Annotated in this window: 52 protein-coding genes and 1 pseudogene (1 of these 53 cut by a window edge); 26 read left to right on the forward strand and 27 right to left on the reverse strand. The window is 70.3% G+C overall.

Annotated features, from left to right (window positions below):
* Positions 1–93 precede the first annotated feature (93 nt).
* From BMY89_RS30405 to BMY89_RS16295, 8 genes are all read left to right on the forward strand, one after another.
* The gene (locus BMY89_RS30405) at positions 94–483 is read left to right on the forward strand and encodes a hypothetical protein (protein ID WP_170147712.1); all 390 of its coding nucleotides are present in this window, start codon (positions 94–96) and stop codon (positions 481–483) included.
* Positions 480–1,235: a phytanoyl-CoA dioxygenase family protein gene (locus tag BMY89_RS16265; protein WP_170147711.1), complete on the forward strand. Its 756-nt coding sequence runs from the start codon at positions 480–482 to the stop codon at positions 1,233–1,235. The genes BMY89_RS30405 and BMY89_RS16265 overlap by 4 nt, the downstream gene beginning before the upstream one ends.
* Complete coding sequence (locus tag BMY89_RS16270; protein WP_092380858.1) at positions 1,235–1,906, forward strand: HAD family hydrolase; 672 nt, start codon at positions 1,235–1,237, stop codon at positions 1,904–1,906. The genes BMY89_RS16265 and BMY89_RS16270 overlap by 1 nt, the downstream gene beginning before the upstream one ends.
* A 118-nt stretch (positions 1,907–2,024) precedes the next feature.
* The gene (locus BMY89_RS16275; RefSeq protein WP_092380859.1) at positions 2,025–3,314 is read left to right on the forward strand and encodes a toll/interleukin-1 receptor domain-containing protein; all 1,290 of its coding nucleotides are present in this window, start codon (positions 2,025–2,027) and stop codon (positions 3,312–3,314) included.
* Positions 3,315–3,564: 250 nt separating this feature from the next.
* Positions 3,565–3,972 carry an effector-associated constant component EACC1 gene (locus tag BMY89_RS29905; RefSeq protein WP_139217956.1) on the forward strand — a complete coding sequence of 136 codons (408 nt, stop codon included), beginning with the start codon at positions 3,565–3,567 and terminating at the stop codon, positions 3,970–3,972.
* Positions 3,969–5,639: a caspase, EACC1-associated type gene (locus BMY89_RS16285; protein ID WP_170147710.1), complete on the forward strand. Its 1,671-nt coding sequence runs from the start codon at positions 3,969–3,971 to the stop codon at positions 5,637–5,639. The genes BMY89_RS29905 and BMY89_RS16285 overlap by 4 nt, the downstream gene beginning before the upstream one ends.
* A gap of 1,043 nt (positions 5,640–6,682) precedes the next feature.
* Complete coding sequence (locus tag BMY89_RS16290; protein ID WP_092380861.1) at positions 6,683–7,108, forward strand: DUF2267 domain-containing protein; 426 nt, start codon at positions 6,683–6,685, stop codon at positions 7,106–7,108.
* 204 nt (positions 7,109–7,312) lie between these two features.
* On the forward strand, positions 7,313–9,475 hold the full coding sequence (locus BMY89_RS16295; protein ID WP_232521383.1) for an amylo-alpha-1,6-glucosidase: 2,163 nt from the start codon (positions 7,313–7,315) through the stop codon (positions 9,473–9,475).
* Between the two features lie 749 nt (positions 9,476–10,224).
* Here the strand turns inward: BMY89_RS16295 and BMY89_RS16300 are convergent.
* From BMY89_RS16300 to BMY89_RS16320, 5 genes and pseudogenes are all read right to left on the reverse strand, one after another.
* Positions 10,225–10,626 (reverse strand): VOC family protein, encoded by a 402-nt coding sequence (locus tag BMY89_RS16300; RefSeq protein WP_092381183.1) that lies wholly within the window; start codon positions 10,624–10,626, stop codon positions 10,225–10,227.
* Between the two features lie 183 nt (positions 10,627–10,809).
* A pseudogene (locus BMY89_RS16305) lies at positions 10,810–11,343 on the reverse strand (GNAT family N-acetyltransferase); the annotation flags it as partial.
* Between the two features lie 24 nt (positions 11,344–11,367).
* Complete coding sequence (locus BMY89_RS16310; RefSeq protein WP_092380863.1) at positions 11,368–11,931, reverse strand: NADPH-dependent FMN reductase; 564 nt, start codon at positions 11,929–11,931, stop codon at positions 11,368–11,370.
* The gene (locus BMY89_RS16315; protein WP_092380864.1) at positions 11,924–12,847 is read right to left on the reverse strand and encodes an arylamine N-acetyltransferase family protein; all 924 of its coding nucleotides are present in this window, start codon (positions 12,845–12,847) and stop codon (positions 11,924–11,926) included. Before BMY89_RS16315 ends, BMY89_RS16310 begins: the two co-directional genes overlap by 8 nt.
* Before the next feature lie 16 nt (positions 12,848–12,863).
* Positions 12,864–13,913: a LacI family DNA-binding transcriptional regulator gene (locus BMY89_RS16320; RefSeq protein ID WP_170147709.1), complete on the reverse strand. Its 1,050-nt coding sequence runs from the start codon at positions 13,911–13,913 to the stop codon at positions 12,864–12,866.
* Between the two features lie 211 nt (positions 13,914–14,124).
* On the opposite strand from BMY89_RS16320, the gene BMY89_RS16325 reads away from it, so the two are divergent.
* From BMY89_RS16325 to BMY89_RS16340, 4 genes are all read left to right on the forward strand, one after another.
* Positions 14,125–16,866 carry a LuxR C-terminal-related transcriptional regulator gene (locus BMY89_RS16325; RefSeq protein ID WP_092380866.1) on the forward strand — a complete coding sequence of 914 codons (2,742 nt, stop codon included), beginning with the start codon at positions 14,125–14,127 and terminating at the stop codon, positions 16,864–16,866.
* A gap of 130 nt (positions 16,867–16,996) precedes the next feature.
* A complete protein-coding gene (locus tag BMY89_RS16330) occupies positions 16,997–17,824 on the forward strand; it encodes an LPXTG cell wall anchor domain-containing protein (RefSeq protein WP_111313833.1) in 828 nt (275 codons plus the stop codon).
* A gap of 5 nt (positions 17,825–17,829) precedes the next feature.
* Positions 17,830–18,399 (forward strand): hypothetical protein, encoded by a 570-nt coding sequence (locus BMY89_RS16335; protein WP_139217957.1) that lies wholly within the window; start codon positions 17,830–17,832, stop codon positions 18,397–18,399.
* Positions 18,400–18,427: 28 nt separating this feature from the next.
* Positions 18,428–20,674 carry a S8 family serine peptidase gene (locus BMY89_RS16340; protein WP_092380869.1) on the forward strand — a complete coding sequence of 749 codons (2,247 nt, stop codon included), beginning with the start codon at positions 18,428–18,430 and terminating at the stop codon, positions 20,672–20,674.
* Positions 20,675–20,788: 114 nt separating this feature from the next.
* On the opposite strand, the gene BMY89_RS16345 is transcribed toward BMY89_RS16340, so the two are convergent.
* The 8 genes from BMY89_RS16345 to BMY89_RS16380 all read right to left on the reverse strand — a co-directional run bounded on the left by BMY89_RS16345 (position 20,789) and on the right by BMY89_RS16380 (position 28,718).
* Entirely contained in the window at positions 20,789–21,691 is a 903-nt protein-coding gene (locus BMY89_RS16345; protein ID WP_092380870.1) for an SAM-dependent methyltransferase, read from the reverse strand.
* Positions 21,692–22,022: 331 nt separating this feature from the next.
* The gene (locus tag BMY89_RS16350; protein WP_092381184.1) at positions 22,023–23,510 is read right to left on the reverse strand and encodes a glycoside hydrolase family 130 protein; all 1,488 of its coding nucleotides are present in this window, start codon (positions 23,508–23,510) and stop codon (positions 22,023–22,025) included.
* Positions 23,507–24,562, reverse strand: a complete 1,056-nt coding sequence (locus BMY89_RS16355) for a glycosyltransferase (protein ID WP_372433255.1) — start codon at positions 24,560–24,562, stop codon at positions 23,507–23,509. Before BMY89_RS16355 ends, BMY89_RS16350 begins: the two co-directional genes overlap by 4 nt.
* Positions 24,559–25,695 (reverse strand): glycosyltransferase, encoded by a 1,137-nt coding sequence (locus BMY89_RS16360; RefSeq protein ID WP_092380871.1) that lies wholly within the window; start codon positions 25,693–25,695, stop codon positions 24,559–24,561. The genes BMY89_RS16355 and BMY89_RS16360 overlap by 4 nt, the downstream gene beginning before the upstream one ends.
* A gap of 122 nt (positions 25,696–25,817) precedes the next feature.
* Complete coding sequence (locus BMY89_RS16365) at positions 25,818–26,828, reverse strand: glycosyltransferase family 4 protein (protein WP_092380872.1); 1,011 nt, start codon at positions 26,826–26,828, stop codon at positions 25,818–25,820.
* Complete coding sequence (locus tag BMY89_RS30410; RefSeq protein ID WP_170147707.1) at positions 26,825–26,998, reverse strand: hypothetical protein; 174 nt, start codon at positions 26,996–26,998, stop codon at positions 26,825–26,827. The genes BMY89_RS16365 and BMY89_RS30410 overlap by 4 nt, the downstream gene beginning before the upstream one ends.
* A 144-nt stretch (positions 26,999–27,142) precedes the next feature.
* Complete coding sequence (locus BMY89_RS16375; protein WP_092380874.1) at positions 27,143–27,874, reverse strand: GAF and ANTAR domain-containing protein; 732 nt, start codon at positions 27,872–27,874, stop codon at positions 27,143–27,145.
* Positions 27,875–27,956: 82 nt separating this feature from the next.
* Positions 27,957–28,718 carry a GAF and ANTAR domain-containing protein gene (locus tag BMY89_RS16380; protein WP_198414020.1) on the reverse strand — a complete coding sequence of 254 codons (762 nt, stop codon included), beginning with the start codon at positions 28,716–28,718 and terminating at the stop codon, positions 27,957–27,959.
* Positions 28,719–29,041: 323 nt separating this feature from the next.
* Here BMY89_RS16380 and BMY89_RS16385 point away from each other — a divergent pair, with 323 nt between their 5' ends.
* The 3 genes from BMY89_RS16385 (at position 29,042) to BMY89_RS16395 (ending at position 31,625) form a co-directional block, all read left to right on the forward strand.
* Positions 29,042–29,479: a LapA family protein gene (locus BMY89_RS16385; protein WP_198414522.1), complete on the forward strand. Its 438-nt coding sequence runs from the start codon at positions 29,042–29,044 to the stop codon at positions 29,477–29,479.
* 243 nt (positions 29,480–29,722) lie between these two features.
* Positions 29,723–30,271, forward strand: a complete 549-nt coding sequence (locus tag BMY89_RS16390; RefSeq protein ID WP_092380876.1) for a hypothetical protein — start codon at positions 29,723–29,725, stop codon at positions 30,269–30,271.
* Between the two features lie 364 nt (positions 30,272–30,635).
* Positions 30,636–31,625 carry an ice-binding family protein gene (locus BMY89_RS16395; RefSeq protein WP_232521384.1) on the forward strand — a complete coding sequence of 330 codons (990 nt, stop codon included), beginning with the start codon at positions 30,636–30,638 and terminating at the stop codon, positions 31,623–31,625.
* Between the two features lie 101 nt (positions 31,626–31,726).
* Here BMY89_RS16395 and BMY89_RS16400 read toward each other — a convergent pair whose 3' ends face one another.
* Genes BMY89_RS16400 through BMY89_RS16415 form a run of 4 tightly spaced genes read right to left on the reverse strand, consistent with a single transcriptional unit; the run spans position 31,727 to position 34,671 of the window.
* The gene (locus BMY89_RS16400) at positions 31,727–32,818 is read right to left on the reverse strand and encodes an ATP-binding cassette domain-containing protein (RefSeq protein WP_092380878.1); all 1,092 of its coding nucleotides are present in this window, start codon (positions 32,816–32,818) and stop codon (positions 31,727–31,729) included.
* The gene (gene modB, locus BMY89_RS16405) at positions 32,803–33,477 is read right to left on the reverse strand and encodes a molybdate ABC transporter permease subunit (protein ID WP_092380879.1); all 675 of its coding nucleotides are present in this window, start codon (positions 33,475–33,477) and stop codon (positions 32,803–32,805) included. The genes BMY89_RS16400 and modB overlap by 16 nt, the downstream gene beginning before the upstream one ends.
* A gap of 4 nt (positions 33,478–33,481) precedes the next feature.
* On the reverse strand, positions 33,482–34,279 hold the full coding sequence (modA, locus tag BMY89_RS16410) for a molybdate ABC transporter substrate-binding protein (RefSeq protein WP_092380880.1): 798 nt from the start codon (positions 34,277–34,279) through the stop codon (positions 33,482–33,484).
* Entirely contained in the window at positions 34,276–34,671 is a 396-nt protein-coding gene (locus BMY89_RS16415) for a TOBE domain-containing protein (protein ID WP_092380881.1), read from the reverse strand. The genes modA and BMY89_RS16415 overlap by 4 nt, the downstream gene beginning before the upstream one ends.
* A 286-nt stretch (positions 34,672–34,957) precedes the next feature.
* On the opposite strand from BMY89_RS16415, the gene BMY89_RS16420 reads away from it, so the two are divergent.
* Complete coding sequence (locus BMY89_RS16420; RefSeq protein WP_092381187.1) at positions 34,958–35,755, forward strand: SigB/SigF/SigG family RNA polymerase sigma factor; 798 nt, start codon at positions 34,958–34,960, stop codon at positions 35,753–35,755.
* 83 nt (positions 35,756–35,838) lie between these two features.
* Here the strand turns inward: BMY89_RS16420 and BMY89_RS16425 are convergent, their stop codons facing one another.
* Positions 35,839–36,945, reverse strand: a complete 1,107-nt coding sequence (locus BMY89_RS16425) for a fatty acid desaturase family protein (protein ID WP_092381188.1) — start codon at positions 36,943–36,945, stop codon at positions 35,839–35,841.
* A gap of 327 nt (positions 36,946–37,272) precedes the next feature.
* Here BMY89_RS16425 and BMY89_RS16430 point away from each other — a divergent pair, with 327 nt between their 5' ends.
* From BMY89_RS16430 to BMY89_RS16445, 4 genes are all read left to right on the forward strand, one after another.
* Entirely contained in the window at positions 37,273–37,722 is a 450-nt protein-coding gene (locus BMY89_RS16430; protein ID WP_092380882.1) for a helix-turn-helix transcriptional regulator, read from the forward strand.
* A gap of 5 nt (positions 37,723–37,727) precedes the next feature.
* Positions 37,728–38,138 (forward strand): VOC family protein, encoded by a 411-nt coding sequence (locus tag BMY89_RS16435; protein WP_092380883.1) that lies wholly within the window; start codon positions 37,728–37,730, stop codon positions 38,136–38,138.
* A 157-nt stretch (positions 38,139–38,295) separates the two neighbouring features.
* Positions 38,296–40,680 (forward strand): ATP-binding cassette domain-containing protein, encoded by a 2,385-nt coding sequence (locus BMY89_RS16440; RefSeq protein WP_198414024.1) that lies wholly within the window; start codon positions 38,296–38,298, stop codon positions 40,678–40,680.
* Between the two features lie 220 nt (positions 40,681–40,900).
* Positions 40,901–41,098: a hypothetical protein gene (locus BMY89_RS16445; RefSeq protein ID WP_092380885.1), complete on the forward strand. Its 198-nt coding sequence runs from the start codon at positions 40,901–40,903 to the stop codon at positions 41,096–41,098.
* 23 nt (positions 41,099–41,121) lie between these two features.
* On the opposite strand, the gene BMY89_RS16450 is transcribed toward BMY89_RS16445, so the two are convergent.
* The 5 genes from BMY89_RS16450 to BMY89_RS16470 form a co-directional block, all read right to left on the reverse strand.
* Positions 41,122–41,970, reverse strand: coding sequence for a hypothetical protein (locus BMY89_RS16450; protein ID WP_092380886.1), 849 nt, complete (start codon positions 41,968–41,970; stop codon positions 41,122–41,124).
* Positions 41,967–42,548, reverse strand: a complete 582-nt coding sequence (locus tag BMY89_RS16455) for an RNA polymerase sigma factor (RefSeq protein WP_092380887.1) — start codon at positions 42,546–42,548, stop codon at positions 41,967–41,969. The genes BMY89_RS16450 and BMY89_RS16455 overlap by 4 nt, the downstream gene beginning before the upstream one ends.
* Positions 42,549–42,636: 88 nt before the next feature.
* On the reverse strand, positions 42,637–43,848 hold the full coding sequence (locus tag BMY89_RS16460; protein WP_092380888.1) for an ABC transporter substrate-binding protein: 1,212 nt from the start codon (positions 43,846–43,848) through the stop codon (positions 42,637–42,639).
* A complete protein-coding gene (locus BMY89_RS16465; RefSeq protein ID WP_232532325.1) occupies positions 43,845–44,249 on the reverse strand; it encodes a roadblock/LC7 domain-containing protein in 405 nt (134 codons plus the stop codon). The genes BMY89_RS16460 and BMY89_RS16465 overlap by 4 nt, the downstream gene beginning before the upstream one ends.
* Positions 44,250–44,293: 44 nt before the next feature.
* Positions 44,294–46,777 (reverse strand): sensor histidine kinase, encoded by a 2,484-nt coding sequence (locus BMY89_RS16470; protein ID WP_139217958.1) that lies wholly within the window; start codon positions 46,775–46,777, stop codon positions 44,294–44,296.
* 427 nt (positions 46,778–47,204) lie between these two features.
* On the opposite strand from BMY89_RS16470, the gene BMY89_RS16475 reads away from it, so the two are divergent.
* Together BMY89_RS16475 and BMY89_RS16480 are read left to right on the forward strand one after the other, a co-directional pair.
* Positions 47,205–49,334, forward strand: a complete 2,130-nt coding sequence (locus BMY89_RS16475) for a heavy metal translocating P-type ATPase (RefSeq protein WP_092380891.1) — start codon at positions 47,205–47,207, stop codon at positions 49,332–49,334.
* A gap of 68 nt (positions 49,335–49,402) precedes the next feature.
* Positions 49,403–49,834, forward strand: a complete 432-nt coding sequence (locus tag BMY89_RS16480; protein ID WP_092380892.1) for a DUF2000 domain-containing protein — start codon at positions 49,403–49,405, stop codon at positions 49,832–49,834.
* Here BMY89_RS16480 and BMY89_RS16485 read toward each other — a convergent pair.
* Complete coding sequence (locus BMY89_RS16485) at positions 49,809–50,630, reverse strand: helix-turn-helix transcriptional regulator (protein ID WP_232521385.1); 822 nt, start codon at positions 50,628–50,630, stop codon at positions 49,809–49,811. The two genes, BMY89_RS16480 and BMY89_RS16485, sit on opposite strands and share 26 nt — an antisense overlap.
* Positions 50,631–50,820: 190 nt before the next feature.
* Between BMY89_RS16485 and BMY89_RS16490 the strand changes: the two genes are divergently transcribed.
* Genes BMY89_RS16490 through BMY89_RS16500 form a run of 3 tightly spaced genes read left to right on the forward strand, consistent with a single transcriptional unit; the run spans position 50,821 to position 53,293 of the window.
* Complete coding sequence (locus BMY89_RS16490; protein WP_092380893.1) at positions 50,821–51,414, forward strand: copper chaperone PCu(A)C; 594 nt, start codon at positions 50,821–50,823, stop codon at positions 51,412–51,414.
* A complete protein-coding gene (locus BMY89_RS16495; protein WP_092380894.1) occupies positions 51,411–52,643 on the forward strand; it encodes a Dyp-type peroxidase in 1,233 nt (410 codons plus the stop codon). The genes BMY89_RS16490 and BMY89_RS16495 overlap by 4 nt, the downstream gene beginning before the upstream one ends.
* A 17-nt stretch (positions 52,644–52,660) precedes the next feature.
* Positions 52,661–53,293 carry a copper resistance CopC family protein gene (locus BMY89_RS16500; RefSeq protein ID WP_092380895.1) on the forward strand — a complete coding sequence of 211 codons (633 nt, stop codon included), beginning with the start codon at positions 52,661–52,663 and terminating at the stop codon, positions 53,291–53,293.
* A 28-nt stretch (positions 53,294–53,321) separates the two neighbouring features.
* Here BMY89_RS16500 and BMY89_RS16505 read toward each other — a convergent pair whose 3' ends face one another.
* The 3 genes from BMY89_RS16505 to BMY89_RS16515 form a co-directional block, all read right to left on the reverse strand.
* On the reverse strand, positions 53,322–54,422 hold the full coding sequence (locus BMY89_RS16505) for an L-dopachrome tautomerase-related protein (protein ID WP_092381190.1): 1,101 nt from the start codon (positions 54,420–54,422) through the stop codon (positions 53,322–53,324).
* 103 nt (positions 54,423–54,525) lie between these two features.
* Complete coding sequence (locus BMY89_RS16510) at positions 54,526–56,484, reverse strand: ABC transporter ATP-binding protein (protein ID WP_092381191.1); 1,959 nt, start codon at positions 56,482–56,484, stop codon at positions 54,526–54,528.
* 263 nt (positions 56,485–56,747) lie between these two features.
* On the reverse strand, positions 56,748–57,083 hold the full coding sequence (locus BMY89_RS16515; protein WP_092381192.1) for a YnfA family protein: 336 nt from the start codon (positions 57,081–57,083) through the stop codon (positions 56,748–56,750).
* A 68-nt stretch (positions 57,084–57,151) separates the two neighbouring features.
* Here BMY89_RS16515 and crcB point away from each other — a divergent pair, with 68 nt between their 5' ends.
* A protein-coding gene (gene crcB / locus BMY89_RS16520; protein ID WP_092380896.1) for a fluoride efflux transporter CrcB crosses the window boundary here: on the forward strand, positions 57,152–57,205 show its start. Its footprint extends 435 nt past the window's final position; the window shows 54 of its 489 coding nt (coding positions 1–54); it begins with the start codon at positions 57,152–57,154; its stop codon lies off the right edge, out of view.

The following is a 57,205-nucleotide window of genomic DNA, read 5'->3' on the forward strand; positions in this document are numbered from 1 at the left end:
GGTCGATGAACCCTCTACCGGAGACCTCGCTGTCTATCGATCACCGACACGCCCACGCGGGATCAGACGGTTTCATTTTTGAAACAGGCCCTAATGCAGGACCCAGAGGGCCAGGCTGTCCTGGATGCGAACCGGCGCAGCTCCACCCCAAAGGCATCTCCGGGATCGGTGCGGCATCAGCATCGCAGCGGAATCGCGACCTTCCATGCGATCCGGTCGGCTGCAGACGCCACCGCAGACAGCCTCCAGCTACGAGCGTACGACATCATGCCGCCCTTCACCGCGTACTTCTTCAACCACGACGATGAAACCGCGCACGCCTACATCTGGTTTTGGTCATGGCGGCAGCCGTCCTCGTGGCGTCCCGGATTCCTCCTCGCGCGGTCGAGCGACCCCCTGTGGTACGAGCGCTTCAGGAGCCAGTTCCAAGCCATGTGGGACGACGACGACACCCAGGAGATTACGGACGGAGGCCAGCCATGAACGATCTCGCACGCTTCTTCGACGCCGCAGGCTACGCACGGCTACCCACCGGCCTGCCGGCTTCGCTGGTCGACCGGATGCGATCTGTGATAGACGACCACTTCGCCCGTGCCGTGCCGCCGTACCGAGTGAACCACCGGGGAGAGCCATGCCGGCTGGATGCGCTGCTCGAACGCCACGAGGTCTTCCTCGAAGCCCTCCGCCATAAGCATGTCGCAGGCCCGTTGGGACAAGTCCTCGGCCCGACCGTGGACGTCGTGCTGAACCGGCACAATCACGCGACCTTGAACAACTCCGGCGATATCCCATTCCGGCTCCACCGCGACATCCAACAGTGGTCCCAGCCACTCGTGGCCGTTTTCTTCTACCTAGAGCCGGCGACCGCCATGAACGGATGCACCCACGTGGTCCCGGCCACCCACCGGCTGCCTTACGTCGGTCCACAGTCGGACGATGGCGGCGGCAACTGGGCCGATGAGCATGACGAATACCGCCACCTCATAGGGCAGGAGCTTCCGCTGGAGATGCCTGCCGGAGGGGTGCTACTGCTCAACTGCTTGTGCTTTCACAGCGTCGGACGCAACATGACCAGCCACTCGCGGCGCAGCGCAGTCTTTGCGTGCCGCAGTTCTGATGAGCTCAGCCAGCTCGAGAATCCCGCAGTGATCCAGCTGTTCGGGCAGCGCCGCTTCGTTGCCAACTCCGTGCTTGAGGTCTCTGGGTCGCTACGGAAAGCGCCAAGAGGGCTCTGATGCTCGCGCTATTCGATTTGGACAACACGCTGGTCGACCGCTCCGCGGCAATGCGGCGCTGGGCGCAGATGCTCGCCCGGCACGAGGGCTTGCCCGAAAGTGCGGTGGAGGCAATCGTCGACGCGGACGGCGAGGGAGAGATGCCACGCCGCGAATTCCTCGCAGTTGTGCAGGCGTTGCCAGGCGTGCGGATGAGCCTGAAGGAACTCCAGGACTGGTACATGGCCAACTACGCCTCTTGCTACCTTCCGGACGCCAACTCTATCCAGGCACTCACCCTGCTACGCGACGCAAGGTGGAGGATCGGTGTGGTGACTAACGGATCCAAGGCCCGGACGGTGGAAAAGCTGGCGAGGGTCGGCCTAGAGCCCTTAATCGACGCACTCTGCGTAGCTGAGGAATTTGGAATCCGCAAGCCGGACCGGCGCATCTTCGTCGAGATTGCGCGCCGCTGCGGCGTCGCGCTGGATGGATGGATGATCGGCGATGCGCCTGTCGAAGACATCTGTGGGGCTGTGCGGGCGGGTCTGCGGACTGCCTGGGTGCGACGTGGGCGGCGGTGGAACGAACATCTCTGCCGTCCCGACCTGGAGGTGGACAGCGTCCTCGAAGCGGCGATCGCGATCGTGCGGCCCGCACGAGCGGCACCGGACCGCCACCGGCTGCAGTAGCCCCGGCGACATGTATGCCAGTCAGGGCCCTGGCAAAGTCGTCAGGTGATGCCGAGTAGGGCCAGTGGGCGGGTGCTGTCGAGGACGTCCGACGGACGCCGGTCCGGGCAGATACCCAATGCGTTGCTGGCTGCGGCGCTTCGAGATCAGTCACGGGTGTCGGTTTGTGGCCCGTCGCGGCGGACCAGGACGGGTCGATGTCGCCGCCTGTACCTATCCTGACCAGGTGGACGTTGTAGCGAAGGACTTCTTCATCTCGTATACGGCCGCTGACAAGGCGTGGGCCAGCTGGATCGCCTACATCCTCGAGGCGGACGGCTTCGCCGTGACGATTCAGGAGTGGGACTTCCGGCCAGGCAGCAACTTCGCCGTCGAGATGGACAAGGCCCTCAAGCAGTGTCCGCGGATGATCGCTGTGCTCTCGCCGGCCTACCTGAAGGCGCCCTTCCCAGCCTCGGAATGGGCAGCCGTCTTCGCCAGCGACCCGGAGGGCGCGAAGAACGCCCTCGTACCGATCATGGTGCAGGAGTGCCAGCCGGAAGGGCTGCTCAGCCAGGTGGTGCAGATCCGCATTCACGGACTCGACGAAAGCGCTGCGCGGAAGCAGATCCTCGAAGGCGTCCGCCGCGAACGGAACAAGCCCGCCACACCCCCGCCGTTCCCGGGTACGCCGGCGGCGTCTACCGAGGCGCCCAACCCGGCTGTGCCATATCCGACAGCCCGCGCTGCCGCGCCAGCCAGCCCATCGCGGCTGCGCTGGCAGAGCCCGGCACCGCCGGTCAGCGTCTCCTGGCGCAGCGACCTTGACCAACATGCGCAGGACCGCAGGCTAGGTGCCGCAGCCGTCGAGGTGCACCTAGTCTTCACCGCCGACGATGCGCGACTGCAGGTGAGCGAGCTGGCCGCCCTCGCCGACCTGCTACCCGCCCATGGCCGACAGCACGACATGTTTACCCGGCTGGAAGCCCTGCACGCGCACGCCGACTCCGCCGTCGCCCGGGCGACGAGCAGCGGTCGGGACAATGAGAAAGGGCTCGTGGTCACCCGATCGGGGCAGCGGTCGGCGTGGGCCCCGCTGCCTCGAGGTCAAATGGGCGCGGTGCTCGACCGGGACGACCTGATCAAGCAGCTTGCTGCCATGCTCAACACGCTGACGGCGCTGGATCTACCTCACGGCGACCTCGTCGTACCTGCCATCGGGCTCGACCCCGCCACCATGATCTCCTACGGCAGGGTCAACGTGCCGAGCAACACCGCCACCTACGGGTTCGGGCAGGCAGACCACATCCACGTCTCCCCGGACGAAGCCATCGACTACGGCAGCGTCATCGCCCGCCCCGCCGACGTGGCCGCCGAGCTCGTCGCACGGCTCATCGCCGACCACCGGGCCGCCACGGGCCTACGCTGACAATCGTCAGGGACACGTCCAGATGGAGGACAGCGTCCTGTCGCGGTGGCCGACGCGCCATGACATGAGAATCCGCCGGTACCGGGCGGCGTGGATGATCCCTTCGAGGGGCCGGGCGCGAGCCCACCGGACTTGTCCCCGTCCCGCGGAAGAGATCCACATAGATGGTCTCCTGGTTACCAACCATGACAGATCTCCGTGGCGGCTCTGCACTTTCTCAGTACGTCGCGACCGTCTTCTTGACGTCATCGTGCCTGACGGGCTGGCGCGCGGACGCCACTATGGTGCTGCTGACCGCAGAGGATGGGATGGTTCCAGGTTGACTATCTACCGGGTAACGCTCGACGGATCGACGCTTGACCTTCGACGACTCGCGCAGTGGCTGCGGGAGAAAGACGAGATCCGGACGACTGCGAAGATCGCGGTCGTGCCCGTGCAGCCGGCGCCGGGGACTATGGGCGCCACCGAGGTCATCGAACTGGTGGTCAACATCGGGTTCTCATCGGCGAATCTCGCGCTGGCAATCGCGGCCTGGCGGCGCAGCCGGGCACAGGCGCCGGTGGTGCGGATCGAGGTCGGCGAGCGGAGCGTGGTCATCGACGTCACCGATCCGGCCGAGGTGACGCGGGCGATCGAATCGGCTACAGCGGACGAGTGACCGCAGTGACCCTGCCGAGCCCGAGCGGATCGCGAGCGTGCCTGATCGGGACCGCCGGGTATGTGCATCTCGACCCGCTGCCAGCCGTTCGGAACAACGTCCAGGCGCTCGCCGATCACCTCGCCGCGTCGGACGGCTGGCAGCTTCCCCGGGAGAACATCCTGCCGGTGGTCGACCCCGGGCAGGTGGCCCACTTGGTCGAGCCGGTCCGCCGGGCAGCCGCCGAGGCCACCGACACCTTGCTCGTCTACTACAGCGGACATGGCCATCTGGACGACCAGATGCAATTCTCGCTGTCGCTGACCGGGTCACGACACAACGAACCATGGACATGCGTGCCATTCACCTGGATCAAGGCGCTGCTGGCCGACACGCGGGCCACCCGTCGGGTAGTGATTCTGGACAGTTGCTTCAGCGGCAAGGCACACGGCCTGATGGCGGGCGCAGCCGACGCGGTCCGCCTGCAGGCGGCCACAGCAGGCGCGGTTGTCCTCAGTTCGGCGAGCGAGGACGGCCCGGCGCTTGCCCCGCCGGGCGAGCGGTACACCGCCTTCACCGGAGAACTACTCGACTTGCTCACCAGCGGCATCTCCGGCGGCCCCAAGGTGATCACGGTGGATCTCGCGCACGCCTACGTCAAGTCGGCGCTCGCCGCCAGAGGCCGCCCCCTGCCAGAGCGCACCGGTACGGATACGTCCGGGGCGCTCGGCCTGGCTCGCAATCCGCTCCACCGGCCAGAAGCCTCGGTACAGGCCCGGCTTCCCCGCGGCGCCCGCCTGGTCGCGCTGGCGGAACGCCTGAACCTCTCGATGGAGCCGGAGACGCTGGCCCGGCCGAGTGTCGGCGCCCCCGACACCTCCCGGTCTCGTTACGAGATGCTCGACAAGAAGGTCGGAATGGGCGGTATGGGCACGGTATCTCTGGCCTGGGACCACTTCCTGAGGCGAACGGTCGCGTGCAAGACGCCGCACGACGGCTTACACCTGGAGACCGCGTTCTGGGCGGAGGTTCGTGCCGTAGCCGCACTCAACCACCCGAACATCGCCGCAATCTACGACGTAGCGGAACAGGGCGGAAAGCGGTTCTTCGTGATGGAGTACGTGCCAGGTCAGCCGCTGTCCGAACTGACTGGGCACCGCGAGGTCGAGCCGGACGACGCCGCGGAGATCATGTGCGAGACCCTGGCGGCCCTGGAGCACGCGCACCGGGCCGGGGTGATCCACTGCGACGTGAAACCCGCCAACATCATGCTGACGCCCGAAGGCTCGATAAAGATTCTTGACTTCGGGATCTCGTTTTTGGTTAACGAAACCTCTGCGCACCCGCTCTGGGAAGAAGGGAAGATCATCGGCACACCCGCGTTTCTGGCCCCAGAGATGATCACCGGCTCGGTGCCCAGTGTGGCGGCCGACATCTACGCCGCCGGTGTCAGCTTCTTCCTGTTTCTCACCGGGGAGCATCCATTCCCGCGCACGAACCTTCATAAGCTGTTCATCGCGACCACGGAAGAGCCGGTACGGGTGCCGAGCTCGGTGCGGGCCGACGTTCCCGCAGCCTATGACAAGATCGTGGAGCGGGCCATGGCCAAGGACCCGGCCGGCCGCTTTCCGACGGCCGCCGACATGCGCGCGGCCATAGCAGCAGTCCTCTATGGCACCCCTCCGTGACCGCCCGTCCGGCAGACCCGCAGGTCCGGCTCGGCCCCTGCTGGCCCTCACCCCGGTGCAATAGTCTCCGGTCGACCCGATCGCCATCGTCGACGGCGTGCTCATCCCCACGCGGGAACATCGCCTCGGGGCAACGGCAAGAACCACCGGTACTCGACGACCTCACAAGTCGCCGTCGACGACTGCAGCCGAGCAACCCGAACGACACCGTCGTCTACCGCGTCTCCGGACATCCACCGCAGCGGGCCGGACTACCGCCGCGCAACCCACACCTTGACACGGTGCTGGCCGAGACGCTCGCAGCGTCGTAAGATTGCGCGCACGGCGCCGCGCCAGCTGACAACGAGACACAAACCGGCAGCTCGAACGTGGACCAAGCAGCGCCTATAGAATGCCTGCTGATCTTCAGCAAGCGAGCACCGCAACGCGCGAATGCGACTAGCACAAAGAGACGAAACTAGAAAAGCCGCAGGTCACCAGCCTGCGGCTACGGGCGGAGCGTCGGGTTAGGAAACCGATGCTCTATCCCCTGAGCTACGAGGGCGCGAGGGCACAGTCTAGCGACCTGGGGTTCACCTGGGGTGGCAGGGAGTGGCCCACGTTCGCCCACGTCACCCCGGACCGCCGTTGTCGCAGCCCAGGAGCACAGCCGAAGCACACCACCCCGGCTTGCGGCCGGCGGTCGGCCGCAGTGACCCGCGTTGGCACCGGCGACCCGGGTTGGCATCCGCTGGAGAGCACACACCGCACTGCATCGAAGATCCACGAAGTTTCGTCCGCATGCCCACAGTCAGCGCCGCCACTCACGACAGACGTGAATAGCCGAACCACAACCCAAGATCCTGGGATACGCCCTGGTGCAGGACGGCTCCGCTCCCGCGCTTCCGCCGCCGGTGTCGCCCGATCAGGATGAGGCCCCGTCACCCCTTTCCGGGGAAGGCTGGCCAGCGGGGCAGGAGTTCGCCCATTCGGCCTCGGCCCCGGAGCTATAGAACGCCTCGGCAACGGTCGGACGGCGCGATCCGGCCGGAGAGGAGAACCAGGTGGAATACGAGGATTTCATAAACGCGGTGGCCCTGCGGGCAAGGGTGTCGACCGATCAAGCGGCGACACTCACCCGCGTGACGTTGGAGAACTTGGGAGATCGGATCAGCGCCGGCCAGGCTGAGGACCTTGCCTACCAGCTTCCGGACGGGCTTGACGATCACCTGCGCAGACCACGGAGGTGGGAACACGCCACGTCGTACGGGCTCGAAGAGTTCGTGCAGCGGGTGGGAGACCGCCCCGACGTCGACCGAGCGCTCGCCGGTGCCGGGGTTCGCGCGGTGCTCACCACGCTACGCGAGGCTGTTACCCGCGATCAGTTCGAGGACACGGTGGCCCAGCTTCCGAACGAGTTCCGGCAGGTGATCGAGCCGGTGGGTGCCGGCGGCGGGCGGCCTCCCGGCCCGTACAGCCCGCACCGGTGAGGCAGGAGCAGGCGTGCCCGCGTCGCACGCGGGTACGCCGCTACCAAGCCGCGCTCGGGTATGCGGCGCTCGTCGCCACACAAGGGAGGACGCGATCTCCGGCCCGGAAGGAGAACCCGTGAACCACGCCGAGTTTCTCGAGGCGGCAGGAAAGCGGGCGGGACTGCCAGCGGCGGAGGCTGCGGGCTACTGCGGAGGTTCGCCGTGACGACGACAGGCCGGCGTCCGACCCCGGGCGATCCGACACCGGGATTGACAGCGGACGAGCAGATCCCGAGCCGGACCGTCCGCAAGCTGCCGCCAGATCTGGGCTCGGCCGCGATCGGGGTGCTAGACGGGCTCACCTTCATGTTCTCGAACGAGGCGGGCGACGTCCCCCGGAACTCGATCGGTGGGCTGGTACGGGCCGACACGAGGTTTCTCAATAGGTGGGAGCTCACCCTCAATGGCCAGCCCCTGCTCGTCCTGAGCTCGGGCACCGTCGACCATTACTCGGCGGCGTTCTTCCTGAGCAATCCCGATCTGCCTGGCCTTCCGGCGAACACTCTGGGCATCCGCCGGCGTCGCTTCATCGGCGAGGGCATGCGCGAATGTATCGAGGTGCGCTGCTTGGCCCAGGAGCCCGTGTCGGTCCAGCTCCGCCTGGCGGTGGGTAACGACTTCGCGGACATCCTGGAGGTCAAGGAGGAGATACGGGACCGGTCGGCGCAGATCACCCGCTCGCACGCCCAGGACGGCTCGCGGCTGGACTTCGCGTACCGCAACGAATCGTTCGAGGCCAGGACGGTGGTCGAGGCGAACCCCCCAGCCACCAGGGTAAAGGGCGATGACCTGGTCTGGGATCTCCACCTCGATCCGGACAGCGGGTGGGAATGCGAGCTGTATGTGCCGTTGAATTACGGGCCCAACTACGTGCTGCCCACGCACCGGGAGTTCGGCGAGATCCTCGGCGGCGACGCGGACGACCCCGTCTCCCGGTGGCGGGCGGTGCTGCCGCTCCTGCAGACGGACTCCGACACGCTCCATGATGCCTTCGAGAAGTCGGTGCGGGATTTGATCGCGTTGCGGATCGAGGTGCGTCCACGGGACGAGCCGCTCGTGCTGCCCGCCGCCGGGCTGCCCTGGTTCCTCGGCCTGTTCGGCCGGGACACGTTGATCACCGCCTATCAGACGGTGAGCTACGCGCCACATCTGGCGCACGGAGCACTCATGAAGCTGGCGCTGCACCAGGGGCTCAAGATCGACGACTTCAGCGACGAGGAGCCGGGCAAAATTCTGCACGAGGCCCGCACCGGCGAGCTGACCAAGCTCGGCCTCAAGCCGTACGACCCGTACTACGGAACCGCCGACGCCACCCAGCTGTGGCTGATCCTGCTGTCGGAGTACTGGCGCTTCACCGGCGACAACGAGCTCGTCCGCAAGGTGCGCGACAACGTGCACGCGGCACTGCGGTGGATCGACGAGTACGGCGACCGTGACCACGACGGATATGTCGAGTACGCCACCCGGTCATCGCAAGGGTTGGGCAATCAGTGCTGGCGTGACTCGTGGGACGGCATCCAGTTCGTCGACGGGTCGATCCCGGTGCTGCCGATCGCCACCTGCGAGATCCAGGGCTACACCTACGACGCGAAGCTGCGCGTGGCAGAACTGGCCGACGGCCCGCTCGACGACCCCGGGCTGGCCCAGCGGTTACGAGCCGAGGCTGAACAGCTGTGCCAGCGCTTCAACCGGGACTTCTGGATCGACGAGCGGGGCGGCTACTACGCGGTCGGGCTCGACGGGGACAAGCGTCGGATCGACTCGATGACCTCGAACATGGGCCAGCTGCTGTGGAGCGGCATAGTGCCGCCCGACCGGGCCGCCGTCGTGGTGCGCCAGCTGATGTCGGATCACCTCTTCTCCGGCTGGGGCGTACGCACCACCTCGACCCAGGACCGTGGCTACAGCCCGATCGGCTACCACATGGGCACCGTGTGGCCGCACGACAATTCCCTGATCGCTCGCGGGCTCGCCCAGTACGGCTTTCGGCGGGAAGCAAACCGGATCATTCTGGCGATGTTGAAGGCGGCCGAGAGCTCTGAATTCCGCCTACCAGAGGCGTTCTCCGGGTATGACCGGTCGTTCAGCCGGCTACCCGTCCTGTACCCGACCGCCTGCCATCCCCAGGCTTGGGCGAGTGGAGCACCACTACTCTTCCTGCGCACCATGCTCGGCCTCGAGGCCAAAGATGGTCAGCTCATCCTCGATCCGCAGATACCCGAGGAGGTCGGGCGGGTCCGGCTGACCGGCATGAACGCCTTCGGCAAGCGCTGGGACGTGGAGGCGATCGGCGACAACTCCTACGTCCGCCTCGCCGCCCGCTAGTGTCCTGAGCCGTTGATTCGGCCGCAGTATGCGGCAAGGCTGTTCAGGATCTCGTCGGCGGTCCTAGTCTCGGACGAACGGTCTCGGAGGTGTCGAGACCTGCGAGGTTGAGGCGTTCGAGCAGGCTGGGCTTGCGGCCGTGCGCCGCCCGTAGCGCGCAGGACCCATAACGTTCCAGCTGATCTTCGGCAAGCGATCGCAGCGAGCCCGCGAGCGACCGGCACGCAACGGGGGACGACAGGAAGCCGTCGGTCATCGGCCTGCGGACACCGGCGGAGCGTCGTCTTAGGAGTCTCGATGTGACTGCCGTTGATCTTGATGGGCAGGGTCGAGTGGCCGGCGGGACCGGGGTTCCGCTGGCGGGGAGCGTGCTGGTTCAGGCTGCGGCGCGGACCGCCGGTGCCGGTCGGATGAAGGTCTTGCGGTCGCGGACAAGGGCCCAGAGAACGTCGACGCGTCGTCGGGCGGGGGCGAGTATGGCTTGCCGGTGATTCTTTCAACGAGGCGTACCCACCACACTGCGGCGAACCCGCCGCCGGGCAGCACCCCGCAGTCGGCCACGCCGGCCCTGGGTCCGAAACGATGCGGCGAGGTAGTGGCGGACCTGTTCCGGGTCCAGGTCACGCTGGGTAGGACTCATGGCGCTACCGGCACCGGTGGCGCAACAGCGATCAGATCCATGGTCGGTGCAGACCAGCGGGCCCGCCCCGGCTGCGTCGTCCCGCGCGGCCCGGTGCCCACTGCGCCGGTCAGCCTGCATTCGACCAGGTGCGGGTGGACAGGACCAGGCGGTAGCCATCCGGATCCTCAACCGTGACACCCCAACGGTCCCAGTACGGGCCCTGGGAGACGACCCGGCCGCCGGACTGTTGCAGGCGGTCGATGACTGCGTCGTCGACCGGCCGGCCCAGGTAGAGGACCAACAGATCCTCGGTGGTGGGAGTCGGCTTCACGGTGAGGTGAGCGCCGCCGACCAGTTCCAGGTGCCAATTCGCGTCGGGACTTCCAAGAATCAGCAGGTCGTGCTCGCCGGGCGCGTCCGCAGCGATCCGGTGCAGCAGGTCGAGGCCGAGGCCCTGAATGTAGAACCGTGCCGCAGCCGCGAGATCTGTGCACGGGCGCGTGATCCGCACCGCCACCTCGTTGAGCATCCGCCCTGCATCGTGCCCGTCGTCCGGAACCGCACCCTGCGTCTTGGCTGGCACTCCCGTGCGCGGCCCTAAGACGGGGTTTCCGGTACGCACAGAGGTCCTTGCGCTCGGCAGGCCCGGAATCGCCAGGCCAAGATACGTGAGTGGTCCGGGATCAGCGACGGGGAGCGGTCGGAACCCGAGCCGGTCGTAGAAGGGCCGGGCCTGGCGGTTGGCGGTCACCATCCCGACGTGCAGGGCGGGTGTGCCACGTTCACGCAGTGCGGTGGTGAAGCGGTCGACGAGAGCCCGGCCGTGTCCAGACTTCCGGTACGCGGCGAGCAGGTCGATGTGCAGGTGGGCAGGGTGGTCGGCGAGTTCCGGCAGCACCATCCGCTCGGGCGTGTGCAGGAGGTGCGCCATGACGGCGTCCGGCGTGGTCGGATCGCCGGTAGGCGGCGGATACCGGTCGGCGACCAGCGGCAGCCACTCGTTGCGGAACCGGGCGGCGAAGGCGCGGGTGTCTGCGGTGCCGAGGACGTATCCGACGGCCCGGCCACCGTCGTCGAGGACGAAGGCCAGTTCGGGTTCGAGGTGGGTGTAAGGGTGGGCGAAGATCTCGGGCAGGATGTTCGGGTCGGCGTAGGAAGTCGAGGCGTCCTCGCCGGCGTCGGCGGTGCGGATGCAGATGTCGTGGACGGCGTCGCGGTCGTCGGACTGGTACGGGCGGATGATCATCGTTGGGCCCCCGTTGCTCTCGGTTCAGCAGTCGTACGGACGGTCGGCCCGGGCAGCTGCCAGGATGAGGGCCCACCAGTTCAGCTGGCGCACCATCTCGGCAAGGGCGGCTTCGACGGGCGCGGGGTCGCGTAGCTCGCCGTCGTCGTCGAACGCGTCGTGCACATTCGGGATCAGGACGCCGGTGCGCATGGTGGGGACGTGCAGTTCGGCGAAGACGGTCCGCAGCTGTTCCACCGCGCGCAGACCGCCGGAGGCGCCGCCGTAGGAGACGAAGCCGAGGGGCTTGGCCCGCCACTGTTCGTACGGTGTGTCGATGGCCGTCTTCAGGGGGCCGGGGTAGCCGTGGTTGTACTCGGGCGTGACGACAACGAAGGCGTCGGCCTGTTCGACGCGCTTGGTGAACCGCTCGGCGTCGCCGCCACCGGCCAAGTCGCCAGGGAGATCAAGTTCGGCCAGGTCGAGGTGGTCCACGACGGCGTCGGTGTGCCGGTCGAGGTGGCGCAGGAACCACCGCGTCACTCTCGGGCCGATGCGGTCGGCACGGACGCTGGCGGTGATAACGGCGAGGGAATAGGGGTCACGCATCGTTATCTCCTTTCGGTGGTCGGAGTTCCAGGTCCGGGGCGGTGGGGCGGTCTCCGCCGGGTGGGGCAAGGGTGGCGACGAGGGTCTGGATCTCCGGCGGGCTCAGGGCGAGACCGAACTCGGCGTTGAGGACGGCGCCGTACTCCTCGTCGCTCAGCGACCGGGTGCGGGTCGTGGCGCCGGGGCGTTCCTCGGTGTAGTCGCGGCCGATAAGCCGCCGGATCGCCCTGTCGTCCTTGTGGACGACGACGCACTGCCGGGTGAATGGCGAGTGTGCGCTGGTGGCGGTGTTGTGGTTGGCGACCTCGACGTCGACCGGGTACTGCGACTCCTCGGTGAAGGTCAGCAGTGTGGTCCAGGTGTCGATGGTCCGCTCGCGCAGCCGCCAGGCGCCGTCCGCGCCTCGCCGGAGCTGGTACTCCCACGCGCCTTGGCGCTGCGGGGCGCCCTCGACCAGCGGCAACGGCTCGAGCAGGCCGGAGCCGAAGCCCACATCGGCCAGCCACACCTGGTCGCCGTCGTCGACCCGCAGGACCAGGTGCGAGCGCGGGCGTGGCTGCTCGGCCGGGTCGCCGGTACGGGCCAGCAGCCGGTCCACCCGATACCCGAGATGCTGGAGTACCGCACCGAAGAGCACCCCGTGCTCGTAGCAGTACCCGCCGCGGCCGGCGTGGACGAGCTTGTCCTGCACCCGCGGCAGGTCCACCTCGACCCCCCGGCCGAGCATCACGTCCAGGTTCTCGAACGTGATCGCTGCGATGTGGGCCCGGTGCAGGTCGCGCAGCGTCGTACCGTCCGGCGTGGTCGGGCCGCGGTGGCCGACCCGACGCAGGTACGCGTCGAGATCGAGTGCGTCGATCCGCCAATGGGTCGCGGGGCCGATTTCTCCCAGCGGAGGAGCCTGTCGAAGGGTCATGCCACATTCCTCTCAGTCAGCGATTCGGCACGGGGCCGGTGCTGGAGCGGACGACAAGTTCGGTCGGCAGGGTCACGCGGTTCGGCGTGTTGTCAGGGTCGAGCAACATGCGTGCCATCAGCCGGCCCTTCTCGTGGATGGGCTGACGGACGGTGGTCAACCCGGTCGAGGCCGCCAGGGGCACGTCATCGAAGCCGGTGACCGACACGTCGTGTCCGACGCGGAGCCCCTGGACCGTGGCGACCTCGACGACGGCGGCGGCGAGCACGTCGCTATCCGCGGCAATCGCCGTCGGACGGTCGGGGGCCGCGAGGAGCGCTGTCGCCGCCAGGCGCCCGGTGGCGTCGGCGTTGTTTCCGCCACTGACCACGCGCACTCGGGCCCCAGCGGGCAGCGCCTCGCGGATGCCGGCGAGCCGATGCCGCGAGTACGGGTAGAGCGTTGCCTCGTCCGCCGGCGTGACGGCGCAACCCGGCTCGCTCGGGGAGGAGACCACCACCGCGACCTCGTGGTGGCCGAGGTCGGCAAGGTGGCGTCCGATCTCCCGACCCGCCTGCCGGTCGTCGATCATTACGCAGCGACCTGCCGCCGTGTCGGAGGAGCGGACCAGGGGTAGCGAACGGTCGGACAGGGCACGGACGGCCGGATGGTCGTCCGTGAGCCCGTCGGCCACCGCACCGTCGATGACCGCCCGGTGCACGGCGTCGAGCGACTCGCGTACCTCCGCGTCGCTGAGCCCGGCGACGACCGGCGCGAACGGGATGAGCACCAGACTCGTACGGCTGTGCGCCAGGGTCTCGGCGAGGCCGCCGAGCAGGGCGAGGACATAGGGATCGCTGAAGGCGTACGTCAGTCCGGTCGTGAAGATGACGCCGATCGCGTTGGCGCGCCCGGTCCGCAACGACCTCGCGGCGGCATCCGGCCCGGAGTATCCGAGCTCGCGTGCCACCGCCAGAATCCGCGACCGCATCTCGGACGACAGCCGATCCGGACGGTTGAAGGCGTACGACACCGCAGCGGTCGAGACCCCGGCCGCCTCCGCGACCGACCGCAAAGTGATCCGCACGCCCATAGTCCCCTCTGTGTTAATCGTTTAACATCGTGCATTGTGGAAGGCGAGACGTCAAGAACAGGTTCACGTGATGCGGGCAAGGCAGCGCAAACTGGGCGTGGACATGGACTGCATAGACCAAGGCTTCGACTGCTACGAGGAGCTGTTCGCCGAGGTCCAGACCACAAGAGCATCAAGCTAGCCGTGGGCGGCTACTGTGCCGACCATGGCCCGGCCGGTGCAGGAGTCGCCGCTGATCGGCCGTGAGCTGGAGCTGGCCACGGCAGTCGAGTCGCTGCGCGCCTCGGACGGACCGGGTGTGCTGATCGCCGGATCAGCCGGCGTCGGCAAGAGCCGGCTCGCCCGCGAGGCGGTCGGACACGATGCCATCAAACGCGTACCCGGCGGGCGGGTGCTCGCCGTCCAGGCCACCGCCGACGCCACCGAGCTGGTGCTCGGCGCGTTGGCCGGTCTGCTCGGCCCGCCGGAGCCGGACCAGATCAGCCTCAGCCCGGTGCAGGTCGGCCTGCTCGGCCTGCGCCGGATCGCCGCGCAGGAGCAGGGCCGGGTGATCCTCTCAGTCGACGACGCCCACCTGCTGGATAGTGTCTCTCTCGCGGTCCTGCACCACGCCGCTGTCGACCGCACTGTCACCTTGCTGGCGACCGTACGCACCGATCAGCCCGTGCCGGATGCGGTGACGGCCCTGTGGAAAGACGCCGGAGTCGTCCGGATCGACCTCGCGCCGCTGGACCCGTCGGCGTCTGAGGCGCTACTGACCGCCCTGCTCGGCGGCCCGGTGGAGGGGCGGACTCTGCGCCAGCTGCGGGACACCGCCGCCGGCAACCCGCTGTTCCTGCGCGAACTCGTCACCTCTGCCCGTGAGGCCGGGTTGCTTGACCTGGCCGGCGGGCTGTGGCGGCTCACCGGCCCGATGACCGCCGTACCCCGGCTGACCGAGTTGCTGGCCAACCGGCTCGCCGCCACCTGCCCGGCCGAACGCGACGCGCTGGAGCTGCTCGCGGCCGGTGAGCCGGTGCCGCTGCGGCTGGCGGTCACCCTCGTCGCCGAGGACACCCTGGAGGCCCTGGAACGCCGTGGCCTGCTCTCCGTCGGCCTCGCCGACCCGCCGATGGTCCGGCTCAGCCATCCGCTGTACGGCGAACTGCTGCGCGCCGGCACCCCGGCGTTCGGCCGGCTGCGGCACCTGCGGCGGCTCGCCGACGCGTCCGAGTCGGACGCGACCGGGCCGGCGTCGGCGGGTTGCGGAGAGGATCGGCTGCGGGTCGCCCGCTGGCGGCTCGACGTCGGCGGCCCGGTCAACCCGCAGGTGATGTTGGCCGCCGCCGAACAGGCGACCGCCAACCGGGAGTACGCCCTGGCGTACCGGCTGGCCGACCGGGCCTTCCAGGCACACCGTGACGTCGCCGCCGGGCTGGTCTCGGTACGGGCGCTGGTGCAGCTCGGCCGCGTCGACGAGGCACTCGCCCGCTGCTCCGAGTTGGCCGACCTGGTCCGACTGGCCGACGCCGACCTGGACCGGCTGCTGGTCGCCGTCGAACACGCCGAGATCCTGGTGCACGCGATGGACGACGTACCCGCTGCCCGAAGCGTCGTCGAGCGTGCCCGGCAGGACCGCGCGCGGGTGACCGGCGCGGACCCGACCGCCGCCGGTGACCCGGCGGCCTGCCCGCTGGCCGCCTTCGACCTGTACCTCCGCTCGGTGCAACTGGACTGCACGGTGATCGAACCGTCGTTGGCGGTGATCCGCAGCGACGCGCCGATGCCGGCCCGGATGGCGGCCAGCGGCGCGGCCGGCGGCGCCCTGCTGGTCGCCGGCCGGTACGCCGAGGCGGAAGCGCTGATAGCGCACGCCATGCCGCTGACCGGCGGGAACATCGGCGGGAGTCAGCTACAGGCCGCCGGAGCGTCACCTGCCGCTGCCGCACTGCGTTGCTACCGGCCCGACCCGGCCGCCGCGATGGAGTTCGCCGAGCACGGCTACCAGGCCAGTCTGCACCCGACCAACCCGGTCAGCCAGGCGCTGCACGCGCTGGTGCTCAGTCAGATCGCCCTGGTCCGCGGCCGGCCACGGACCGCGTTGCGTTGGGCGCGGGAGGCCCGGCTGGTCGCCAACGAGATCAGCCTGCGTCCGGTGTGCCGTTGGTCCGTCGCCGTTGGACTGCAGGCCGCCGCGCAACTCGGCACCGACGCCGACATCGACGGTCTCGCCGCCGACCTGGACCGCTACGCGGGCGGACCGCGCTCGATGCGGCTGTTCGACATCGACGTCGCTCGGGCGTACGCCTGGCGAGGTGCGGTCGTCGGGGACGGTGGCGTCGGCATCGGTGTGCTGGCGGCGTCGGTCGCCGAACACGGCCGGCTCGGCGCGGTCGGTGCGGGGGCGCTGGGCGCGCTCGACCTGGTGCGGCTCGGTGCCGGCGTGCGGGCGGCCGCGCTACTCGCCGCGTACCCGCCGGATCCTGACTGGCTGCTCGGTCGCACCGTCGTCCGGTACGCCGCCGCCGCGCAGGCCGCCGATCCGACTGGGCTGCTCGATGTGGCCCAGCAGTTCGCCGGGTACGGGATGCCCCTGCACGCGGCCGAGGCCGCCGCGCTGGCTGAGGCCGCCGCCCGAACCGGCACTGCCACCCGCGACAGGGCTCGCGGGTCGGCCGGCGGCGATCTGGCCGTGGCAGCCAGCGCGCACCTGCTCGCCGAGGCGCAGTTGGCGTCGACAGGCGAGCCGGCCAGCACTCCGGCGCTGCGACGCCGCGGACCGGTCAGCCAGTTGACCACACGCGAGCGGGAGGTGGCCCTTGCCGCTGCCCGTGGCGAATCGGCTCGGGGCATCGCCGGCCGGCTGCATCTGTCGGAACGAACCGTGGAGAACCACCTGCATCGGGCGTACGCCAAGCTCGGTGTCTCTGGTCGTGCGGAGCTGAGAACAGCCCTCGGCGTGGGTTGAGGCTCGGCTCCGCCGGAGTTGAGTACCCGGGCACTCATCCTGGATCACCCGCTCCAGTGGTGGGCTTGGACGACCGGCCCCTGTGCCGGATACCCGTCACCGCGCGTTCCTTTCGAAGGGCCTTTCCCCCATGCGTCGCAGATTGTCCGCTCTTGCCGCCGCAACACTTCTGACGATTGGCGGTCTGTTCCTCGGCACCGCCACGCCAGCTGTCGCCGATCCGCCGACGGTCAACTTCACGGACCTCTGCGGGGCGGTCGGCTTCTCCTGGGACACCGGGACGATCGGAGGCGACGACGGCTGGCAGACCACGGTGCTGCGCAACGACATCGTGATCGACGAGTTCTCGATGCAGTCCAGGGGAAGCGTGCAGTACGGCGCCCGGGACGGTGACCGGATCGAGATCCGGCGCGAGGGTCTGCCTGCGTCGAGCTACCTGCACCGTACGCCGGAGGGCTGCACCGACGCGCCGCTGCTGACCGTCACCCCGACCAGCGGCTGTGACGGACTGACGTTGTCCTTCGGCAACGAGGGAACCCGCCCGGTCTCCGGAATCCAGGTCCTCGCCGAGGGTTACGAACCGTGGGAGGTGGCACCGCTCGCCCCTGGTCGCACCGAGCTCGAGCTGCCGCTGGTCGACGGTGACCGGTTCTACGTGCGTGGCCCGCTGGCTGACGGTGATTGGTCCATCTGGTTGACCGGCACCCATCTCCGGCCGACGGACTGCGCCGCCGACCCCAGCCCGGGCCCCAGCGGTGAGCCGAGCCCCAGCGACGACCCCGGCGCCGGCCCGACCCCCAGCGTCACCACGCCGGGCGCGGGTGGCCAGCTGCCGATCACCGGCGCCCAGACCGCGCTGATCTCCATTGCCGGGCTGGTCCTGATCGGCACCGGAGCGGCGCTGTTCGTGGTGGCCAGGCGTCACCGGGTCCGCTTCACCACCGCCGAACGGCAGTGACCTGCATGAACACCACGTCGATCACCCGACGGTACGGCGTACGGCTCCTCGTGGTCGCGCTCGCGTTCACCGCCGTCGGCTGCGGCGGACCGGACGGCGCCAGCGCGCCAGCCGGAGAGTCGACCGCCGCGTCCAGTGGTTCCCGGTCGGCCGGGCCGGTGGAATCCGCCGGAGACGAGGACGCGACCGGAGCTGCCGTCTGCGAGCTGCTGACCGTCGCCGAGGCCGGTGGCCTGTTCGGCACCACCGCCACGATCGACAGCGGCGAGGGATCGACCCGCGAGTGTGTCTGGGTGGGCCGCGACGGCGGGATGCACCAACTCCACCTGCAGGTCTACACCGGACGGTCGTACTATTCGCCGGCGCGCTGGGGAGGCACCGGCGAACCGGTGACCGGGCTCGGCGATGAGGCGTTCCTGATCCGCAGCAGCCCGCTCGGGGTCACCGCCGGCACCCGCGACGGTGAGCAGGTCGTCTTCCTCAATTACCAGATCCTGCTCGGCGCGAACGCCAAGCCGGCGCAGCGGGCCGACAACGTGACGCGACTACTGCGTACCGCTGTCGACCGGCTCTGAGACCAACCACCCGATCGGAGCGACCGTCATGCCAACCGTCCGGTATCGCTGGCCCCGCCTTCGCTGGCCTCGTCTCACCGCCGCGGCGCTGCTCACCGCGACCCTGCTCGTCTCGACCGGGCTCACCCCGGACACGTCGCCGGCCTCCGCCGCGCCAGCTGGCAAGGAAGACATCGCGGACTCCTACGTGGTGGTCCTGGCCTTCGACGACAAGGAACTCGACGACAAGGACAAAGAAGGGACCAAGGAAAATATCGACAAAGCGGTCGCCGGGCTGCTCGCCGAGTATCCCGGAAAGCTGACCCACACCTACTATCACGCGCTGCCCGGCTTCGCCGTGCACATGTCGAAGCAGATCGCCGAAGCGCTGGCCAAGAACCCCCTGGTGGCATACGTCGCGCCGCAGATGGAGATCGAATGGCTCGGCGGCGAGCAGCGCCCCCCGTCGTGGGGGCTGGACATCATCGACCAGCGCCGGGACTTCGACGGCATCTACCGGTGGGACTCCGACGGCACCGGCGTCAACGCGTACGTCGTCGACAGCGGGATCCGGACGACCCACGAGGACTTCGGCGGACGCGTGGTCAGCACGGTCACCTTCGGCCAGACCGACGTGGGGCCGGGCGGATCGCACGACTGCTTCGGGCATGGCACGCCGATGGCCGGGACCATCGGGGGCCGGCTGCACGGGGTGGCCAAGAACGTCCGGCTGCACTCGATCCGGCTGGGCTGCACCACGGCGACCACCGCCGACATGATCGCCGTCATGGACTGGCTGCACGTGAATGCGGTCCGCCCGGCGGTGGTCAACCTGAGCTGGCGGGTGCCGGGGATAAACCCGCCACTCGACGCCGCGGTGTCCCGGGTGGTCGACCGGGGGATCACCGTGGTCGCGGCGGCCGGCAACAGCGACCATGACGCCTGCCGATTCTCCCCCGGCCGGGTGCCGGCGGTGATCACGGTCGGTTCGATACATGCGCTCAAGGACCGGATCCGGGGCACCTCCTGGGGCCCGTGTGTCGACCTTTTCGCGCCGGGTGAGCAGGTGACGACCACGACCAACGACAGTGACACCGCGACGACCAACTTCGGCAACGGTACGTCGATCGCCGCCGCACACGTCACCGGCGCGGCCGCCCGCTACCTCGATCGCTTCCCGGACGCCTCGCCCGAGTTGGTGGCGACCACCCTGATCAACGAGGCGAGCAAGGACCGGATCACCGACATCGCGGGCTCGCCGAACCGGGTGCTCTACCTGGACCGCAACGGCCCGGGCAACGACGGCTTCGGGCGTACCGGATCCGATGTCGACGGCGACGGTCGCGACGACATCGTCACCTTCACCCGGGGTGCCGCCGCCGACGTGTGGGTGGCGCTGTCCACCGGATCCGGGTTCACCGCCGGCACCAAGTGGCACGAGTATTTCAGCGCCGGTGAGGAGATCCCGCTGCTCGGCGACGTCGACGGCGACGGCCGCGACGACCTGATCACGTTCACCCGGGGTGCCTCCGCCCACGTGTACGTGGCGCTGTCGACCGGCACGTCGTTCGGGCCGTCGCAGCTCTGGCACACGCGCTTCGCGGTGGGCAACGAAACGCCGGTGGTCGGTGACTTCAACGGCGACGGACGCGACGACATCGCGACCGTCACCCGGGGCATCCGGGTCCACCCGTCGACCAACCGTACGGTCTTCGTCGCACTCTCCAACGGAAGCCAGTTCGTCGGCACCGGAGTCAGCTGGACCAGCGGCTTCCCCGGCGCAGACGCGATACCGCTGGTCGGTGACTTCGACTGCGACGGGCGCGACGACCTGGTGGCGGTCGACCGGGTCGGCGCCGGCCTGCTGCGGGTCTCCGCCTCCCAGGGCGACCGGTTCGCGACGGCGACGTACTGGGGTCACCCGCTCGCCCTCGGCACCGACGTACCGGCGGTCGGCGACGTCAACGGCGACGGCTGCGCCGACCTGGTCGGCTTCGCCAGAGGAGACCGTCGGTCGGTGGTGGTCGCCCTGTCGATGGTCCGTTCCTGGTCATTGCGCCAGTTCGGTACGGCGACCGTCTGGCATCGTGACTTCGCCAGCGGGGTGCAGGTGCCCGGCGTCGGTGACTTCACCGGCGACGGTCGGGACGACGTGATCGCCTTCACCCGGGGTCACGCGGCGGATGTCTACGTCGCCCCGGCGACGGCCGGATCGTCCTTCTCCACCGACGTACGCAGGTGGAGCGACTGGTTCGCCTACGGCACCGAGATCCCGATGCCGGCTGTCCTCTGGTGAGCCGTGCAGAGCGCGGGCTCGCGAGCCCGCGCTCTGCACGGATCCCGGCCGGGAGATTTCCGGGCTGACCCTGGTCGGGTTGCGCCGCCATACCCCCCGTCGAGCTACTCGGAATCAAGCGGACGGCGTGCGCGCGATGACGACGATCATTCCTTGCACCTGTTCCTCGGCCAACATTTTGCGCCACCCCTGTTCGAGTTGCGCGTCGGTGAGCGGTGGCGAGTCGACCGTGCCTTTGAGAGTCGGCCCGAAGACGTCGAGAATTTGCTCCACTTCGGGCGGTACTGGATTGTCGCGGGCAAATCGCCGCAACTCCAGGTAGGTCCACATGCTGGTGTATTTCACGTGGTCGGTGATATCGGTGACCTCATCGAGTACGAGTCCGGCCTGCGACGCGATCGTCTTGTAGTCCTCGGCACCGATGGGGACTGCGGCAACCCGCCAGGAGTCGTACACCTTGACCAAAGTCTGGTCGGAGCGCCCGTCCGGTCCCTCCTTGACCGTGAAATCGGTCAGCACGACGCGCCCGCCAGGGCGTACCACCCGGGCGATCTCCCGCAGCGCCCGCACCCGGTCGTGCACGTGGACGATCGACTCGAACGCCATCGCGTGGTCGAAGGAGTCGTCGGGGAAGGGCAACGCGAGCATGTCGGCCCGCTCGAATCCCACCCGGTCGGACACCGCCTCGGCGCGTGCCCGCTCGTTGGCCAGGCGCACGTCCTGCTCGCTGACTGAGACCCCGACAAGCTCCGCGCCGCTGGTCTTGGCCAACCGCACACCGGGCCAGCCCAGACCGCAGCCAACATCCAGCACCCGCTCGCCCGGCCGCGCGCCGACCCGCTCGATCATCAAGTCGGTCAACCGGGCGCTGGCCGTCTCGAAGTCGCTGTCATCGTCGGGCCCCGTCCAGTAGCCGTGGTGCATGGATCCGCCCTGGACCTTGGCGATGATCGCGTTCACCTGGTCGTAGAACGCCCCGACGGACTCCGGCGTGGGCCCCTTGAAATCAACGTTCATTGGTTAACCGCTCTCTGCTCGTCGGAGTCTTTACAGATAATCCGCTGATAGTCAGGGCAGCCGGGTGAGGCGAGGTGAATCCATAATGTCGACTCCCGGACACTTCCGTATTTCAGGCGGAGCCGGTGCGGTGACGCTGATCCGCCAGACAGGAGTCGGTGAGATAAGGAGCTTATCGACAATCAGCAACGCTACCGTAACCGGAGCGACTCACTCGGTCAAGCAAGAGACCGACTGGGTGATACCACCTTCAATATGCGCCTTTTGGTCACCACTAAACTTTTCCGATTCGCTGTCTCCGGACGCGGTTGTGGCAGTGAACGAGAAGATGTCACGGTCGGCTTAGCGGCGGCGGGGATTCCACCATGGTGGCGACGAGGTCGGCCACCGGCACGGTGGCAAACCCGACCCGGTTGTCGCTCGCGCCGTACGGCAGCCACAGCTCACCGTCGTGGATGAGCCCGCCGCAGGAGTAGACGACGTTGGGGACGTATCCGTCCCGCTCGGCCTCGTCGGGCGTCAGGAGCGCACCGGGGAGCCGCGCGACCACCCGTTCCGGCCGGCGCAGGTCCAGCAGGAGCGCGCCGATGGCGTACCGGCGCATCGGGCCGACCCCGTGGGTGAGCACGAGCCACCCGGCGTCGGTCTCGATCGGCGACCCGCAGTTGCCCACCTGGATCAACTCCCAGCTGTCCTGGGGGGTGTGCAGCGGCACCGGTTCCTGCCACCGGTTCTCGCCGTCCAAGCAGGTCAGGCCGATGGTCTCGCCGTCGGTACGGCACAGGGCGAGGTGCCGGCCACCGACGGCACGGGGGAACAACGCGACGCCCTTGTTGCGGGCGCCCGGCCCGCACATCGGGGTGATCTCGAAGCGGCGCAGGTCATCGCTGGTCAGCGCACGGGTGGCGATGCGCCGTCCGTCGTATGCGGTGTAGGTGGCCCGGTACACCGGTCCGGAATCGTCGGCGAACCGGACGAACCGGGCATCCTCCATGCCTCTGCTCTCCGCCGGAACGGCCGGCCAGAGCACCCGTTGGTGCAGAGCGGTGTCGGCGGGAAAGGTCGTGGCGTAGCTGGCCGCGTTGCTGCGGCGTACGTGTTCGAGGGTGTCCGGTCCGGTGCTGCGGGAGAGCAGGTCCGGGGGCAGGTCGCCGAGCGTCCGCTCGAAGGTTGCCTCGTCGTAGCGCTCGGGCAGGGCGTCCAGCACGGTGGCGGTGATCTCGTTGTCGCAGTCCACCTCCGTCAGGCCGGCGGCGAGGAGGTCCCGGCGGCGCCGTACGCCGGTCTGCTGGCCGACCACCAGGGGGCCGGACCGGTCGGCGACGACGAGCCGGTGCCCGGGTCCGAGTACCGCGCTGGCGAACCCGATCGACGACACGTGGCCCTCGCCGATCTGGCGCAGGCTGACCGCGACGCGCAACTGCCCGGCGAGCAGGCCGGCCTGGTCGGGGTGGGCCACCAACGACGGGTTGCACAGGGCCGCCGCCTCGACCGCGTACTCGTGGCTGAAGTAGGCGCCGATCAGGAGTCGGGTGGTGGGAGAGAGGTCACGGGCCCGCGCGATGCGGTGCCGGACGAGGTCGTAGTGGTGGTGGAAGGTGGCGTCCAGGTCACGGTGTCGGGCACCGAAGTGGTCGAAGGTCTCCCTCAGCAGCCGGCCGGTCTCTTCGTCGTCGAGGTGCGCGACGCGGTCGATGAGCGCCCTTGCACGGCTGCGTACCAGGGCGGCGTCCTCACCCGGGACGAAGAGCTTCACGACGACCCGGCGTGGATCCGGGGCGAGGGTGGCACCGTGCCGGACGGCCAGGGCGCCGGTCACGACCACCGCCGGGCGTGCTGCAGGGTGGCGATGAGGGCGAGGGTGGATTCGGCGCCCTGGTTGAGGTTGGGTCCGTGCGGGGTCAGCCCGTCGTAGCCGCCACCGGTCGCCCGGTTCCACATCGGCGTACCGACGTCGTTGTCACCGAGGAACCAGCCGATCGCCTGGTGTACTCCGGCCTCCCAGCCGGGATCGCCGGTGATCGTGGCGGCGGTGGCGCAGGCGTCGGCGAAGGCGGCGGCCTCGATCGGCTGCTGGTCGTGGCGCAGTCGCGCCGCGCCGCGCTGCCACCCGCCGGCGGGTACGACCGACAGGTGCCCGTCGCGGAGCTGGATGTCACGCAACCACGCCAGCATCCGCAGGCCGTCGTCGAGGGTTGGGCCGCCGTGCCGCAGCTGGCTGGCCGCGATGACGACCTCCACGAGGGCCGCGCTGGCGTACGTGAGCCGCTGCCGTGGCCACGGCCACCGCGGGTCGGATCCGGGAGCGCCGACCGCGGCGGCCGCATCCGCCAGCAGTGCGACCGCAGCAGTGTGGGCCGGGTGGCGACGCAGCACCTCGACGGCGCCGAGCCCGGCGAAGGCCATCGCGTGCGGTGCCGGGGAGCGCCGGGCGGCTCCCCGGCTGAAGGCGACGAGCGCCTCCTCCCGGATCCAGGGGGCGGGGCTGCGGGCAGCGGCGGTACCCAGCCCCCACAGCGCCCGCCCCCACCAGTCACCGAGCCCGGGCTCGTCGGTCCACCGCCGGTCGTGACCGAGCCGGTTGCGGAAGGCGCCGCCGCAGTCCTGCGCGTGGGTCAGGAAGGCCAGGTAGCACTCGGCGAGCCGGAGCACCTCCTCGGTCGGCTCCGGCTCGCGGCTGGTGACGACCAGGCCGCGCGCGACGTCGTCGGTGCAGTAGCCGTGCTCGCGGCGGACGATGCCGTGCCGGGCATGTTCGAACAGGCCGGTGTCGTCGCTCAACCGGGTCAGGTGCGCGAAGCTCGGCGGCCCCGGCACGTTGGGCCGGGGACCGCTCTGCGGCTCACTGGGGCGGCTGGTGGTCGCGGTCACGCCGACGCCACGCTGACCGCGGCAGGACGGGCGGCGACGAGCCGCTCGGCGAGCGTGCCGTAGCGGGCCGCCACCGCCGGCCAGCGCAGGTCCGCGGCGAGCGGACGAACGCGGTCGGCCAGTTGGGCGGCCATGCCCGGTTCGGTCAGGATCCGCCGGATCGCGGCGGCCAGCGCCACCGGATCCTGATGGCGTACGACCAGACCGGGGCCGCCGGTGAGCAGCTCGACGGCGTGCGGGAAGGCCGTCGCCACGACGGGCACCCCGGCGGCCACCGCCTCGATGAGCACCCCGGAGGTGACCTGTTCACGGGAGTCGTAGGGCAGCACGACCACGTCGGCGGAGCGGATCAACCGGGCGAGCGTGGGTTGGTCGTGGTAGACGTCCTGGTAGTCCACGGCGTGGGCGATGCCCAACTGCGCGCCGAGCAGGTGCAGTCCCGACCGGTACGCCTCCCCCTGGTGCTCGGCCACCTTCGGATGGGTCCGGCCCGCGACGGTGTAGGTGGGTGTCGGGTCGAGGTCCTGCAACTGCGCGAGGGCCCGCAGCGACCACTCGACGCCCTTGCCGGGCCCGAGCAGCCCCCAGGTCAGCAGGTGTGGGCGGGTACGCCGGTCAGCGGGTTCGCGGACATGTTCGGCGGCGCCGTGCGGGATGACGGTGACCTTGCCCGGGCGTACGGTGTAGCCGACGACCAGCCGGTTGCGAGCCGTTTCGGTCATCGTGACGACCGCTCCGGCGGCCGTGACGATCTGCTCCATCAGGGACTTCTGCCGGGCCGAGGGCCGGCGGAGCACGGTGTGCAGGACCACGATGCTCGGCACGGTGAGCCGGCGCAGCAGCGGCAGTACGTCCTCGCCGTCGGCGCCGGGGTAGATGCCGTACTCGTGCTGGACGACGGCCACGTCGAAGGTGTTCAGGGCCGCCGCGGCGTCCCGCCATCCGGCCCGGGCCCGCGTCGACCAGGTGTGCACGACCTGGGGTCCGGCCCGCAGGTCGTCGCCGCGGCTGGTGACCCGGACGATGCCGCCACGCGTGCCGTCGGCGGTCAGGTGGGTGGCGAGGGCGGCGTTGAAGGTGGCCAGCCCGCACCGGGTCGGCGGGTGGGTGCTGAGGAATCCGTAGCTGGGCATGGGTGTCGGGCCTTCCGGTTGTCGGCCACCTCCGGCGGACCGGGAGCGAACCTCACGCGGTGTCGGCGCACGCCGGCCAGCGTGTGTGGCCGGCGGAACGGATTCGGGGGCGGTCCCCGGGTTCAGTGCGGTCGGCGGGTGAGGTGGTCGTAGACGGCCAGATAGTCGGTGACCATCCGGTCCGCGCCGAAGCGCTGCCGGGCCTGTGTCCGGCAGCCGGCCCGGTCGAGCCCGCTGGCCCGGGCGACTGCGTCGACGGCCTGCTCAACGGTGTGTACGAGGAAACCGGTCAGCCCTTCGTCGACGACCTCAGGCATCGATCCCCGCGCGTACGCGACGACCGGGGTGCCGCAGACCATCGACTCCACCACCGACAGTCCGAACGGCTCGTCGAAGGCGATCGGGTGCAGCAGGGCGGTGCTCGCGCCCAACACCTCCGCACGCCGTCGAGGGCCGACCGAGCCGAGGAAGACGACCTGGTCGCCGTCGATGTGCGGAGCCACCTGTTCGGCGAAGTACCGCTCGTCCTGCACGATGCCGCAGATGGTCAACGGCCGGCCGGCACGGCGGGCGATCTCGATGGCGGTGTGGGTGCCCTTGTCGGGATGGATCCGGCCGAAGGCGGCCAGCCCTGGGCCGGCGTCGCGGGTGAACGGCAGCCCGGTGAGGTCGACACCGTGGTGCACCGTGGCGACGTAGTCGAGGTCGGCGCTCCGGTCGGCGTCGGAGATCGAGACGTAGGACGAGCGGGCCCGGACGTACGCGGGGAGGATCCCCGCGCCGGAGAAGCCGTGGACGGTGGTGAGCAGCGGAGCCCGGCAGTGTTCGGCGAAGGCGAGCGGCAGCCAGTCGAGGTGGCTGTGGACCAGGTCGAACTGCCCGGAGCGGGCCATCGCGTGGGACACGTGCATCGCCTCCCACACCCGGCCGTCCAGGTCCGGATCGTCGGCGTACCCCCGGGTGCACACGCCGTCGAGGGTGGCGGAGGTGACGGAGTCCAGCGTCGCGAAGAGGGTCACGTCCACCCCACGGGTGACCAACCCTTCGGCGAGCAGCCCGGTCACCTGCTCCCAGGGACCGTAGTGGTGTGGGGGTGTCCGCCAGGCGACCGGCCCGAGCAGGGCAACTCTCACCGAGACGGCGTGTCGGCGAGATCGGCCGGATCGAGACGCAGGGTGGCGAGCAGCCCCACGTGCTTGGCGGGGTCCACCCGCTCCGGCAGTTCGCGCTCGACCCAGTCGGCTCTGGTCTGCTGGCCGCGCTCGCGCAGCGCCGCAATGATCCTGTGCCTGGCGATACTCATCTGTTTCACGCCCCTAACGGGCTGGTGGCGGCGGGACTTGCGGCCACCGGGGGCCCGGGCGACACCCTCACCGTACGCCTCCATCTCCCCGACCGACACCCGACGCCGCGCTCCGGGTAGCCGGCTCGCCGGTCGGGCCGACCGTCAGCCGGGCAGGTTGGTGACCGGGCCCGGCGCGAACTGCTCGGAGCCGTCGACGATCGCCTGGGACAGCTCGGACAGTCGCCGGTTGCGGCTGCGGGCGCCGTCGCGCAGTATCGCGAAGGCCTCGCCCACTTCCACCTGGAGGCGTTCGGCGAGGATTCCCTTGGCCTGTTCGATCAGGACGCGGCTGTTCAGGGCGGTCTGCAGCTGTTCGGTGAGGATGTCGCGTCGGTGGATGGCGCGCTGTTGCAGCAGTCCGATGGTGGCCACGTCGGCGAGTGCCTGACCGATGCGGAGCTTGCCCTCGTCGAGGGCTCCCGGCCGGACGTCGAAGAGGTTCAGCGCGCCGATGACCTCGGAGCGCAGGCGCATGGGCAGGGCGTGCACCGAGGCGAAGCCGACCTCGGCCGAGGCGGCGGTGAACCTCGGCCAGCGGGCAGTGGTCAGGGCCAGGTCGGCGACCGACACCGGTTGGCCGGTACGGAAGCAGTCGAGGCAGGGGCCCTGGTCGGTCTGGAGCTGGAACAGCTCCAGCAGTCGGGTGCGTTCGGAGGAGGCGGCGACCACCTGCAGCGTGTCCCGCTGGTCGGTCAGGAGCAGCCCGGCCGCCGACACGCCCAGCAGCTCGACACACCTCTCGGTCAGCATGTGCAGGAACTCGATCACGTCGAAGTCGTCGATGAGAGTGTCGGCCATCTCCACGAAAACGTCGGCCAGCTGGGTCTCGGCCATTCCGGTCACCTCGTCAATCAGTGGCTCCGCCGGTCGCCCGACGGGATGGTTCTTGACGCGCCGTCCTGGCGCCGATGTCTGTTCACCCATTTCGGTCACCAGATGTCCCGGCCGGTTCGAGGCGCAGCCGTCGGGCGACGACGTCGGCTGCCACGTCGTGCAGGCGCCGGTCCTGGGAGTACGCGTAGGCGCGTAGCCGGATGAGTGCCACCGCCGCAGACACTCCCATCTGGACCATGACCATGCCGGTCGCCTGGTGCACCTCCGGGTGCCGCAGGCCGGTCCGCTCGGGCGAGTGGTCGTCCCGGTCCCCGCCGGGTCGCGTCGCTTCGTCCAGCAACACCGCGCATGCCGTATCCGCCAGGACCAGCGCGTCGGCCAACTGCTCCCCGCCGAGGTCACCGACCCGGGCCCGGTAGAGGTCCAGTACACCGAGGCGGATCCCGCCCACCCGTAGTGGCAGCGCGAAGATCGCGCCAGCTCCGGCGAGCACCGCGGCCGGCGCGAACACCGGCCAGCGGTTCCGGCACTCCGGCTCCGTCAGATCGGCGACCAGGACAGGTCCACCAGTGGTCGCGTCCACGCATGGCCCCTCACCGAGGGTCAGAGTCAGGTCTTCCAGCTCGGACGCGGTGCGGTCCGTGGCGTACATCAGTTCGCGCGGCGTGGCGTCGAGGATGACCGAGACGGCGGCGGAGTCGACGCCCGTGACCGCCACCGCCGTCGCGCAGACATGATCGACCGCGACCGCGCCACCCCGGGCGGCATCAGCGAGAACAGCCCACAGCCGTAGCCGGCGATCGGAGGTCATCGGATCGCCGAACCCCGGGTTGTCTTCGTCCATTGCTGGCTCCGACCCGGATCGTTCTGAGCGGACGTTGCGGTACGACGCCTAGGTCCCGGGCGGCGGCCAAACCCTACTACGCCCGACGCCGCCGTGCCGCCGGCGGCTCACCGGACCGAGCCGGCGCCGGCGGCTGACGAGCCGGTCGAGGCGCGGAAGCGTACGCTGGGAGTGTCGCTCGGGACCCCGGTGGCTGACCGCAAGGCACCCTCCACCGCACGTCGGACCGCGACGGTCTGTCGCAGGTCCGCAATCGATCGGGCGCGCCAGCGCTTCACCGCGCCAAGGCCGGCCAGATGCTCCTCGGAAGGCGGCGGTTCCTGATGACCGCACCCCGGAACAGCCATGTTCGATTCTTCTCGCTCGACGGCCACCGCAGCACCGATGCCTCTCGTCCGATGCCCACCCGGCCAGGAGTGAAGCGCTCGCGGGTCGGAGGTCTGTGGGTCGCCGCGGTGGTATTCGCGGTCGTGCTCCTGCTGCTGCTCATCTTCGTACTGCAGAACGGGCAACGCGCCGAGGTGTCGTTCTTCGGCGCGCACGGCACCCTGCCGATGGGGGTGGCGCTGCTGCTGGCCGCGGTCTCCGGGGTCCTGCTCGTCGCCCTCCCGGGCACCGCCCGGATCGTGCAGCTCAGGGTGCTGGCCCGTCGTCGCGGCAGGCCGGAGGCTGACGCGCCCGAGCACCGTGCGACTCCCCCGCCGTCGAACGGCATCCCCAGCGTCCCGCTGCCGCCCCGCCCGGAACGTCAGGACGGCTGAGCCATGTCCATCACCACGCGACCCCAGCCACCTGCCGCCGACCCGACCAACCTGAGGCGCGCGGCCGACATCCTGACCAGCGCTCCGGCTCGGCCTCGGGCTGCGGCGACGACCAACTCCGACGCATCCTCGGTGTGGGACAACGAGGGTGGCAGCACCGCGCCGAGCGGCGCGGATCCTCACCGGGCGAGGCGCGCGGCCTCCCGGTGAGTACGGCGCGCTGCCGCGGGTATCCCGACGCCCATGGCGCGGTACACGAAGCCCGAGCTGCGGGAGAAGCTCAAGGAAGAGATCAAGGCGTCCGACCGGGGCGGCCGGCCGGGACAGTGGTCGGCGCGCAAGTCACAGCTGCTGACCCAGGAGTACCAGAAGCACGGCGGCGGCTACCAGGGACCGAAGGACGAACGCCAGAAGTCCCTACAGCACTGGGGTGACCAGAAGTGGCGGAACAGGAAGGGCACCACCCGGGCGCGGCACGACGGCGAAACCGACCGTTACCTCCCCGATCAGGCATGGAACCAGCTCTCCGCCGAGCAGCAACGCGCGACCGACGCCAGGAAGCGCAAGGAGTCGAAGTCCGGTAAGCAGTACGTCGCCAACACCGGGCCGGCCAGACGCGCGCGCCGCAACGCAGCGGCCGTACCGCTCAACGAGATGCCGGTCGCCGAGGCGACCCGACACGTCCGCGACCTCGACACCAATCAACTCAGGGCGGCGCTCCGCGCAGAACGCGCCGGGAAGGCCCGCAAGACGCTCATCCAGCGACTGCAGTCGGCACTGGACAGGCGCTGACCGGGCCGGTGGGTAGGCAGGCAGCCGACGGCCGCGGATCGGACAAGCGGGACGCCCGGCGTTGACATGCGGGAGGCTCCACGGCAGGGCCGGCACTCACCGGCCTTGCCCGTCTTGGTGCAGGAGTCGACACCGCCCTTCTCCGGACCACTGTCCCGGCTCGGCCCACGGCAGCCGACCCCGTCACCGGTCGGCAACTTCGATAGTTTCGGCACTATTGTGGCTTTAGGTGTGCAAAGGTCCGTTTAGACCAATTGCAGTCCCGGTGTGAGTTCGGCTGCTGTCACGGCAGCGCCCGCCGGAGACACACCCATGAGAGGCCATGATCGTGACAGTTATTCCTTTCCGTCATTATCGGCGTGCGGTGCTGCCGGCGCTCGCAACCGTCACAGCGGTCGTCGCGGTCGTCGCCGTGCTGCTTTTCAGCGGCACCGGCGCCAGCGCCCAGCCCGCGCCGGTCGGGCTGGGTACGGCGGCGAACTTCTCGGTCCTGGCCGGCTCCACCGTCACCAACACCGGCCCGAGTTTCCTGGCGCAGGATCTCGGCGTCCACCCCGGCAACACCGCACCGGGCTTCCCCCCGGGCATCGTCGCCGGCGAGTTCCACCTCGGCGACGCCGTCGCCCTGCAGGCCAAGAACGACCTGACCACCGCCTACAACGACGCCGCCGGCAGGGTCCCGTTCACCAACCTCCCCGCGGAACTCGGCGGAACCACGCTCGTCCCCGGGGTGTACCGGATCGGTGCCGCACAACTGACCGGCACCCTGACGCTCGACTCTCAGGCCAACCCGGCGGCCGTGTTCATCTTCCAGATCGACTCCACCCTCATCACCGCCTCCGGCAGCAGCGTCGTCTTCATCAACGGCGCCTCGCCCTGCAACGTCTACTGGCAGGTGGGCAGCTCGGCCACGATCGGCACCGGCACCCAGTTCGTGGGCAACATCCTGGCTCAGACCTCGATCACCATGAACACCGGCGCAACCCTCCAAGGCCGCGCCCTGGCCCGAACCGGCGCCGTCACCCTCGACACCAACACCATTACCGCCCCCGTCTGTCTACAGCCGACAGGAACCCCGACAACCACTCCCACGGCCACCCCCACCGTGACGCCTACCGTGACACCGACGGCTACCCCCACCGCGACGCCCACGGCCACGCCGACCGGCACTCCGACCGGTCAGCCCACCGGAACTCCTACCGCGCTGCCGACTCCCACCCGTACGAAGCTGCCGGTGACTGGTGGCAGCGGCGGTAGCACCCTGGTGCCCGTCCTGACGGCGGTCGGCAGCATCACGGTCGCCATCGGCACAGCGCTGCTCCTCTTCTACCGCCGCAGGACATCACAGTCCTGACCGGGCAGACCCCGGCGGCCGGTCATCGGCCGCCGGGGTCTTGGCGGTTCGAGCATGGCGCCCTCCACCGGTACCTGGGCTGCGAACAAGAGCGGAAAGCCTCACCCTTCGTTCGCGGGATGGTCGATGAGGTGCACGGCGGTGGCTTTGATGGCGGCGGTGATCTGGCGTCCGGGCCGCAGGTCGAGGTGCTCGCCGGTGGGGCGGGTGACGTAGGCGGTCAAGGTGATGCCGGCGTCGAGAGTGACCCGCAGGACAGGGCCGTCGGGGTGTACGGCGGTGACGACGGCGGCCAGCCGGTTGCGTGGGCTGGCGGGGCGGGTCGGGTCCGATAGTTCGAGGGCGATGTCGTCGCCGCGGATGCAGACCAGGGTGCGATCGCCCCGGTTCAGCTCGCGGTGGGGGGTGGCGTGCAGGGTGTGGCCGGCGACGTCGATGTGGGTGAGGTCGTCGTGGTGGCCGGTGACGTGACCGGTGAGGATGGTGTCGATGCCGACGACGGCGGCCACGGCGGCGCTGGCCGGCCGGTTGAACACCTCTTCGACGGGTCCGTGTTGGTGCAGGCGACCATCGATGACGACAGCGATGTGGTCGCCCAGGGTGAGTGCCTCGGTGCGGTCATGGGTGACCACGACGGTGGGGATGCCGGCGGCGAGCAGCAGCCGCCGCAGGTCACCGCGCAGCCGGGTGCGGGTCGGTGTGTCCAGAGCGGACAGCGGCTCGTCGAGGAGCAGCAGTTGTGGTTGGGGTGCCAGGGCCCGGGCCAGGGCAACGCGTTGCGCTTCGCCGCCGGACAGGCCGCGGGTGGGCCGATCGTGCAGGTGAGCGGCGTCGGCGGCGGCCAGGGCCTGCCGGATACGGGCGGGGCGTTGCCGGCGGGGCAGGTGGTGCAGGCCGTAGCCGACGTTGCCGGCGACCGACAGGTGCGGAAACAGGGCGTGGTCCTGGAACAGGTAGCCGATCCGGCGGCGACGGGTGGGCAGGTACACCCGGGCAGCGTCCCAGAGTTGGTCGCCGAACTGGATGTGGCTGCCCGGCTCGGGGCGGTCGAGGCCCGCCAGGCAGCGCAGCAGGGTGGTCTTGCCGGCACCGGACGGGCCGAACAGCACGGTGACCGGGGCGAGGCTGGTGTCGAGGCTCAGGTGCAGGTCGCACACGTGTCGGCGGATACGGGCGGTCAGGGTCGCGGCCATCGGGTCCCCCGTGCGCGGCGCAGGCTGTAGAGGGTGGTCAGGACGAGCAGGGCGAAGCCGAGCATCGCCGCGCTGGTGCGCGCCGCGGTGGCGTAGTCGAACGCCTGGACGCTGTCGTAGATGGTGATCGAGACGGTGCGGGTGGCGCCGGGGATGTTGCCGCCGACCATGAGTACGACGCCGAACTCGCCGACGGTGTGGGCGAAGGTGAGCACGGCGGCGGTGGCCAGCCCGGCCTTGGACAGCGGCAGCGCCACCCGCAGCAGGGTGCCGGCGCGGGTGCGGCCGAGCACGGCGGATGCCTCCAGTAGCCGCCGGTCCAGCCCGGCGAACGCGGCGACCAGGGGTTGCACGGCGAACGGCAGGCTGGACAACACGGAGGCGACCAGCAGGCCGGTGAAGGTGAACGCCAGCGTCGCCCCGGTGGTCTGCTGCCACCATCGGCCGAACGGCGACGCCGTACCGAGCGCGGTGAGCACGTAGAAGCCCAGGACGGTCGGGGGCAGCACCAGCGGCAGCGCGATCACGGCCTCCACCACCACTGCGATCCGGCGGCGCGACAGCGCCAGCCACGCCGCGATCGGCACGGCCAGTGGCAGCAGGATCAACGTGGTCAAGCCGGCCAGCCGCGCGCTGACCCAGATCGCCTGCCAGTCCACGGGGTCAGGACCCGGGCAGGTAGAAGCCGTACCGCTTCAGGATCGCCGTGCCGTCGTCGCCGGTCAGGAACTCGCGCAGCCGGAGGGCTGCGGCCCGGTCGGCCACGCCGGCCAGGACCACCCCGCCCTGGTTCAGACGGGGGAACGACTCCAGCGGCACCTCCACATGCTGGCCACGGTCGGCCAGCTGTGGCGCCAGCGCCAACGACAGCGCGATCACCGACGCGCCGGCGTTGCCCGAGGCGGCGAACTCGGCGGCCTGTGCCACGTTCTCCCCCAGCACCAGCCGCGACTGGACCCGCTCGTAGACGCCGGCGCTGCGCATCGCGGCGACAGCTGCCTTGCCGTACGGGGCGTGCTCGGGATTGGCGATCGCGACCTTGCCCACCGCCGGGTCGGCCACCGCCGCCAGCCCCTTCGACAGGTCGACCGGAGAGTCGTGCGGCACCCACAACACCAGCCGTCCCACCGCGTAGTCGAACACGTCCTGCGGTGCGGCAAGCCCCGCCTCGGCCAGCCGAGTGGGATAGGACAGGTCGGCCGACAGGTACACGTCGAACGGGGCGCCGTTGCTGATCTGCTGGAAGAACGTGCCCGAGGACCCGTACGTGGTCTGCAACCGCATCGGCGGATCGGCCTTCGCCAGCACCGCCGCGACCTCCTCCAACGCGAACTTCAGATCGGCCGCCGCGGCCACCCGCACCACCTGGTGCCCCGCGGGGGTCGCCGGCGTCGCGCCACCACATCCCGTCACCAACGCCACCACGACCAGGGCGGCGGTGGCCGCCCGCAGCCGGCTCATCCGTGTTCCTGCCCGGTCGTGATGACCACCGTGGTGGCCTTGACGACCGCCGTGGCCAGCACCCCGGGCCGCAGGCCCAGCTCCTCGGCGGCTTCGCGGGTCATCAACGACACCAGCCGGAATCGGCCCGCTGCCAGGTCGACCCGCGCCATCAAACCGTCCACGGCCACGTCCGTGACGATGCCGGCCAGGCGGTTGCGGGCCGACGTCCGCCCCGTGTCGTCTGCGGCGGTCTGTTTCCGGGCGAACCGGGCGAGCGCTTCGCCGTCGACGACCTGCCGGCCGGCGCTGTCGCGGGTGGCTGGCAACCGGTTGGAGGTCACCCAGCGGCGCACCGTGTCGTCGCTGACCCCGAGCAGCTCGGCCACCTCGCTGATCCGATATTGCGGCACGAAGAGGACTCTACTACCGCAGCTGCGGGATTCGGCAGTCCCCGTTGGGCGCAATCGCTACATTGCGCGGCTTCGGGCACACCATCCGGCACTCATACTTTCAGCTAGTAATTGGCCACCCTTTCGGGTAGGGTTCGGTCCATCATTTGAACGACATGACGCGGTGGCGAGGCCCGTGGTCGTGGCCTGCGACGACGCACCCGCCCGTGTGTGCGCTCCGGCGACAGCCGGTTTCGGAGATCTTCCGGTCGATCCGATCAACGGGCACTGCGGGAAGGACCACCCGATGGCTACCTTGGAATCGACCACCAGGACCCGCGCCGACCGGCACGGCACCGACCTCCCGGACGACCTGCTGGCCGCGATGGCCGCCATGCCGGCCGACGACCGCCGCCGGCCGGCGCTGCGGGAACGCACGATCGTGGCGTGGCTCCCGCTCGCCCACCACCTCGCCCGCCGCTACTCCGGACGCGGGGTGCCGAACGAGGACCTGGCCCAGACCGCCGTGGTCGGGCTCCTCAAGGCCGTCGACCACTTCGACCCGAGCCGGGGCGTCGACTTCACCGGGTACGCCATCCCGACCATCATCGGCGAGATCAAGCGGTACTTCCGCGACCGCACCTGGGCGGTGCGGGTACCCCGTCGTCTGCAGGAGCTGCGCCTGACGATCACCGAGGCGAACAGCACCCTCACGCACACGCTGGGGCGTTCACCGACCGTGGCCGACATCGCGTCATACCTCGACGTGTCGGAGGAGACCGTGTTGGAGGGGCTGGAAGGAGCCCGGGCCTACCGGTCCACCTCGCTGTCCACTCCGACCGGCGCGGACGGCACCTTGGAACTCGGCGACACCCTCGGTGTCACCGACCACGACTTCGAGCTCGTCGAACTCCGGGTGGCCCTCGGTCCGGCGCTCGCCACGCTGCCGGAGCGCGAGCGCAGGATCCTGACTCTGCGTTTCCACGGCAACCTCACCCAGGCCCAGATCGCCGAACAGGTGGGCGTCTCGCAGATGCACGTCTCCCGGCTCATCACCCGGGCCCTGGCCACGCTGCGGCACCATCTCTCCGACGACCGCGCCTGAGCGAGCCGGAGCCCCACCGTCGTTCACCCGTCCCGGCCGTCGATGACGGCCGGGACGCCGTCATCGACGCATGTTCCGGGACGTCACCGACCCGGACCGGACGGGGCGTCGGACATCAGCGAGCGGCCGGAGCGCGCGGCGGGCCCGGACTCATCGTGGCCGGTGGGTTCGGCGTCCTGATCGCCGCGGCCCACGGTGTGCAGGTGGTGCACGGCCTGCCGGTAGGAGTCGAGGAGAGTGGTCTCGACGTAGGGCACACCGCGATCGAGGCAGAAGGCGCGGACGATGGGGCGGGCATGCCGCAGGGAGGCACGCGGCATGCTGGGGAACAGGTGGTGCTCGATCTGGTGGTTCAGACCACCGAGCATGAAGTCCGTCAGCCGGCTGCCCCGGACGTTGCGGGAGGTGAGGACCTGACGGCGGAAGAAGTCCGTGTCGTCGTCCTCGGCGAGGATCGGCATGCCCTTGTGGTTGGGTGCGAAGGCGAGGCCCAGGTAGACCCCGAAGAGGCCCTGCTGGACGACGACGAAGGCCAGCGCCTGCAGCGGGGACAGCACCGCGATGACCACAGCGAGGTACCCGACAGTGTGCAGCCCGAGCAGCACCGCCTCGCGGCCCCGCTCACGGTAGCTGGATCGAAACAGCGCCCGGACGCTGGCCACGTGCAGGTTGAGGCCTTCGAGCAGCAGCATCGGGAAGAACAGCACGCCCTGGTGGCGAGCGAGGAACCGACCGGCGCCGCGCCGCAGGCGGGCCTGCGCGGGCGTGAACACGATGGCCTCGCCCGAGATGTCGGGATCGAGGCCCTCCTGGTTGGGATTGGCGTGGTGGCGGTGGTGCTTGTCGACCCACCAGCCGAAGGCCAGCCCGATCGCCAGGTTGCCGTGCAGCAGCCCGACCAGGTCGTTGGCCCGGCGGGATCGGAAGATCTGCCGGTGGCCAGCGTCGTGGCCGATGAACCCGGTCTGGGTGAACATCACCGCCAGGAACACCGCGGTGAGCAGCTGCCACCACGACTCACCGACCATTACGAAGATCGTCCAGCCGGCGACGACCAGCGCGGCGTTGAGGGCGATCCTGATCCCGTAGTAGATCGGGCGTCGCTCAAGCAGACCTGCCTGCCGCACCTGGCTCAACAACTCGGCATAGTCGCTGCGGCGGCGCGGCGACCCGGGCCGCACACCTGACATGGTCGAGTCGATGCTACTCACAAGTCCTCCCGGTAATCGATGTTCAGCACTGCGCCGATGTCGAACAGTCCGCGTTCCTGCAGACGACGGCCCGGGGGCACGCAGAGGTGGCGTAGCGGCCGAATTTGATCTTTAGGACCCCATTGTTGACGGCGTTACGCGCGCAGTACGCGAACCGAAGCCGCCGAGGTCCGGGACGACACCCTGAGGGTACTCCTGCCCGGCGGCCGCCTGCTGGGTGAACAGTCAGGCGGACCGCTGTTTTGCGATGTTCCTACGGAGCGCGTTGCTGGGCAACGGCGGTGCGACCGTGGCACGATCACGCTGATGACCAGCAGACCCGCTCCGGAGCAACGCCTACGCGACCTGGCGTTGCTGCGCCGCGTCCGGGACCGGATCGACCGGGAGTACGCGCAGCCGCTGGACGTCGAGGCGCTCGCCCGGGGGGTGAACATGTCGGCCGGGCACCTCAGCCGCCAGTTCCGGCTCGCCTACGGCGAGTCGCCGTACGCCTACCTGATGACGCGGCGCATCGAGCGGGCGATGGCGCTGCTGCGCCGTGGCGACCTCGGCGTCACCGAGGTCTGCTTCGCGGTCGGCTGCTCGTCGCTGGGCACTTTCAGCACCCGCTTCACGGAGTTGGTCGGTGTGCCGCCCAGCACCTACCGGGCCCAGGCGACGCCCGTGACGGCGGGGATACCTCCCTGCCTGGCGAAACAGGTGACCAGACCGATCAGGAATCGAGAAGCGCGGGTGGCCCGGCCGCACCTAGCGTGACTGCCATGGACATCACCATTCACTACACCTTCCTTCCGCAGAACGACCCCGACGCCGCCATGGCCTTCTACCGCGACATCCTCGGCTTCGAGGTGCGAAACGACGTCGGGTACGAGGGGATGCGCTGGATCACGGTCGGTCCCGAGAAGCAGCCGGGCACCTCGATCGTGCTGCACCCGCCGGCCGCCGATCCCGGCGTCACCGATGATGAGCGCCGTACCATCGCCGAGATGATGGCCAAGGGCACGTACGGCGCCATCACCCTGGCCACTTCCGACCTCGACGGTGTCTTCGCACAGTTGGAATCCAGCGGCGCCGAGGTCGTGCAGGAGCCGACCAAGCAGCCGTACGGCGTTCGCGACTGCGCGTTCCGCGATCCGGCGGGCAACCTGATCCGGATCAACGAGGTCGGCTGACCGCAGGCGCGGCGGGCGTCGCACCGCGCACCGGGCAGGACCGCGGTGACGCCCGCCGCGGACGCGTTTTGTCGCAGTGGGCTGATTAGCTCGGATCAGGCGACGCCGACCGGGGGCCGCGAAGGCGGCCCCCGTGACAGATGGGGGCAGGATGAGCATGGCCACGAGGGCCCAGCCGCAGTCGGCGGCGCCGCACAGCGCCGACAGCCACGACCTTATCCGGGTGCAGGGCGCTCGGGAGAACAACCTCTCCGATGTCAGCGTCGAGATCCCCAAGCGTCGACTCACGGTGTTCACCGGTGTTTCCGGCTCGGGCAAGAGCTCGCTGGTGTTCGGCACGATCGCCGCCGAGTCGCAGCGGCTGATCAACGAGACCTACAGCGCCTTCGTGCAGGGCTTCATGCCGACGCTGGCCCGGCCCGAGGTCGACGTGCTCGACGGGCTGACCACCGCGATCATCGTCGACCAGGAGCGGATGGGGGCCAACGCCCGGTCCACCGTCGGCACCGCGACCGACGCCAACGCGATGCTGCGCATCCTCTTCAGCCGGCTCGGCCAGCCGCACATCGGCTCGCCCCAGGCGTTCTCCTTCAACGTCGCCTCGATCAGCGGCGCCGGCGCGGTCACCATCGAGCGCGGGGGCACCACGACGAAGGAGCGGCGCAGCTTCAGCATCACCGGTGGCATGTGCCCGCGCTGCGAGGGCATGGGCCGGGTGACCGACTTCGACCTGTCGGCGCTCTACGACGACAGCAAGTCGCTCAACGAGGGCGCGCTCACCATTCCCGGCTACAGCATGGACGGCTGGCAGGGCCGCATCTTCCGCGGCTGTGGCTTCCTCGACCCGGACAAGCCGATCCGCAAGTACACCGAGCGGGAGCTAGACGACCTGCTCCACAAGGAGCCGACCAAGATCAAGGTTGAGGGCATCAACCTGACGTACGCGGGGCTGATCCCGCAGATCCAGAAGTCGTTCCTGGCCAAGGACGTCGAGGCGATGCAGCCGCACATCCGCGCCTTCGTGGAGCGGGCGGTGACGTTCACCGCGTGCCCCGAGTGCGGTGGCAGCCGGCTCAGCGAGGCGGCCCGGTCGTCGAAGATCAAGGGCATCAACATCGCCGACGCCTGCGCGATGCAGATCAGCGATCTCGCCGAGTGGCTGCGCGGCCTGGCCGAGCCCTCCGTCGCGCCGCTGCTGGCGGCGTTGCGGCACACCCTCGACTCGTTCGTGGAGATCGGGCTGGGCTACCTCTCGCTCGACCGGCCGTCGGGGACCCTGTCCGGCGGCGAGGCGCAGCGCACCAAGATGATCCGCCATCTCGGGTCGGCGCTCACCGACGTCACCTACGTCTTCGACGAGCCCACCATCGGTCTGCACCCGCACGACATCCAGCGGATGAACGGCCTGCTGCTGCGGCTGCGGGACAAGGGGAACACCGTCCTCGTCGTGGAGCACAAGCCGGAGACGATCGCGATCGCCGACCACGTCGTCGACCTCGGCCCGGGCGCCGGCACGGCGGGCGGCACCATCTGCTTCGAGGGCACCGTCGAGGGGCTGCGGGCCAGCGGCACCGTCACCGGGCGCCATCTCGACGACCGGGCCACCCTCAAGGAAACCGTGCGGACGCCCACCGGGCGGCTGCCGATCCGTGGCGCGTCGAAACACAACCTGCGCGACGTCGACGTCGACATCCCGCTCGGCGTGCTCGTCGCCGTCACCGGCGTTGCCGGCTCCGGCAAGAGCTCGCTCATCCACGGGTCGATCCCCGCCGGCGCGGGTGTGGTCTCCGTCGGCCAGGATCCGATCCGCGGCTCGCGGCGGAGCAACCCGGCGACGTACACCGGACTGCTCGATCCGATCCGCAAGGCGTTCGCGAAGGCCAACGGCGTGAAGCCGGCGCTGTTCAGCGCCAACTCCGAAGGCGCCTGCCCCAACTGCAACGGCGCCGGCGTGATCTACACCGACCTGGCGATGATGGCCGGGGTGGCCACCACCTGCGAGGAGTGCGAGGGGAAGCGGTTCCAGGCATCGGTGCTGGAATACCACCTCGGCGACCGCGACATCAGCGAGGTACTCGCGATGTCGGTGCACGAGGCCGAGAAGTTCTTCGGTGCCGGCGACGCGCGTACCCCGGCCGCGCACGCCATCCTCGACCGGCTCGCCGACGTCGGGCTCGGCTACCTCAGCCTCGGCCAGCCGCTGACCACGCTCTCCGGTGGCGAACGGCAGCGGCTCAAGCTGGCCACCCACATGGCCGACAAGGGGGGCGTCTACGTCCTCGACGAGCCGACCACCGGCCTGCACCTGGCCGACGTCGAGCAACTGCTCGGTCTGCTCGACCGACTCGTAGATTCGGGCAAATCAGTCATCGTGATCGAGCACCACCAGGCAGTCATGGCGCACGCCGACTGGATCATCGACCTTGGTCCCGGTGCCGGCCACGACGGCGGCCGACTCGTCTTCGAGGGTACGCCGGCAGAGCTGGTCGCCGCCCGGTCCACGCTCACCGGCGAGCACCTCGCCGCCTACGTGGGCGCCTGACCGAGGGCCGGTCAGGCAGCCCTCGTAGGAGTCGTGTTGAGAAGTAACCGTCCAGGACGCGTCACAGACGTCGAAGACGGGTATCGTCGGTGTCGACGGGCAGTCGCCCGCGACCGGGGTACCGCAATCGGGCCCAGCACGAGCGCCGGACTTCACGGCATCACGCGGCAGGAATCTCCCGCGACCCGATGCGCCCCGCTCCCCTCAAGAAGGACTCTGCATGACTTCGAACGACGAATACGCCTCAGCGTTGTTTCTCGCCGCGCCCAGCCTCGACGAGCCCGAGGACTCGGGTACCAGCGTCGACGGCAGCGAAGAGGCGATGCGGCGACTGCGCCACCCGTTCGCGGTGGGGCCGGCCGCCCCCGCGCGAGGGCGGCCGGCGATGACGGGCGAGCGCCCGGAGCGGCGCAACTGACCAGTCGAATCCTCAGCGATCAGCTACCGCTGCCACTGCTCCGCGGGTAGGCAACTCGGGCCCGGCCGGCCGTAGATCACCGCTCCGTCCGGTCCGGTGTAGCAACGGTCGAGCTGGTCCTCGGGCTGGAACAGCGGGCGTCGGTCGATCTCCGCTCCGCCGCCGTCGTAGCTGACCAACTCGGGACCGCTCTCGGCGGTCAGCCCGGCGCCGGTCGTCATCAGGCCGAACACCCCGGCGGAGAGGCGCGCCAACGTCGTACGACCGTCGCCGTGGTCGAGCAGCAGCCGGTCGACGCGGCCGCTGACCCGGCCGCTGACGCTGACGTCGCCTCCGCCGGGCTCGGTCGAGGTCAGCAGGAGCCGCTGCACCGGTCCAGGTAGCCAGTCGCCGTGCGGCCATCGGTTGGTCGCGCCCCCGCCGTTCGCCTCCTGGCCCGGCCCGGCCAGCCGCATGTCGCAGGTGGCATAGCCGGCAGCGTTCATGAACACCACGAGTGCCCGGTCACCGCGTTCGATCGCCACTGCAAGATCGGTAACGGAGAGCGGGATCCGTTGCTCGGCCGCGGCCCGCCCGGCCGCCACCTCGCGACTGTTCCAGTTCACGCACTGATCGGCTGCCTCGCGCAGCGAGGGTGACAGCTCACCGGCCCCCATGGCCAAGATCTGCAGGTCCCCTCCATCGGGCCGGTTCCACCGGATCGCCGCCACCGCGGAGGTCACGACCAGCAGGACCGCTGCGGCTGCCGCGAGCCGTACCCGCACCGTCCGTGGCCGGCGGCCACCCACCATACGAAGCAGGTGTGCATGCATCGTGCGCGCCGCCACCGGCGGTAGGTCCCGCTCCGCGGGTAGGTCAAGAATGTCGTTCATCGCGTCTCCTCCTCGATCTCCCCAGTCATCAGGCGGGCCAGCCGGCTGCGAGCACGGCTGACCCGGGACCGGACGGCCGCCTCGCTGATCCCCAGCGCGACCGCCGCGTCCGGGTACGAGACGCCCGACCACAGGCACAGCGCCACTGCCTCGCGTTCGGCCGGCGGAAGTCGACGCACGACGGCCAGGATCTCGGCCATCCGCCGCTCGTCGTCCAGCCGGGCGGCCACCTCATCGGCCGGGTCACTCTCGGTGTGACGTTCGGATGGCAGCCGCCGCAGCAACGCCAGCCACCGGCGGGCCGACCGCTGTTGCGAGCGAACCGTGTTGGTGGCCACCACCAGCAACCAGGGCAGCGCCGAGCCCTCGACCAGGCGGGCCTCGCCACGGCGGCGCCAGGCGACCAGGAACGTCGTCTGGGTGACGTCCTCCGCCGTCGACCACGATCCGGTCAGCCGGAACGCGTGGTTGTACACCGCGCGGGAGTACCGGTCGAAGAGCGAGCCGAAGGCCCCCTCGTCACCGGCGGTTATCGAGGACCAGAGGGCCTCATCCGACGGTCGTACCTGATGCGTCACACCACACTATGGCCGCCACATCCGTTCCTGTTGCGGCTCTGCCGTGTACGGGTGCGCCGCAGCGGTGTGCACCTCAGCGGTGTGCACCTCAGCCACCGAGCGTGGCCAACTCCGAGACGACCACGTTCGTCAGTGCCCGGCCGTCCCGGCGGACCTGGCGGAGATACCACTTCTGGATCGGCGCGTGCGTGGTCCTCGCGAACTGCCACGGCCCGCGTGGACTGTTGAGCTGCCCGAGGCCGGCGATCGCGGTGTTGATCTCCTGCGGGCTCGGGTTCGTGCCGGCCGCTGCGATCGCCCGGTCCAGCACGGCAGCCGCGTCGTACGACGCCATCACGATCGAGGTGGGCACCCGGCCGGGATACGCCGCGTTCCAGGCGGAGACGAACTCCCGGTTGGCCGCGTTGTCGAGGTCGGGTGAGTAGTTCAGGCCGTTGTAGATGCCCTCCGCCGCGTCACCCTGCTCGATCAGGCTGGCCGGTTCGGTCACGAAGCCCGCCGCGTAGAGCGGCAGGTCGGCGACGCTCGACTCGGCGTACTGCTTGACGAAGGTGATGGCGTTCTGTGCGTCGAAGAAGCAGTAGATCGCGTCGGCGCCTGACGCGGCGATGGCGTCCAGGTACGGCCCGAAGTCTTCGGTGATCGGGAATGGGGTGAAGACGGCCTGGCCGTCGGGGTTGGCCAACCGGCCGCCGAGGTCGGTGAACGTGTCGACGAAGCCGCGCAACTCGTCCCGGCCGCTCTGGAAATCCGGACCGATGGCGAAGACCGTGCCGCCCTTGACCTGCTGCCGGACGAACGGCGCCATGGCCACACCCGGCTCCACCGAGATGAGGTTGGTGTGCCAGACGTACGACACGTCGGTCAGCGCCGGTCGCCCCAGCGCGCCGACGAGCGGCACTTTGTGCTGGTTGATGAGCGGCAGGATGGCAGCGACATTGCCGCCGTTGATGATGCCGGTGACCGCCGAGACCCGATCCTGTTCCAGCAGCTTCGTGGCGGACTCGACGACCACCCCGGCTTCGTATCCTTCGTCGGCGAGGATCAGCTCGGCCGGGTGGCCGCCCAGCTGTCCCGCGCGCATGTCCAGGTAGAGCTGGAACCCGTCGCGCAGCTCAGAGCCGGGCACCTCGAGCGAGCCGTCGATGTTGGAGATCATCCCGATCCGGATGGTCTGGCGCTCAGGCTCGGACCCGCCGTCGCAGGCCGCGGTGCCGAGCACCAGCACACCGGTCAGGAAGGTCGTGAGCAGGCGTCGGCCGGCCGGGACGGTGCGTCGGGCCGGGCCGGTGACGGTCACAGCATCCCCAACAGCTGGGAACGCACCGCGGGGGTGAGCACCTCACCCATCCGGTTCGCCAGGTCGGTCATCTCGTACGAGACCTGACCCACGTCGCAGACGGGCGAGGCCAGCACGAGCAGCGATGCCCCGTCGCTGAACGCCATGCAGAACATGAAGCCGCCCTCCATCTGGGTCACGTTCGAGATCACCGAGCCGGCCTCGAAGAACCGGGCTGCCCCGACGAGCAGCGCGATCAACCCGCTGCCGGTGGCGGCGAGCTGATCCGCCCGGTCCCGGGGCAGTCCGTGGTTGTGCGCCAGGACCAGCCCGTCGGTCGAGATGGCGAGGGCGTGGCTGACCTCCGGGGTACGGCTGACGAAGTTCTGCAATAGCCAGCTCAGGTCGTTCGGGCTTGTCACAGCGTCGCTCCAGATCGGATCGGGGAGGGGTGGGACCATCAGCGTCAGAAGGAGGCGGGTGCGCGGCGCCCGGTGACACCCTTGGCGTAGGCCGACATCGCCGCCGCCACGGCGGACGGGTCCAGCTTCCGCGGCGGGTCGACGCTCGGCCGGCGAGCCTCGGGAATGAGGTGCGGCTGTGGCACGCGGCGCGGCAACCCGACCTCGGGGGCGGGCGCCGGCGTGGCGGCTGCCCATTTCTCACCGGCGTCGACCGGCCAGATGACGGCTACCGAGCCATCCAGGGCGGTCTTGAACCAGCCGTTCACCGAGGGCAGACCCGGCAGCTCCATCGTGGCGTACTGGTCCGACGGCGCGGTCTTGGCCTCGGCCGCCGGCTGGAACAGCGGGGCGGGTGAGGAGCGCGGGCGACCGGAGGCGGGCGGCGCCGCCGTCCCCGCCCGTCCGGCACCGGCCGCGACCGGGACCCGTCCGGCGGTGGGCATGCCATTTCCGGAGCCGGCCACGGACCCGCCCGCGCGGGCTGCCGAGGGCGTGACCGGGCGGCCACCAGCGGCCGACGGTCGGCTCAGACCAACCGTGGCTTCCATCGGTTCCGGGCGCTGCGCGGCTCGGCGCACGAAGACCGTTGCCGGCATCGCGATCTCCGCCACGGTGCCACGCACCGGTCCGGGGCGCAGCTCGACCCGGACACCGTGCCGGGCCGCGAGCCGGGCGACGACGGTGAGGCCCATCGCCCGTACGCCCGACACGTCGACCGACGCCGGGTTGGCAAGCGCGGCGTTCAGCTGATCGCACCGCTGCATGGAGAGCCCGACCCCCTGGTCCACCACCTGCACGATGGCTCGGTCGACGAGCGCGTGCCCGGTGACCAGCACCTCGGCCTCCGGCGGCGAGTAGCCGGTCGCGTTGTCCAGCAGCTCCGCGACCAGGTGCACGATCTCGTCCACCGCGGTGCCGGCGATCGACAGTTCCTTGTCGACGGCGCCGATCCGTACCCGGGTGTAGTGCTCGATCTGGGACAGCGCGGCCTGGATCACGTTGTCGAGCGGAACCGGTTCCTGGCGTACCCGGGAGATGCCGGAACCGCCGAGCACCAGCAGGCTCTGGTTGATCCGCGCCATCCGGGTGGCGAGGTGGTCCAGCTGGTACAGCTGCTGGAGCCGCTCCGGATCGGCCTCGTCGCGCTCCACCTCGTCGACCTGGGCGAGCATCGCGTCCACCAGTCGCTGCTCGCGTCGGGACAGGTGAACGAAGATCTCCGAGATGTTGGCCCGCATCACCGCCTGCTCGCCGGCGATCCGGACCGCCTCCCGGTGCAGCGCCCGGGTTGCGGTCGCCACCTCGGCGATCTCGTCGGTACCGGTGATCTTGAACTCCGACACCGAGCGGTCGGCCACCTCGTTGGGTTGCACGCTGCCGGGCGGGGCCGCGCTGAGTTCACGGACCACAGCCGGCAACCGGTCGTAGGCCACCTTGGTCACCGTGTTGCGCAGCGAACGCAGCCGGCGCGTGATCCGCCGAGCCACCACACCGGTGAGTACGGCGGTGAGCACCAGCACGAGGAAGATGCCGATGCTCTGCAACAGCGCGTTGCGGAGGAGTTGTCCACGTTCGGTCGCCACCCGGTCGGCCACCGCGGCGTCCACTTCGCCCTGGATCTGGTACATCTCGCTGATCCAGCCGTCGGTGGCCCCGACCCAGGCGTTCGCGTCGACGGTGAGCCGGTCACCGGGGAGCGTCCGGCCCACCTGATCCTGCAACCGCTGCGCGGCGACCACCTGCGGGTGGGTGCCGATCTGCTCCCAACGCGCCACCCAACCCGGTTCGGCCAGGGCCAGGAAGGCGTTGCCGGCCTCGGCGTAGCGGGCCTGGGCACCGACGATCTCCTGCTGTCCGGCCGGGGTCAGCTCGGCGCCATCGAGGCTGCGCAGCACGATGACCTGCAGCTGACCGATCGCCTCACCCGCCTCCGAAACCGCCACTGCGGCCCGGACGTCGTCGGCGATCCGCGTCGAGGTGTCGGTGGCCACGGACGCGCGGAAGGTGAGCAGGTCCGCGACGAGGATGCGATAGCTGAAGGCGACCGCGGAGAGTGAGGCACGAGGGCTGGAGCGCACCTGCTCGCGTACGGTGCTCAGCGCGTTCAGGCCGGCATCGACCCGTTGCAGGGCGGAGGCCGTGACCGTCACCTCGGCACGCCGCTGCTGGAACTCGACGATCTCGGCGTCCGTGCGTGCCACCTGCTCGTCGAAGGTGGCGCTGGCGGCCTGGCTCTGGGTGGTCAGCTCGACCGCGGCGATCACCCGCTCGGCCTGAAGGGCGCGGGCCAGTGCGCCCGCCTGGGTGGAGAGCGTGACCACGTCGTGCACGCTGCCCGCGTTCAGCACCTGCCGGACCGTGCCCTCAAGGGCCAGGCCGGCGAACCCGACGACGGCGACCAGCGGTACGGCGACCAGCAACCGGAGTAGGCGGACGATGCTGCCGCGGGCCAGCCATCCCCGGCGCGCCTCGGCGTGTGTGCGCACCGCGCCTGCCGCTGTTGCACGTGTCACTAGCGTACTCCGCCCTCTTGCCTCATCGACGTTGATCGCAGCAGGAACCGACGGACGTGCCGGCTACATGGTGGAGTGTTGGCGGGCATGCCCACGTTAGAGCGCATTCCTACCACGAGGTATGAGTTCGCTTCCAGAATTCTGCTCGCCTGTCCAAGACCTGATTGACGTCTCGGACATCACCTGGAAACGCGACAGCGATACCTGATCAACCAATCGTCATAGATGAATAGACGGACGGGCGACGCCAGATCCTGACCGATCATGTATGGACTCGGGCGTGCCGGCCGGCGTCGCCCCTGCCGTCCGGCCAGCCGCGTCGGCCCACACCATCAACATGACCGGGAGGCCCATCACATACCCCCTTGGGGTATATGGTCGGTGGTGAGGAGGCGATGACATGTCCCACGCCGACGCCCAGCACGACGCGGCGCAGCACGGCGGGCATGGTCGGCACGACAAGCACGCCGGACACGACCCGGAGGCATTCCGCCGTAAGTTCTGGCTGAGCCTGGTGCTGACCGTGCCGATCGTGGCCACCAGTCACATGGTGATGGACTGGTTCGGCTACCAGCTGGACTTCCCCGGGATCGACCTGGTGGGCCCGACGCTCGGCACCGTGGTCTTCGGCTACGGCGGCTGGCCGTTCCTACAGGGCGCGGTACGCGAAATCCGGGACCGCGCACCCGGGATGATGCTGCTCATCGCCATGGCGATCACGGTGGCCTACGTCGCGTCGCTGGCCACCGCGCTCGGCGCGTTCGACCTGGACTTCTGGTGGGAGCTGGCTGCGCTGGTCACCATCATGCTGCTCGGGCACTGGCAGGAGATGAAGGCGATCGGCCAGGCACGGGGAGCGCTGTCGGCGCTGGCCGCGTTGCTGCCGGACGACGCCGAACGGCTCGACCCGGACGGTCAGCCACAGCGGGTGCCCGCCACCGACCTCCGGGTCGGTGACGTGGTGCTGGTCCGGCCGGGCACGCGGGTCCCGGCGGACGGGCGGGTCGTCGAGGGTCAGGCCGAGGTGGACGAGTCGATGATCACGGGTGAGTCGCGGCCGGTATCCCGGTCGCCCGACGACCGGGTGGTGGCCGGCACCGTGGCCACCGACGCCGCGTTGCGTGTCCGGATCGAGGCGGTCGGCGACGACACCGCGCTGGCCGGCGTCCAGCGGCTCGTGGCGCAGGCGCAGCAGTCCAGCGGCCGGGCGCAGGTGCTGGCCGACCGCTTTGCCGCCGGGCTGTTCTACATCGCGACCGCGACCGCCCTGGTCACGCTGGCGGTCTGGTCCGTGCTGGGCAACCTGGACGAAGCAGTCGTTCGTACGGTGACAGTGCTGGTCATCGCCTGTCCACACGCGCTCGGCCTGGCCATCCCGCTGGTGATCGCACTGTCCACGTCGGTCGCGGCGAAGAGCGGCATCCTGATCAAGGATCGGCTGGCGCTGGAGCGGATGCGCAGTGTGGACACCGTGCTCTTCGACAAGACCGGCACGCTGACCCGGGGCCAGCACACCGTCACCGGCGTCGCCGCCGCCGGACCGGGCACAACCACCGCCGGACCGGGCACGACCACCGCCGGACCGGGCACGACCACCGCCGGACCGGACGCGGCCGGGGTCAGCGAGCAGGACGTGCTCGCCATCGCGGCGGCGGTGGAGGCGGACAGCGAACACTCGCTCGCCCGCGCGATCGTGACGGCGGCCGGGCAGCAGCCGGATCGGCGCGCGGCGCGCGGATTCCACTCGCTGACCGGCCGTGGGGTACGCGCCCAGGTGGACGGGGTGACCTACGCCGTCGGCGGTCCGGCGCTGCTGCGGGAGCTCGACGCCACGGTCCCCGGGGACCTCGCCGACCGCGAACGGGAGTGGTCCCGCCGCGGCGCCGCGGTGCTGTACCTGCTTCGGTTGTCCGGCGACCGGGCCATCATGCTCGGTGCCCTCGCGCTCGAGGACGAGGTGCGGCCGGAGGCCCGGCAGGCCATCGCCGACCTGAGGCAGCAGGGCATTCGGAAGATCGTCATGATCACCGGGGACGCTCGCCCGGTCGCCGAGGCGGTCGCCGCCGACCTGGGGTTCCGCTCCGGCGAGGACGAGGTCCTGGCGGAGGTGCTGCCGGCGGACAAGGACGACGCGGTGACCCAACTGCAACGGCGGGGACTGCGGGTGGCGATGGTGGGCGACGGAGTCAACGACGCTCCGGCGCTGGCCCGCGCCAACGTGGGCATCGCCATCGGCGCCGGCACCGACGTGGCCATCGAGTCTGCCGGGGTGGTGCTCGCCTCGTCCGACCCGCGCGGCGTGACCGGGGTGATCCGGCTGTCCCGGGCCACGTACCGGAAGATGATCCAGAATCTGGCCTGGGCCGCCGGGTACAACGTGGTCGCGCTGCCGCTCGCCGCCGGCGTCCTGGCCTGGGCCGGGGTGACGTTGAGCCCGGCGGTCGCGGCGGTGCTGATGTCGGCCTCCACCATCGTGGTGGCGCTCAACGCCCAACTGCTACGCCGGGTCGAGCTACGTCCGCCGGACTGAGCACCAGCTCTGGAAATGGGAAGGTACGTACAAGACCGGGGCCGGACGCGGCGGTGAGACTCGACGGCATGGAAACCGGCATCGAGCCCGTACGCTTCGACACCAAGATCGCGGTCCTGCTCCGCGACGACCTGCCGACCTGGCAGCGACTCAACATGACAGCGTTCCTGGTCAGCGGCATCGGCCAGGCCGTGCCCGAGGTGATCGGCGAGCCGTACGCCGACGCCGACGGCACTCCCTACCTGCCGATGTTCCGGCAGCCCGTACTGGTCTTCGTGGGCCCGAAGGAGACCGTGACCGCTGCCCACCGGCGCGCCGTGGCCCGCCAGCTACCGCTGTCGGTCTTCACCTCGGACCTGTTCGGCACCGGCAACGACCGGGACAACCGGGCGGCGGTCCGCGCCGTCGGCCGCGACCACCTCGACCTGGTCGGTCTGGCCGTGTACGGCCCGAAGAACGCCGTCGACAAGGTCCTCAAGGGGGCCCGGATGCACCCCTGAGCCTGCCGTCGCGGGCGTACTGGCCGGGGTTGAAGCCGAGGATCCGCTTGAAGTGCCGGTTCAGGTGGGACTGGTCGTGGAAGCCAGCGGTGGCGGCCACGTCCCGGGCCGGCACGCCCTCGCGCAGCAGCCGCCGGGCCAGGTCCACCCGCCGGGAGATCACGTACTGGTGCGGGCCGATACCGAAGGCCGCAGAATAGGCGCGGACCAGGTAGGTCGGGTGGGCGTGGAGAAGATTGGCGGCCTCGGCCAGGGTCACTCCCTCGACGAAGCGCTCGTCGAGCAACTCCCGCAGGCGGCGGGCGATCTGCGGGTCACGCACCGTCGCCGCGTCGGCCGTACGCCGGCTGAGGTGCGCCCGGAGTCGCTCGACGACGAACGCGAGGTGCACCTCCGCGGCGAACTCGTCGCCCGGCTCGGTCAGCCGCGCGTGCAACAGATCGATCCGCCGCCGCAGGGCCGCGTCGTCGAAGGTCGGCCGATCCACGGCGCGGCCAACCAGCCGTGCTCCGAGACGGGTGCGGTCGAGGTAGAGGACCCGCTTGCGGAAGCCCTGCGGAGTGACCGGTGAGCCGTTGTGCGCCACGTTGGGCGGCAGCAGGGTGACGACCTGCCGGAACGCGCCGTGCTCGTGGCGGTCCAGGTCGTACCGGACGATCCCGTCGTCGACCGTCAGCAGCGTCCAGCTGTCGTGCGTGTGCATCGGATAGGCGTGGTCGGTGAAGTGCGCGTGCAGCACCTCGGCAATCCCGCCGACCGACGGAGACCAGACCCGCACCCGCCCCCGCCCACACACCCCCGAACCCTAACGCCCCCCTTCTCGCCGATCATGCACATGTGGTCGCCGCAATGCGGCTTTTGACGGCTTTCGCGACAACCATAGGTGCATGATCGCGACGGGGTGGGGGGGTGTGGGGATGGGGGGTGGAACTTAGTGGGGGGTGTGGCCGACCAACCTTGCGACGTCGATCTTCGAGGGGAATCGCATGCCCACCTCCCTGTCCCATCGGCTGGTGCGTCCGGCCGTACTGCTCACCGGGGTTGTCCTCGCCGTCTCGGTCGCCGGCTGCGGATCGTCCGACGACGCGACGACGGCCGCACCGAGCCCGTCGGCCTCCGCCCCCGCCAGCCCCAGCGCCGAGGCCGGCGTGCTGGGCATCCAGGACCCGTGGGTGAAGGCGGCCGACGAGGGGATGACGGCGGCGTTCGGCACGCTGGTCAACAGCAGCGCCGCCGACGTCACCATCACCGGGGCCAGCACCACCGTGTCGCCGATGGAACTGCACGAGATGGCGATGAAGGACGGGAAGATGGTCATGCAGGCCAAGGCCGGTGGCGTGGTGATCAAGGCCGGCAGCGAGCACAAGCTCGAACCCGGCGGCGACCACCTGATGCTGATGAACCTCGCCCAGCCGGTCAGGGCCGGCGACGAGTTGACCTTCACCCTCACCTTCGCCGACGGCCGGACCCAGACGTTCACCGCCGTGGCCAAGCCGTTCACCGGGGCACAGGAGAGTTACGCTCCCGGGCACGGTGAGCCGATGCCGCACACGTCCACCAGCCACAGCCCGGCGCCATGACCCCGAGCAGCCGGCCGGTGAGCAGGCGCGGCCTGCTCACCGGCGGGGCCCTGGCGGCCGGCGGCACCCTGGTCGGCGCCGCCGCGGTCGCCGCCACCCGAGGCGACGCGTCAGCCCCCGCGTCCACACCCGCGCCGGGGCGGGTGCCGGTGGCGGCGCTCGGCGAGGCGATCGAGCCGTTCCACGGCGAACGACAGGCCGGGGTCGCCACCGAGCCACAGGCGCACGCCGCGTTCGTCGCGTTCACCCTGCGCCCCGACACCGACCGGGCCGCCCTCGGCCGACTGCTGCGCCTGCTCTCCGACGACGCCGCCCGGCTCACCCAGGGGCGGCCCGCGCTGGCCGACACCGAGCCGGAGCTGGGATTGCTGCCCGCCCGGCTCACCGTCACCTTCGGCTTCGGCCCGGGGCTGTACGCCGCCGCGGGACTCGACGAGCGCCGCCCGCCCTCGGTGGTCGACCTGCCACCGTTCTCGATCGACCGGCTGCGACCGGCCTGGTCCGGTGGGGATCTGCTGGTGCAGATCTGCGCCGACGACCCGATCACCGTCGCGCACACCCAACGGGTCCTGATCAAGGACAGCCGCCCGTTCGCCACCGTCCGGTGGGTGCAGCAGGGCTTTCGGCGAGCCGCCGGCGCCGAGCCTGGTCGTACGCAACGCAACCTCTTCGGACAGCTCGACGGTACCGCCAATCCGAAGCCGGGCACGCCGCTGGAAACCGCGGTATGGGTCCCGGCCGGGCCCGACTGGCTGCGTCACGGCAGCACTCTGGTGGTGCGGCGGATCAGCATGAACCTGGAGACCTGGGACCTGCTCGGCCGCACCGACCGGGAACTGGCCATCGGCCGGCGACTGGGCACCGGGGCCCCGCTGACCGGCGACGCCGAGCATGACGAGCCCGACTTCGCCGCGCTCGGCCCCGACGGGCTGACGGTCATTCCGGACTTCTCCCACCTCACCCGGGCACACGTCACCGACGACCGGTTCCGGATCCTGCGCCGCCCCTACAACTACGATGGAGTACCCACCGCCGACGGCACCGCCGACAGCGGCCTGATCTTCGCGTCGTACCAGGCCGACATCGCGACCCAGTTCCTGCCCATCCAACGGCGGCTCGCCGAGCGGGACCTGCTCAACGAGTGGGTCACCCCGATCGGCTCCGCCGTCTTCGCCGTACCTCCCGGTTGCCCGGAGGGCGGCTGGGTCGGCCAGCAGTTGCTCGACTGACGAGGAGAACGACCGCCATGCTCATCCGTCTCCGCCGCCCGCTCACCGCCGGCTTCCTCGCCGCCACGCTGGCCGTCGCAGCCATGCTGATCGGGCCGGTCTCCCCCGCGTACGCGCACAACGTGCTGCGCAAGGCGACGCCCGCCCAGGACGCCGAGCTCACCAAGCCACCAACCAAGATCACCCTGGAGTTCATGCAGAAGCTGAACCCGTCGTTCACCACCATCACGCTCAGCGACGCGGACAAGCAGAAGGTGGCAACCGGTGAACCGGAGGTGACCGGGGTGAAGGGCACGATCACCATCGACGCGCCGCTGGCCAACGGCGCCTACACGGTCGCGTACCGGGTCGTCTCCACCGACGGGCACCCGGTGCAGGGGTCGTACAAGTTCACCGTCGCCGACCCGACGGCCACCGCCGAACCCACCCCCAGCGTCAGCCCCGAGCCGAGCGAACCGGAGGCCCCGGCGACCCCGACCGCCGCGCCGACCTCCGCCGCTGCTGCCAGCCCCGCCGCGAGCGACTCGTCCGGCGGCTCGGGCACGGTGGCGCTGCTGGCCGGCGCCGGGGTGCTGATCGCCCTGATCGCCGGCGCGGCGGTGGTCCTGCTGCGTCGTCGCCGCACCGCCGGTGGACCAGCCGGGCAGTGATCACACCGGCCGGGTCAGGCCGCCGGCCTCAGCGCAGCAGCACCGGTCCGGCATCGATCCGGGTACGGAACAACGCGTACGGCTTGCGGCGCAGGTCCTTCCCCAGTTGATAGCCGGCCTGCCGGTGCAGCTGGTTGGCGGTGACGTAGAGGTGTCCGTCGACGGCCACCGCCAGGGTGTCGGGCCAGAGCAGCCGGGGATCGTGCAGCACCGTCTCGTACCCGCCGTCCGGGAGCCGCCGCAGCACCGCGTTGTGTTCGTACGAGGTCAGGTAGACCCGGCCGGCGTCGTCGCTCTCCAGGCCGTCGGAGCCGGTGCCCTTGTCACCCTCGTGCACCACGGTCGCGGCGACCTCGTCCTCGCTGATCGAGACGTCGGCCAGGGCATCGGTGGCGACGCTGTACCACTGGCGCGAGGCCAGCGAGCAGTAGTAGAGCCGGGAACCATCGGCGGAGATCGCGATCCCGTCGGAGCCGACCAGCACCGGTTCCGGTGGCCCGTCCGCCGGCCGGCGCAGGAACGGACGCCCCTCCACCAGCGGCCGGAAGCGGGACAGCGGCTCCGCCTTGGTGGACGGGTGGTCGTGCAGTCGCCGCCAGGAGGCCCCGGAGGCCAGGTCGACCACGATGATCCCGTTCGGGCCGGCGACCGCCGAATCGGTGAGGTAGGCGATCCCTGCCGCGCCGCGTCGCAGGTCGAAGCGCACGTCGTTGAGGTACGTGGTGGGCAGCGCCACATCCGCCGGGAAGGCGATCACCTGGCCGACGGTGCCGGTGTCCAGGTCGACCCGGACGAGCTTGGGCCCGCCCGGTCGGGTCGGCTGGAGCATCGGGCTGCCGGTGTCGAGCACCCAGAGCCGGTCGGCCGGGTCGACCACCACGCTCTGCACCGAGACGAACGCGTCCTGGTCGTCGTCGCCGCGCGGCCGGTTCCATGCCTCGTCGGGGAACGGCACCTCGGCACCGTCGCGCAGCTCCACGACGGTGGCCGGCACCTCGTCGCCCCACCGGGGAAAGTTGACGAAGATCCGGCCGGTGTGCGAAACGCTCACTCCGGTCGGCATTGGCCCGGTGAAGGCGTGGACGAGTTCCAGTTCGCCGACCGGTTCGTCCGACAACTGCTCGCTCACGGGCTGCTCCAGACTCTCGGTCCGGCCCCCGTTCCCGCTGCCGGACCGGGCAAACGTGCTGCGCACCCGGGGCAACGCCAAGCTGACCGAGTGGCGGCGAAGATCAACAGGAGGTGGCCGGACGCGGCGCGGGAGGGCGGGGGTTGTCGGCGTAGCCGGCGGCCTGGAGGGTGAACAGGTCGGCGTAGCGACCACCCACGGCCACCAGTTCGTCGTGGGTGCCCTCCTCGACCAGCCGACCGTGGTGCAGGACGAAGATCCGGTCCGCGTGCCGGACGTTGGCCAGCCGGTGCGTGATGAGGATGGTGGTCGCCCGGCCACGCCGGTCGCGGATGGCCTGGAAGAGCGCGTCCTCCGCACGCGGATCGAGCGCGGAGGACGGTTCGTCCATCACCAGCAGCTCCGCGTCGCGGAGGAACCCGCGGGCGGCGGTGATCCGCTGCCACTGCCCGCCGGAGAGGTCCTGCCCCTTGGCGAAGGTGCGGTCGAGCAGCGTCTCGTACCCGTGGGGCAGCTCGCGGATCATCTCGTCGGCGACGGCCCGGGCCGCGGCGGCCTCGATCCGGTCCTGCTGGGCCTCGGTGTCGATGTCCCCGATGGCGATGTTCGTGGCGGCGGTGAACGGCCACTTGTGGTACTCCTGCGTGACCACCGCGATACGGCCGCGCAGCTCGTCGCGGTCCCACTCGGGCAGCGGTCGCCCGTTCCAGCGGATCACGCCCTCGGTGGGCGAACGCAGGTTGGCGATCATCGCGGCGAGGCTGCTCTTGCCCGAGCCGTTCTCTCCGACGAAGGCCACGGTCTGCCCCGCCTCGATGGTCAACGTCACGCGATCGACGGCCGCGCTGTCCCGGTCCGGGTAGCGCAGGCTCACGGCGTCGATGGCCAGCGCGCGCAACCGGTCGGGTGACGCCGCCGCCACCCGCGCCGGCAGATAGGCGGCGGCCCGGGTCATGAATCCGGTGTAGTCGCGGAAATGCTGGCCCTCGGTGTAGACGCGATCCATCTGGTAGGTCACGACGGAGAGCGAGCGCTGCGCCGCCTGCACCGCGATGACGCAGGTCGCTGCCGCCGCGAGCGGGATCTGCCCGTCGATGAGCAGCAGCCCGAGCAGCACGTACACCACGGCGGTGGCGACTCCCCCGATCATCGATCCCACCGTGATGGTCGTGGTGACCCGGCGGGCCAGGGCCAGCTCGATGTCGGTCTCCACCCCCATCACCCGGTCGTACTGGTCGAGCAGGAACCGGCGCAGCCCGTACGACCGCAGCTCCGGAGCCGAGGCTCGTTCGGCCATCAGCCGGTGCAGCAGCCACATCCGGCGCCGTCGGACCGAGCCGGCGATGTAGGTCTGGTACCGCAGGTGCCCCGCCCGCAGCGACGCCCAGGCGTTCGGCACGGTCGCGACCAGCAGCGCCGGCAGCAGCAGCGGATGGATCACCACGACGGCGACCGCCACCGCGATCACCCCCACCAGCCCGGCGAGCAGGTTCATCGAGGCGGGCACCAGGTCGACCGCCGAGTCGGTGCCGCGCGACGCGCGTTCCATGTCGTCGGCGAACGCGTCCGCGTCGAACGCGTCCAACCGCACCGCCGTGGTCACCTCGAACAGCCCTCGCTCGACCTCCCGGCTCACCCGAGGCGTCAGACCGTTCATCGCGTACCCGGTGGCGATCGCCATGCCGGAACGGGCCGCGGTCGTGGCGGCCAGCACCGCGAGCGCCGGCAGGGCGGCCACCACCTTGTCCGCGGTCGGCCCGCCGGCGAAGAGTTCCACCAGCACCCGCTGCGCCGCCAGCAGCCCGAACGCCGACATCACCCCGGCGCCGACCGTCGCACCGGCGACCACCGAGGTGCGCAGCCGGTCGGCCTGCCAGCTGATCCGCATGGCGGCCCAGATGAGCTTGGGCAGCTCGGCGAAGACAGCGAAGAGGCCCGCTTCGGTCCGGGCCCGGATCCCCGTCTCCCACCACATCGTCCGCAGCTCCGGGAGCACCGACTCGGTCGTCACCGGTCCGGCTCGGTCCGATCGGGCCCGACGCCGGGTCGACGTGGCGGCCATGGAGCTACCTCCTCGGATGGGCGACGCGCGGCCGCCGCCGACGGCGACGGGCGGCAGCACGCCGCTCGCCGCGGAGCGGAACACCGCCGTCGTAGCCGAAGGCATCCGACCAACCACTTATAGTCACCGTCGATCCGACGGCGGTCCAGCCCTGTCGGCGCGCCGAAACGCCGAACCGCACCTCGCCGGGCACCCCGCGACCGCCCACCGGAGTCGGCGGCCGCAGGTGTCAGCGCCCGCTGACGCCGCCGTCGTGGTGCCGCTCAGGCGCCGCGTGGGGCGTACATGATGACGGCCACGCCGAGCAGGCAGATCGCCGCGCCGGTGAGGTCCCACCGGTCCGGGCGGAAGCCGTCGAAGACCATCCCCCAGGCGAGCGAACCGGCGACGAAGACCCCGCCGTACGCGGCCAGGATGCGGCCGAAGTGCGGGTCGGGCTGGAACGTGGCGACGAAGCCGTACGCACCCAGGGCCAGCATCCCGGCGGCGACGAACCACAGTCCCCGGTGCTCACGCCAGCCCTGCCACACCAGCCAGGCCCCGCCGATCTCGGCAACCGCGGCCAGGACGAACAGCAGCACGGAGCGCAGCACGGTCACCCGCCGCACCTTACCCCCGCCCGGCGCTATCCTCGGCTGGGCATTCACGGCACGCGTGCTGGTAGGGGGTGACCGTGCGGCCTGAGCGACCGCCCATCGATCCGGATGTCGACCTCGGTGAT

This window comes from Micromonospora phaseoli (assembly GCF_900109115.1).
GTDB lineage: Bacteria > Actinomycetota > Actinomycetes > Mycobacteriales > Micromonosporaceae > Micromonospora > Micromonospora phaseoli.

What these genes read in the sequence shown, in the direction of transcription:
- BMY89_RS30405 (WP_170147712.1), top strand. Translation starts at nt 94, where the DNA reads ATGCAGGACCCAGAGGGCCAGGCTGTCCTGGATGCGAACCGGCGCAGC.
- BMY89_RS16265 (WP_170147711.1), top strand. Translation starts at nt 480, where the DNA reads ATGAACGATCTCGCACGCTTCTTCGACGCCGCAGGCTACGCACGGCTA.
- BMY89_RS16270 (WP_092380858.1), top strand. Translation starts at nt 1,235, where the DNA reads ATGCTCGCGCTATTCGATTTGGACAACACGCTGGTCGACCGCTCCGCG.
- BMY89_RS16275 (WP_092380859.1), top strand. Translation starts at nt 2,025, where the DNA reads ATGCGTTGCTGGCTGCGGCGCTTCGAGATCAGTCACGGGTGTCGGTTT.
- BMY89_RS16300 (WP_092381183.1), bottom strand. Translation starts at nt 10,626, where the DNA reads ATGCTCAACGAGGTGGCGGTGCGGATCACGCGCCCGTGCACAGATCTC.
- BMY89_RS16310 (WP_092380863.1), bottom strand. Translation starts at nt 11,931, where the DNA reads ATGCGTGACCCCTATTCCCTCGCCGTTATCACCGCCAGCGTCCGTGCC.
- BMY89_RS16315 (WP_092380864.1), bottom strand. Translation starts at nt 12,847, where the DNA reads ATGACCCTTCGACAGGCTCCTCCGCTGGGAGAAATCGGCCCCGCGACC.
- BMY89_RS16325 (WP_092380866.1), top strand. Translation starts at nt 14,125, where the DNA reads ATGGCCCGGCCGGTGCAGGAGTCGCCGCTGATCGGCCGTGAGCTGGAG.
- BMY89_RS16330 (WP_111313833.1), top strand. Translation starts at nt 16,997, where the DNA reads ATGCGTCGCAGATTGTCCGCTCTTGCCGCCGCAACACTTCTGACGATT.
- BMY89_RS16335 (WP_139217957.1), top strand. Translation starts at nt 17,830, where the DNA reads ATGAACACCACGTCGATCACCCGACGGTACGGCGTACGGCTCCTCGTG.
- BMY89_RS16340 (WP_092380869.1), top strand. Translation starts at nt 18,428, where the DNA reads ATGCCAACCGTCCGGTATCGCTGGCCCCGCCTTCGCTGGCCTCGTCTC.
- BMY89_RS16345 (WP_092380870.1), bottom strand. Translation starts at nt 21,691, where the DNA reads ATGAACGTTGATTTCAAGGGGCCCACGCCGGAGTCCGTCGGGGCGTTC.
- BMY89_RS16360 (WP_092380871.1), bottom strand. Translation starts at nt 25,695, where the DNA reads ATGCCCAGCTACGGATTCCTCAGCACCCACCCGCCGACCCGGTGCGGG.
- BMY89_RS30410 (WP_170147707.1), bottom strand. Translation starts at nt 26,998, where the DNA reads ATGAGTATCGCCAGGCACAGGATCATTGCGGCGCTGCGCGAGCGCGGC.
- BMY89_RS16375 (WP_092380874.1), bottom strand. Translation starts at nt 27,874, where the DNA reads ATGGCCGAGACCCAGCTGGCCGACGTTTTCGTGGAGATGGCCGACACT.
- BMY89_RS16380 (WP_198414020.1), bottom strand. Translation starts at nt 28,718, where the DNA reads ATGGACGAAGACAACCCGGGGTTCGGCGATCCGATGACCTCCGATCGC.
- BMY89_RS16385 (WP_198414522.1), top strand. Translation starts at nt 29,042, where the DNA reads ATGACCGCACCCCGGAACAGCCATGTTCGATTCTTCTCGCTCGACGGC.
- BMY89_RS16390 (WP_092380876.1), top strand. Translation starts at nt 29,723, where the DNA reads ATGGCGCGGTACACGAAGCCCGAGCTGCGGGAGAAGCTCAAGGAAGAG.
- BMY89_RS16400 (WP_092380878.1), bottom strand. Translation starts at nt 32,818, where the DNA reads ATGGCCGCGACCCTGACCGCCCGTATCCGCCGACACGTGTGCGACCTG.
- modA (WP_092380880.1), bottom strand. Translation starts at nt 34,279, where the DNA reads ATGAGCCGGCTGCGGGCGGCCACCGCCGCCCTGGTCGTGGTGGCGTTG.
- BMY89_RS16420 (WP_092381187.1), top strand. Translation starts at nt 34,958, where the DNA reads ATGGCTACCTTGGAATCGACCACCAGGACCCGCGCCGACCGGCACGGC.
- BMY89_RS16425 (WP_092381188.1), bottom strand. Translation starts at nt 36,945, where the DNA reads ATGTCAGGTGTGCGGCCCGGGTCGCCGCGCCGCCGCAGCGACTATGCC.
- BMY89_RS16430 (WP_092380882.1), top strand. Translation starts at nt 37,273, where the DNA reads ATGACCAGCAGACCCGCTCCGGAGCAACGCCTACGCGACCTGGCGTTG.
- BMY89_RS16435 (WP_092380883.1), top strand. Translation starts at nt 37,728, where the DNA reads ATGGACATCACCATTCACTACACCTTCCTTCCGCAGAACGACCCCGAC.
- BMY89_RS16440 (WP_198414024.1), top strand. Translation starts at nt 38,296, where the DNA reads ATGGCCACGAGGGCCCAGCCGCAGTCGGCGGCGCCGCACAGCGCCGAC.
- BMY89_RS16445 (WP_092380885.1), top strand. Translation starts at nt 40,901, where the DNA reads ATGACTTCGAACGACGAATACGCCTCAGCGTTGTTTCTCGCCGCGCCC.
- BMY89_RS16450 (WP_092380886.1), bottom strand. Translation starts at nt 41,970, where the DNA reads ATGAACGACATTCTTGACCTACCCGCGGAGCGGGACCTACCGCCGGTG.
- BMY89_RS16475 (WP_092380891.1), top strand. Translation starts at nt 47,205, where the DNA reads ATGTCCCACGCCGACGCCCAGCACGACGCGGCGCAGCACGGCGGGCAT.
- BMY89_RS16480 (WP_092380892.1), top strand. Translation starts at nt 49,403, where the DNA reads ATGGAAACCGGCATCGAGCCCGTACGCTTCGACACCAAGATCGCGGTC.
- BMY89_RS16490 (WP_092380893.1), top strand. Translation starts at nt 50,821, where the DNA reads ATGCCCACCTCCCTGTCCCATCGGCTGGTGCGTCCGGCCGTACTGCTC.
- BMY89_RS16495 (WP_092380894.1), top strand. Translation starts at nt 51,411, where the DNA reads ATGACCCCGAGCAGCCGGCCGGTGAGCAGGCGCGGCCTGCTCACCGGC.
- BMY89_RS16500 (WP_092380895.1), top strand. Translation starts at nt 52,661, where the DNA reads ATGCTCATCCGTCTCCGCCGCCCGCTCACCGCCGGCTTCCTCGCCGCC.
- BMY89_RS16510 (WP_092381191.1), bottom strand. Translation starts at nt 56,484, where the DNA reads ATGGCCGCCACGTCGACCCGGCGTCGGGCCCGATCGGACCGAGCCGGA.